This window comes from Pseudomonas sp. W2Jun17, from assembly GCF_023127795.1.
Classification (GTDB): domain Bacteria; phylum Pseudomonadota; class Gammaproteobacteria; order Pseudomonadales; family Pseudomonadaceae; genus Aquipseudomonas; species Aquipseudomonas synxantha_A.
The window spans coordinates 641,772-697,287 of sequence record NZ_SPKO01000007.1; the positions used below are offsets into that span (position 1 = coordinate 641,772).

At 60.9% G+C, this 55,516-nt stretch carries 52 protein-coding genes (1 of these 52 running past the window's edge); 20 read left to right on the plus strand and 32 right to left on the minus strand.

What is annotated here, in order from left to right:
• The 3 genes in view from E4O98_RS06230 to cmoB are tightly spaced (at most 35 nt apart) and all read left to right on the plus strand, a layout consistent with a single transcriptional unit that may run on beyond the window.
• Positions 1 to 627, plus strand: partial view of a lysoplasmalogenase gene (locus E4O98_RS06230; protein WP_078820364.1) — the 3' portion only. 30 nt of this gene lie to the left of the window's left edge; only the last 627 of its 657 coding nucleotides appear in the window; its start codon lies off the left edge, out of view; its stop codon occupies positions 625 to 627.
• Positions 628 to 662: 35 nt separating this feature from the next.
• On the plus strand, positions 663 to 1,406 hold the full coding sequence (gene cmoA / locus E4O98_RS06235; protein ID WP_248091128.1) for a carboxy-S-adenosyl-L-methionine synthase CmoA: 744 nt from the start codon (positions 663 to 665) through the stop codon (positions 1,404 to 1,406).
• Positions 1,403 to 2,359 carry a tRNA 5-methoxyuridine(34)/uridine 5-oxyacetic acid(34) synthase CmoB gene (cmoB, locus tag E4O98_RS06240; protein WP_032877614.1) on the plus strand — a complete coding sequence of 319 codons (957 nt, stop codon included), beginning with the start codon at positions 1,403 to 1,405 and terminating at the stop codon, positions 2,357 to 2,359. The genes cmoA and cmoB overlap by 4 nt, the downstream gene beginning before the upstream one ends.
• 128 nt (positions 2,360 to 2,487) lie before the next feature.
• Here the strand turns inward: cmoB and tadA are convergent, their stop codons facing one another.
• From tadA to lptF, 10 genes are all read right to left on the minus strand, one after another.
• Positions 2,488 to 2,985: a tRNA adenosine(34) deaminase TadA gene (tadA, locus tag E4O98_RS06245; protein ID WP_078820361.1), complete on the minus strand. Its 498-nt coding sequence runs from the start codon at positions 2,983 to 2,985 to the stop codon at positions 2,488 to 2,490.
• On the minus strand, positions 2,985 to 4,367 hold the full coding sequence (locus E4O98_RS06250; protein WP_248134429.1) for a multicopper oxidase family protein: 1,383 nt from the start codon (positions 4,365 to 4,367) through the stop codon (positions 2,985 to 2,987). Before E4O98_RS06250 ends, tadA begins: the two co-directional genes overlap by 1 nt.
• Before the next feature lie 249 nt (positions 4,368 to 4,616).
• The gene (gene pdxJ / locus E4O98_RS06255; RefSeq protein ID WP_148853384.1) at positions 4,617 to 5,360 is read right to left on the minus strand and encodes a pyridoxine 5'-phosphate synthase; all 744 of its coding nucleotides are present in this window, start codon (positions 5,358 to 5,360) and stop codon (positions 4,617 to 4,619) included.
• 51 nt (positions 5,361 to 5,411) lie between these two features.
• A complete protein-coding gene (recO, locus tag E4O98_RS06260; protein ID WP_005785148.1) occupies positions 5,412 to 6,101 on the minus strand; it encodes a DNA repair protein RecO in 690 nt (229 codons plus the stop codon).
• 157 nt (positions 6,102 to 6,258) lie between these two features.
• On the minus strand, positions 6,259 to 7,161 hold the full coding sequence (gene era / locus E4O98_RS06265) for a GTPase Era (RefSeq protein WP_005785147.1): 903 nt from the start codon (positions 7,159 to 7,161) through the stop codon (positions 6,259 to 6,261).
• Positions 7,154 to 7,843 (minus strand): ribonuclease III, encoded by a 690-nt coding sequence (gene rnc / locus E4O98_RS06270; RefSeq protein ID WP_005785145.1) that lies wholly within the window; start codon positions 7,841 to 7,843, stop codon positions 7,154 to 7,156. The genes era and rnc overlap by 8 nt, the downstream gene beginning before the upstream one ends.
• Before the next feature lie 152 nt (positions 7,844 to 7,995).
• On the minus strand, positions 7,996 to 8,850 hold the full coding sequence (gene lepB, locus E4O98_RS06275) for a signal peptidase I (RefSeq protein WP_032877618.1): 855 nt from the start codon (positions 8,848 to 8,850) through the stop codon (positions 7,996 to 7,998).
• 5 nt (positions 8,851 to 8,855) lie between these two features.
• The gene (gene lepA, locus E4O98_RS06280; RefSeq protein WP_032877619.1) at positions 8,856 to 10,655 is read right to left on the minus strand and encodes a translation elongation factor 4; all 1,800 of its coding nucleotides are present in this window, start codon (positions 10,653 to 10,655) and stop codon (positions 8,856 to 8,858) included.
• A gap of 151 nt (positions 10,656 to 10,806) precedes the next feature.
• Complete coding sequence (lptG, locus tag E4O98_RS06285; protein WP_032877620.1) at positions 10,807 to 11,886, minus strand: LPS export ABC transporter permease LptG; 1,080 nt, start codon at positions 11,884 to 11,886, stop codon at positions 10,807 to 10,809.
• Positions 11,879 to 12,997 carry an LPS export ABC transporter permease LptF gene (gene lptF, locus E4O98_RS06290; protein ID WP_032877621.1) on the minus strand — a complete coding sequence of 373 codons (1,119 nt, stop codon included), beginning with the start codon at positions 12,995 to 12,997 and terminating at the stop codon, positions 11,879 to 11,881. Before lptF ends, lptG begins: the two co-directional genes overlap by 8 nt.
• A 284-nt stretch (positions 12,998 to 13,281) precedes the next feature.
• Between lptF and E4O98_RS06295 the strand changes: the two genes are divergently transcribed.
• The 5 genes from E4O98_RS06295 to rlmF all read left to right on the plus strand — a co-directional run bounded on the left by E4O98_RS06295 (position 13,282) and on the right by rlmF (position 19,917).
• Positions 13,282 to 14,772, plus strand: a complete 1,491-nt coding sequence (locus tag E4O98_RS06295) for a leucyl aminopeptidase (protein WP_032877622.1) — start codon at positions 13,282 to 13,284, stop codon at positions 14,770 to 14,772.
• Positions 14,773 to 14,823: 51 nt separating this feature from the next.
• Positions 14,824 to 15,252 carry a DNA polymerase III subunit chi gene (locus E4O98_RS06300; protein WP_005785137.1) on the plus strand — a complete coding sequence of 143 codons (429 nt, stop codon included), beginning with the start codon at positions 14,824 to 14,826 and terminating at the stop codon, positions 15,250 to 15,252.
• Between the two features lie 8 nt (positions 15,253 to 15,260).
• Positions 15,261 to 15,635: a hypothetical protein gene (locus tag E4O98_RS06305; protein ID WP_005785135.1), complete on the plus strand. Its 375-nt coding sequence runs from the start codon at positions 15,261 to 15,263 to the stop codon at positions 15,633 to 15,635.
• A gap of 212 nt (positions 15,636 to 15,847) precedes the next feature.
• A complete protein-coding gene (locus E4O98_RS06310; protein ID WP_005785134.1) occupies positions 15,848 to 18,694 on the plus strand; it encodes a valine--tRNA ligase in 2,847 nt (948 codons plus the stop codon).
• 203 nt (positions 18,695 to 18,897) lie between these two features.
• Positions 18,898 to 19,917 (plus strand): 23S rRNA (adenine(1618)-N(6))-methyltransferase RlmF, encoded by a 1,020-nt coding sequence (gene rlmF, locus E4O98_RS06315; RefSeq protein ID WP_005785132.1) that lies wholly within the window; start codon positions 18,898 to 18,900, stop codon positions 19,915 to 19,917.
• A gap of 78 nt (positions 19,918 to 19,995) precedes the next feature.
• Here rlmF and E4O98_RS06320 read toward each other — a convergent pair whose 3' ends face one another.
• The gene (locus tag E4O98_RS06320) at positions 19,996 to 20,277 is read right to left on the minus strand and encodes an HU family DNA-binding protein (RefSeq protein ID WP_005785131.1); all 282 of its coding nucleotides are present in this window, start codon (positions 20,275 to 20,277) and stop codon (positions 19,996 to 19,998) included.
• A 397-nt stretch (positions 20,278 to 20,674) separates the two neighbouring features.
• Between E4O98_RS06320 and yejK the strand changes: the two genes are divergently transcribed.
• Complete coding sequence (yejK, locus tag E4O98_RS06325; protein WP_003171997.1) at positions 20,675 to 21,679, plus strand: nucleoid-associated protein YejK; 1,005 nt, start codon at positions 20,675 to 20,677, stop codon at positions 21,677 to 21,679.
• Positions 21,679 to 22,029, plus strand: a complete 351-nt coding sequence (locus E4O98_RS06330; protein ID WP_032877625.1) for a glutaredoxin family protein — start codon at positions 21,679 to 21,681, stop codon at positions 22,027 to 22,029. Before yejK ends, E4O98_RS06330 begins: the two co-directional genes overlap by 1 nt.
• A gap of 136 nt (positions 22,030 to 22,165) precedes the next feature.
• Here the strand turns inward: E4O98_RS06330 and E4O98_RS06335 are convergent, their stop codons facing one another.
• From E4O98_RS06335 to E4O98_RS06360, 6 genes are all read right to left on the minus strand, one after another.
• On the minus strand, positions 22,166 to 24,406 hold the full coding sequence (locus E4O98_RS06335) for a TonB-dependent receptor (protein WP_248134431.1): 2,241 nt from the start codon (positions 24,404 to 24,406) through the stop codon (positions 22,166 to 22,168).
• Positions 24,407 to 24,550: 144 nt separating this feature from the next.
• A complete protein-coding gene (locus E4O98_RS06340; protein WP_078820358.1) occupies positions 24,551 to 25,528 on the minus strand; it encodes a FecR family protein in 978 nt (325 codons plus the stop codon).
• Entirely contained in the window at positions 25,525 to 26,103 is a 579-nt protein-coding gene (locus E4O98_RS06345) for an RNA polymerase sigma factor (protein WP_032877628.1), read from the minus strand. The genes E4O98_RS06340 and E4O98_RS06345 overlap by 4 nt, the downstream gene beginning before the upstream one ends.
• A gap of 7 nt (positions 26,104 to 26,110) precedes the next feature.
• Positions 26,111 to 26,437: a DUF3325 domain-containing protein gene (locus E4O98_RS06350; RefSeq protein ID WP_032877629.1), complete on the minus strand. Its 327-nt coding sequence runs from the start codon at positions 26,435 to 26,437 to the stop codon at positions 26,111 to 26,113.
• A complete protein-coding gene (locus E4O98_RS06355) occupies positions 26,437 to 28,011 on the minus strand; it encodes a PepSY-associated TM helix domain-containing protein (protein WP_248134433.1) in 1,575 nt (524 codons plus the stop codon). Before E4O98_RS06355 ends, E4O98_RS06350 begins: the two co-directional genes overlap by 1 nt.
• Positions 28,008 to 28,310 carry a DUF3649 domain-containing protein gene (locus E4O98_RS06360; protein ID WP_032877631.1) on the minus strand — a complete coding sequence of 101 codons (303 nt, stop codon included), beginning with the start codon at positions 28,308 to 28,310 and terminating at the stop codon, positions 28,008 to 28,010. Before E4O98_RS06360 ends, E4O98_RS06355 begins: the two co-directional genes overlap by 4 nt.
• Before the next feature lie 170 nt (positions 28,311 to 28,480).
• On the opposite strand from E4O98_RS06360, the gene E4O98_RS06365 reads away from it, so the two are divergent.
• The 3 genes from E4O98_RS06365 (at position 28,481) to fecA (ending at position 32,334) form a co-directional block, all read left to right on the plus strand.
• A complete protein-coding gene (locus E4O98_RS06365) occupies positions 28,481 to 28,969 on the plus strand; it encodes a sigma-70 family RNA polymerase sigma factor (RefSeq protein ID WP_103733591.1) in 489 nt (162 codons plus the stop codon).
• Positions 28,966 to 29,907 carry a FecR domain-containing protein gene (locus E4O98_RS06370; RefSeq protein ID WP_103733378.1) on the plus strand — a complete coding sequence of 314 codons (942 nt, stop codon included), beginning with the start codon at positions 28,966 to 28,968 and terminating at the stop codon, positions 29,905 to 29,907. The genes E4O98_RS06365 and E4O98_RS06370 overlap by 4 nt, the downstream gene beginning before the upstream one ends.
• 90 nt (positions 29,908 to 29,997) lie before the next feature.
• Positions 29,998 to 32,334, plus strand: a complete 2,337-nt coding sequence (gene fecA / locus E4O98_RS06375) for a TonB-dependent Fe(3+) dicitrate receptor FecA (RefSeq protein WP_248128076.1) — start codon at positions 29,998 to 30,000, stop codon at positions 32,332 to 32,334.
• A gap of 135 nt (positions 32,335 to 32,469) precedes the next feature.
• Here the strand turns inward: fecA and E4O98_RS06380 are convergent, their stop codons facing one another.
• The gene (locus E4O98_RS06380; RefSeq protein WP_032877634.1) at positions 32,470 to 33,342 is read right to left on the minus strand and encodes a LysR family transcriptional regulator; all 873 of its coding nucleotides are present in this window, start codon (positions 33,340 to 33,342) and stop codon (positions 32,470 to 32,472) included.
• A 106-nt stretch (positions 33,343 to 33,448) separates the two neighbouring features.
• Between E4O98_RS06380 and E4O98_RS06385 the strand changes: the two genes are divergently transcribed.
• The gene (locus tag E4O98_RS06385; RefSeq protein ID WP_032877635.1) at positions 33,449 to 34,960 is read left to right on the plus strand and encodes an MFS transporter; all 1,512 of its coding nucleotides are present in this window, start codon (positions 33,449 to 33,451) and stop codon (positions 34,958 to 34,960) included.
• 54 nt (positions 34,961 to 35,014) lie between these two features.
• On the opposite strand, the gene E4O98_RS06390 is transcribed toward E4O98_RS06385, so the two are convergent.
• Both E4O98_RS06390 and E4O98_RS06395 read right to left on the minus strand, forming a co-directional pair.
• Positions 35,015 to 35,425 (minus strand): HPF/RaiA family ribosome-associated protein, encoded by a 411-nt coding sequence (locus tag E4O98_RS06390; RefSeq protein WP_032877636.1) that lies wholly within the window; start codon positions 35,423 to 35,425, stop codon positions 35,015 to 35,017.
• Between the two features lie 213 nt (positions 35,426 to 35,638).
• Positions 35,639 to 36,586 (minus strand): LysR substrate-binding domain-containing protein, encoded by a 948-nt coding sequence (locus E4O98_RS06395; protein ID WP_005785109.1) that lies wholly within the window; start codon positions 36,584 to 36,586, stop codon positions 35,639 to 35,641.
• A 137-nt stretch (positions 36,587 to 36,723) separates the two neighbouring features.
• Here E4O98_RS06395 and E4O98_RS06400 point away from each other — a divergent pair, with 137 nt between their 5' ends.
• From E4O98_RS06400 to E4O98_RS06410, 3 genes are all read left to right on the plus strand, one after another.
• Positions 36,724 to 38,100: an L-serine ammonia-lyase gene (locus E4O98_RS06400; RefSeq protein WP_248134435.1), complete on the plus strand. Its 1,377-nt coding sequence runs from the start codon at positions 36,724 to 36,726 to the stop codon at positions 38,098 to 38,100.
• Between the two features lie 61 nt (positions 38,101 to 38,161).
• Positions 38,162 to 39,448, plus strand: coding sequence for a serine/threonine transporter (locus E4O98_RS06405; protein WP_148853394.1), 1,287 nt, complete (start codon positions 38,162 to 38,164; stop codon positions 39,446 to 39,448).
• Between the two features lie 267 nt (positions 39,449 to 39,715).
• Positions 39,716 to 40,033: a DUF3509 domain-containing protein gene (locus tag E4O98_RS06410; RefSeq protein WP_032877639.1), complete on the plus strand. Its 318-nt coding sequence runs from the start codon at positions 39,716 to 39,718 to the stop codon at positions 40,031 to 40,033.
• Here the strand turns inward: E4O98_RS06410 and E4O98_RS06415 are convergent.
• Complete coding sequence (locus E4O98_RS06415; protein WP_003188808.1) at positions 40,030 to 40,518, minus strand: phosphate-starvation-inducible PsiE family protein; 489 nt, start codon at positions 40,516 to 40,518, stop codon at positions 40,030 to 40,032. The two genes, E4O98_RS06410 and E4O98_RS06415, sit on opposite strands and share 4 nt — an antisense overlap.
• A gap of 294 nt (positions 40,519 to 40,812) precedes the next feature.
• Here E4O98_RS06415 and E4O98_RS06420 point away from each other — a divergent pair, with 294 nt between their 5' ends.
• Entirely contained in the window at positions 40,813 to 41,073 is a 261-nt protein-coding gene (locus tag E4O98_RS06420; RefSeq protein ID WP_003188807.1) for a YebG family protein, read from the plus strand.
• Between the two features lie 55 nt (positions 41,074 to 41,128).
• Here the strand turns inward: E4O98_RS06420 and E4O98_RS06425 are convergent, their stop codons facing one another.
• Entirely contained in the window at positions 41,129 to 42,148 is a 1,020-nt protein-coding gene (locus tag E4O98_RS06425) for a Glu/Leu/Phe/Val dehydrogenase dimerization domain-containing protein (RefSeq protein ID WP_248134439.1), read from the minus strand.
• A 186-nt stretch (positions 42,149 to 42,334) separates the two neighbouring features.
• Here E4O98_RS06425 and E4O98_RS06430 point away from each other — a divergent pair, with 186 nt between their 5' ends.
• Positions 42,335 to 43,138: a tetratricopeptide repeat protein gene (locus E4O98_RS06430; RefSeq protein WP_248134440.1), complete on the plus strand. Its 804-nt coding sequence runs from the start codon at positions 42,335 to 42,337 to the stop codon at positions 43,136 to 43,138.
• A gap of 1 nt (position 43,139) precedes the next feature.
• Here the strand turns inward: E4O98_RS06430 and E4O98_RS06435 are convergent, their stop codons facing one another.
• From E4O98_RS06435 to hmgA, 4 genes are read right to left on the minus strand one after another with little or no spacing between them, the layout of a single operon-like run.
• Positions 43,140 to 44,495, minus strand: a complete 1,356-nt coding sequence (locus tag E4O98_RS06435; protein ID WP_148853397.1) for an aromatic acid/H+ symport family MFS transporter — start codon at positions 44,493 to 44,495, stop codon at positions 43,140 to 43,142.
• Positions 44,496 to 44,517: 22 nt separating this feature from the next.
• Entirely contained in the window at positions 44,518 to 45,180 is a 663-nt protein-coding gene (maiA, locus tag E4O98_RS06440; RefSeq protein ID WP_248091170.1) for a maleylacetoacetate isomerase, read from the minus strand.
• 12 nt (positions 45,181 to 45,192) lie between these two features.
• Complete coding sequence (gene fahA, locus E4O98_RS06445; RefSeq protein ID WP_248134441.1) at positions 45,193 to 46,479, minus strand: fumarylacetoacetase; 1,287 nt, start codon at positions 46,477 to 46,479, stop codon at positions 45,193 to 45,195.
• Between the two features lie 3 nt (positions 46,480 to 46,482).
• Positions 46,483 to 47,766, minus strand: a complete 1,284-nt coding sequence (gene hmgA, locus E4O98_RS06450) for a homogentisate 1,2-dioxygenase (protein WP_248134444.1) — start codon at positions 47,764 to 47,766, stop codon at positions 46,483 to 46,485.
• Between the two features lie 120 nt (positions 47,767 to 47,886).
• Here hmgA and E4O98_RS06455 point away from each other — a divergent pair, with 120 nt between their 5' ends.
• The gene (locus tag E4O98_RS06455; RefSeq protein ID WP_032877646.1) at positions 47,887 to 48,666 is read left to right on the plus strand and encodes an IclR family transcriptional regulator; all 780 of its coding nucleotides are present in this window, start codon (positions 47,887 to 47,889) and stop codon (positions 48,664 to 48,666) included.
• Position 48,667: 1 nt separating this feature from the next.
• Here E4O98_RS06455 and dacB read toward each other — a convergent pair whose 3' ends face one another.
• The 6 genes from dacB to E4O98_RS06485 all read right to left on the minus strand — a co-directional run bounded on the left by dacB (position 48,668) and on the right by E4O98_RS06485 (position 55,344).
• Positions 48,668 to 50,125, minus strand: coding sequence for a D-alanyl-D-alanine carboxypeptidase/D-alanyl-D-alanine-endopeptidase (gene dacB, locus E4O98_RS06460; protein ID WP_248134446.1), 1,458 nt, complete (start codon positions 50,123 to 50,125; stop codon positions 48,668 to 48,670).
• A gap of 168 nt (positions 50,126 to 50,293) precedes the next feature.
• Entirely contained in the window at positions 50,294 to 52,708 is a 2,415-nt protein-coding gene (locus E4O98_RS06465) for a TonB-dependent receptor (RefSeq protein WP_248134447.1), read from the minus strand.
• A gap of 109 nt (positions 52,709 to 52,817) precedes the next feature.
• Positions 52,818 to 53,090, minus strand: a complete 273-nt coding sequence (locus E4O98_RS06470; RefSeq protein ID WP_032877650.1) for a GIY-YIG nuclease family protein — start codon at positions 53,088 to 53,090, stop codon at positions 52,818 to 52,820.
• A 37-nt stretch (positions 53,091 to 53,127) separates the two neighbouring features.
• Positions 53,128 to 53,598, minus strand: a complete 471-nt coding sequence (locus tag E4O98_RS06475; RefSeq protein WP_032877651.1) for a nuclear transport factor 2 family protein — start codon at positions 53,596 to 53,598, stop codon at positions 53,128 to 53,130.
• 91 nt (positions 53,599 to 53,689) lie between these two features.
• The gene (locus E4O98_RS06480; RefSeq protein WP_032877653.1) at positions 53,690 to 54,325 is read right to left on the minus strand and encodes a response regulator transcription factor; all 636 of its coding nucleotides are present in this window, start codon (positions 54,323 to 54,325) and stop codon (positions 53,690 to 53,692) included.
• A gap of 200 nt (positions 54,326 to 54,525) precedes the next feature.
• On the minus strand, positions 54,526 to 55,344 hold the full coding sequence (locus E4O98_RS06485; RefSeq protein WP_103733365.1) for a response regulator: 819 nt from the start codon (positions 55,342 to 55,344) through the stop codon (positions 54,526 to 54,528).
• Positions 55,345 to 55,516: the final 172 nt, after the last annotated feature.

Sequence of the window (55,516 nt, forward strand, 5' to 3'; positions counted from 1 at the left end):
GCCGGTACCTTTATCTACGGCCTGGCGACTCACGCGACGCTGTTGTGCCTGCTGGTCAAGCCACTGCCGGTTCTGGCGCTGCTGGGTTGGCTGCATGACGCACCGCCTACCGACTATCGACGCTGGATCAGCCTGGGGTTGATTTTTTCCGTGGTGGGCGACGTATTGCTCGCCTGGCCGGGTGACCTGTTTATCTTTGGCCTGGGCGCATTTCTGTGTGCGCATCTGGCTTACCTCAAAGCCTATTTCAGCGACTGTCGGCGTCTGGCAATAGTACCGCTGATGCTGGCCCTGGCTGTCGGGGCGATCCTGCTGGGCATCCTGATCTCCCACGGTTTAGGCGAGTTGCTGATACCGGTGGTGGTTTACGCGCTGGTGATCAGCGCCATGCTCTGGCGTGCATTGGCAAGGTTGGGCAGCGCGGTACCGCAACGCTCGGCACTGCTGGCGGCAGCGGGTGCGGTGTCGTTTGTGTTTTCCGATACGTTGATCGGTATCAACCGGTTTGTATTGGCCTTCGATGCGGCGCCCTATTTGTTGATCGCCACTTATTGGCTCGGGCAATGGGGCATCACCGCCTCAGCTTTCCATCAGACAACCCGCGCATCCGACGACCAACTTGGCTAAAATGCCGGCCTTTCCCCCTCGTCGCCGGAACAACCGTGAGCAAAGAACCCGATCGCCTATTCGCCCAGCCCCTGCCCCAGGTGCCGGACTTCGCCTTTAACGAGGATGTGGTGCGGGTGTTCCCGGACATGATCAAACGCTCGGTACCGGGCTACCCGACCATCGTCGAGAACCTCGGCGTGCTGGCCGCGCAATTTGCCCAGCCGGGTAGCGTGCTGTATGACCTGGGCTCGTCCCTGGGTGCCGTGACCCAAGCCCTGCGTCGCCATGTGCGCACCGATGGCTGCCGGGTGATCGCGGTGGACAACTCGGCGGCGATGGTCGAACGTTGCCGCGAATACCTCAACGGCCAGGACTCGATGTTCCAGGAGCTGCTGCCGGTCGAGGTGATCGAGGGCGATATCCTCGCGTTGCAATTTCAGCCTGCATCGGTGGTAGCGCTGAACTTCACCCTGCAATTCATCGCCCCTGACGAACGCCTGGCGTTGCTCGGGCGTATCCGCCAATCGCTGCTGCCGGGAGGGGCGTTGATCCTCTCGGAAAAGCTGCGCTTTAACGATGTTGAAGAACACGTACTGCTGACCGACCTGCATATCGCGTTCAAACGCGCCAACGGCTACAGCGAACTGGAAATCGCCCAGAAGCGCAGCGCCATCGAAAACGTCATGAAACCCGACAGCCTCGAAGAACACCGCGAACGCCTGCTGGCGGCCGGGTTCTCGAAAGTCGTGCCGTGGTTCCAGTGTCTTAACTTTGCCTCGTTGATTGCCTTGCCATGATTGATTTATCCCCCCTCGCCCGCCATCTGGTCGGCACTCCTTTGGCCGTTTGGGCCCAGGGCCTGCAAGCGCAGCTCGACAGCAAGATGGAAAAAGGTCATGGCGACCTGGAGCGCTGGCAGAGTGCTTTGGACGCACTGCCGAAGATCCAGCCCAGCGAAGTCGACCTGTTGAACGGCCTGGTGCTGGACACCGATTGCGACGACGAAACCCGCGCCCGGATGCACTCGGCACTGATGGGGCTGAGCCCATGGCGCAAAGGCCCGTTCCACCTGTTCGGCGTGCATGTGGACACCGAATGGCGTTCGGACTGGAAGTGGTCGCGGGTTGCGCCGCACTTGAACTTGAAGGGCAAACGCATCCTCGATGTGGGCTGCGGCAACGGTTACTACATGTGGCGAATGCTCGGCGCGGGCGCCGACAGTGTGATTGGCGTGGACCCCAACTGGCTGTTCTTCTGCCAGTTCCAGGCAGTGCAACGTTACCTGTCTGAGCCCAAAGCCTGGCACCTGCCGTTCCCGTTCGAAGACTTGCCGGCGAACCTGGAAGGCTTCGACACGGTGTTCTCCATGGGCGTGTTCTACCATCGCCGCTCGCCGATCGAGCACTTGCTGGCGCTCAAGGACACCCTGGTCAAGGGCGGCGAGCTGGTCCTGGAAACCCTGGTGGTGGAAGGCGATCAGCAGCAGGTGCTGGTGCCGGAAGACCGTTATGCACAGATGCGTAACGTGTGGTTCCTGCCCTCGGTGCCGGCGTTGATGTTGTGGCTGCGCCGTGCAGGCTTCAGTGAGGTGCGGTGCGTGGATGTGAGCGTGACCACGGTTGAGGAACAGCGTGGAACAGAGTGGATGAAATATCAGTCGCTCAGTGACTTCCTCGACCCCGAAGATCACAGCAAGACCATCGAAGGGCTGCCGGCGCCGATGCGGGCGGTGATCATCGCCAAAAAGTAACTGAACAAATAGAGAGCCAAATGTGGGAGGGGGCTTGCTCCCGATAGCAGTATGTCAGTCACCTATTGGTTAACTGACCCACCGCTATCGGGAGCAAGCCCCCTCCCACATTGGAACTCCTGTGTTGGCTAGAGTGATGGCTTGGCCCGGCGAGCCTTGAAGAACTCGCTCAACACCGTGCCGCACTCCTCGGCCAGCACGCCGCCTTCAAACAGTACCTTATGATTGAGAAAGCCCTGGGTAAAAAACTGCCCCTGGCTCTGCACAATCCCGGCCTTGGGCTCCAGTGCGCCATACACCACCCTTGCGATGCGTGAATGCACGATCAACCCGGCGCACATGCTGCACGGTTCCAGGGTCACATACAGCGTGCTGCCCACCAGGCGATAGTTGCTGATGGCTTGCGCAGCGGCGCGGATCGCGACCATTTCGGCATGGGCGCTGGGGTCGTTGCCGCTGATCGGGCAATTGAAACCGCGGCCGATGATTGCACCATCCTGCACCAGCACCGCGCCCACCGGCACTTCGCCCAGTGCGGCGCCTTGGGCGGCCAGGGCGAGGGCTTCGCGCATAAAGTCCTGGTCGCGGCTGCGGTCGATAATCGCGCCGGGGCGAATCTGGCGCATCACGCCACCTCGATAGCGGCCATCAGGCCGGTTTCCATATGGTCGATCACGTGGCAATGGAACATCCACACTCCCGGGTTATCCGCCACCAGCGCCACACGGGCGCGTTCGTTCTTGCCCAGCAGGTAGGTGTCGGTGAAATACGGGATGACCTTGTGGCGGTTCGACGCAATCACCTTGAAGCTCATGCCATGCAGGTGGATCGGGTGCTGGTACTGGGTCATGTTCTTCAATTCAAAGATGTAGCTCTTGCCCTTTTCAAGCCTGGCAATCGGGCGGTCGGCACAGGTCTTGTCGGTGATGTCCCAGGCCTGGCCGTTGATCTGCCACAGGCTGGGTGGCTTACCGTTTTCGACATTGACCGACACCGAACCGACCCATTCGAAATTGAAGTTGAGTTTCTCGGCATTGGCCAGGTCCGGCTCGGCAACCGGGTTGGCCGGCAATGCCGGTGGCCACTGGGTAGGCGCATCGGTGTTGGCCACCGAACGGAAGGTGCCCAGGCGCACCGGGCCGTTGCGGATCGACAATTCTTCACCCGCCGGCGGGGCCTTGATTGCCAGACAGATGCGCATCCCCGGGCCCAGCCAGTATTCCTTGCCCAGCGGGCGCGGCTCGATGGGGTTGCCGTCCAACGCGTAGATCTGCGCTTCGACGCCGAGGATGTTGAGGCGATAGGTCAGGGTGTTGTCGAGGTTGAGCAAGCGCACGCGAGTGATTTGCCCAGCGGGCAGGTCGATGACCGCCTGGGGCACGCCGTTGATGGTGGAGAGGCGCCCTGCAGTGCCGCCCCGCGCCGCTTCACGGGGGATACTGAACTCGACAAACGCACCTTCTTCGTCGATGTGCCAGTTCTTCAGGCTCAAGGTACGTTCGTATTTGAAACCGGTGGGTTCGCGCTCTTCCACAATCAATGGGCCGACCAGGCCACGGCCAAGTTCTTCGCTGCTGCTTACGTGGGGGTGATACCAGTAGCTGCCGGCATCGGGCACGCGAAATTGGTAGTCGAAATATTCCCCAGGCAGCACCGGCAATTGCGAAACGTAGGGGACGCCGTCCATTTCCAGCGGCAGGCGGATGCCGTGCCAGTGGATGGTAGTGGCGACCGGCAGGTGATTGATGAAACGTACCCGCAGCCATTCGCCCTGGCGCACGCGCAACTCGGTGCCAGGCGCCGAAGGGCCGAATGCCCAGGCTTGGGTCTTGTGCCCCGGTACCAGTTCCACGTCCAGGGGCGCGGCAATCAGTTGGTAGTCGCTTCCTGCGTTGGCATCGGCGACCTTGCCCAGCCAGTAACGATAGGCGCCACCGGCGCCCACACCGACGACTGCCAGGCCGGCAAGGCCACCGAGGATCTGTCGACGGGAAAACGATTGGGACACAGCAACCTCACGTATCTGCCGCAGGCCAAGGCCCGCAAAGGGCAGATACGATACACCTGCGTCGCCTAAACAGTAAGGCTTCGCATTGCCGCATGGCGCAATTGTGGATGTCGATAAAGATCAACATGTGGGAGGGGGCTTGCTCCCGATGGCGGTGGGTCAGCTAAAAACATGCTGACTGACACACTGCTATCAGGAGCAAGCCCCCTCCCACATTGTGAACTTCATTGTGGCTTATATTGTGTTTGCTCAGGTCCTGGCAGCCGCCAGAATCAAGGCTTTCATCTCGGCAACCGCACCCTTGAAACCGACGAACAGCGCATGGGCCACCAGTGCATGGCCGATGTTCAGCTCGTTGATGCCCTTGATCGCCGCCACAGCTTCGACGTTGTGGTAGTGCAAGCCATGGCCGGCATTGACGATCAAGCCTTCGTTGAGCCCGCAGTTCACGCCGTCGATGATGCGTTGCAGCTCGTCGGCCACTTCGGTCGGGGTGGTGGCGTCGGCGTAACGGCCAGTGTGCAATTCGATGGCCGGGGCACCGACACGGCGCGAGGCTTGGATCTGGCGTTCGTCGGCGTCGATAAACAAGGACACTTCGCTGCCGATCTTCGACAGCCGCTCCACCGCGGCCTTGATCCGCGCTTCTTGACCTGCGACATCAAGGCCGCCCTCGGTGGTCAGTTCCTGGCGGGTTTCCGGCACCAGGCAGATATGCGCCGGGCGAATGCGCTCGGCAAACGCCATCATTTCTTCGGTGACGCCCATTTCGAAGTTCATGCGCGTTTGCAGCACGTCCTTGAGCAGCAGCACATCACGCTCCTGGATGTGGCGGCGGTCTTCGCGCAGGTGCACGGTAATGCCGTCGGCGCCCGCTTCTTCGGCGTCCAGCGCGGCCTTGACCGGGTCAGGGTAACGGGTGCCCCGGGCCTGGCGCAGGGTGGCGACGTGGTCGATGTTGACGCCAAGAAGAATGCGATTGCTGGTGGTCACGGAAGCGCTCCTGAAAAGGGAAAGAATCGGTGCACAGCATACACGGGGATGTCAGGGCTTTCGAAACAACTCGCGACTGACCAGCGGTCGCCCGCCCAGGTGCACGGCAAGGGCCTGGCGCATCAGGCGCTTGGCGGCGGACAAGGCGCCCGGCGCGCTCCAGTCCGCGTCGCTCATGGCCAGCAGTTCGCTGCCCTGGAACAGCCCCGGCTGCAACAGGTACACGCGCTCAAGGCCCGCATCCACTTGCAGGCGGTACATGCCGTCGGCGGCGACGGGATCGCCGTGCAGGTCGTTGTGCAATTCAAAGCCATAGCCCAGGTCGTCGAGCAAGCGCCATTCGAAGGCGCGCAGCAGCGGTTCCAGGGGGCGCCCTTCAGCCAGGGCCAGCAGCGTCGCGGCGTAGTGATCGAAGACTGCCGGGTGCGGGTCTTCGGCGGGTAACAGCCGGATCAGCAGTTCATTGAGGTAAAGGCCGCTGAACAGTGCATCGCCGTTAAGCCAGGCAGAGGTGCCGACGCTTTCCAGGCGGCCGACGTTTTTCAACTCGCCTTTGCCGCGAAACTCCACATCCAGGGCCACGAAGGGCCGCGCCAACGTACCTGCCTTGCCCCGTGCGCTGCGCAGCACCGCACGCAGGCGGCCTTGAGGCGTGAGGAAGTCCACCAGCGCGCTGGTCTCGCGATAGGCGCGGCTGTGCAGCACGTAGGCGAGTTGGCTGGGAGGTGGGGATTGAGACATGGGAACTCACTGCTGGAATGCAATTTTTAAAACCACACAACCTAATGTGGGAGGGGGCTTGCTCCCGATGGCGGTGGGTCAGTTAAACAAATAAGTGACTGACCCTCCGCTATCGGGAGCAAGCCCCCTCCCACATTTTTTCAGACCTGCGGTGTTCTTAAAGGTCGCCATAGCCCAGTGAGCGCAACGCACGCTCATCATCTGACCAGCCACCCTTAACCTTCACCCACAGGTTAAGCATGATCTTGGAGTCGAACAGCAGCTCCATGTCCTTGCGCGCTTCGGTGCCGATGCGCTTGATGCGCTCGCCTTTGTCGCCAATGATGATTTTCTTCTGGCCGTCACGCTCGACGAGGATCAGCGCATGGATATGCAAGGTCTTGCCCTGCTGCTTGAACTCTTCGATCTCGACGGTGATCTGGTACGGCAGCTCGGCACCCATCTGGCGCATGATTTTCTCGCGTACCAGCTCGGCGGCGAGGAAACGGCTGCTGCGGTCGGTGATCTGGTCTTCCGGGAAGAAATGCTCGTTTTCCGGCAGGTAACCGGCGATCACGCGCTCCAGGGCTTCGAGGTTGTGGCCGTGCTGGGCCGAGATCGGCATGATCTGGGCGTTCGGCAGTTGTTCCTGCAACCAGGTCAGGTGCGGCATCAGCTCGGCTTTGTCTTCGATGCGGTCGGTCTTGTTCAACGCGACGATCAAGGGGCCGGTGACGTACTGCACACGCTCGAGAACCATCTGGTCTTCGTCGGTCCACTTGGTGCGGTCGACCACGAAGATCACCACGTCGACGTCTTTCAACGCCGCCGAAGCGGTCTTGTTCATGTAGCGGTTCAGGGCTTTCTCACCGCCTTTGTGCATGCCCGGGGTATCGACATACACCGCTTGCACGTTGCCTTCAGTCTTGATGCCCAGCATGTTGTGGCGAGTGGTCTGGGGCTTGCGCGAAGTGATCGCGAGCTTCTGGCCGAGGATGTGGTTGAGCAGCGTGGACTTGCCCACGTTCGGGCGGCCGACGATGGCAACATAGCCACAGCGTGTTGCGGTTGAATCAGTCATGGCCATTCTCCACGCCCAGGGCAATCAGTGCTGCAGCGGCCGCTACCTGTTCGGCAATGCGACGGCTCACACCCTGACCTCGGCTTTTTTCGTTCAATAAGGTGATTTCACACTCCACGAAGAACACGCGGCAATGGGGCTCACCCTGGATATCCACCACTTCGTAGCGTGGCAGTTCGCAACCGCGGGACTGCAGGTATTCCTGCAGGCGGGTCTTGGGATCTTTGTTGGTGTCGACCAGCGTCAGGCTTTCGATTTCAGAAGCCAGCCAGGCGACCACGCGCTCCTTGGCCGTCTCCATCCCTGCATCGAGGTAGATTGCGCCGATCAAGGCTTCCAGGGCATCGGCCAGAATCGATTCGCGACGGAAACCGCCGCTTTTCAACTCACCGGACCCCAACCGCAGGTACTCGCCCAGGCCGAAACCTCGGGCCAGCACGGCCAGGGTCTCGCCTTTCACAAGGCGCGCCCGCAGGCGCGAAAGCTGGCCTTCGCGCGCTTGAGGAAAACGCTCGAACAGCGCCTCACCGGCGGCAAAATTGAGGATGGCATCACCGAGGAACTCCAGGCGCTCGTTATTGCGCCCTGCAAAGCTGCGGTGTGTGAGGGCAAGGACCATCAATTCGGGGTCCTTGAAGGTGTAGCCGAGCTGGCGCTCGAGACGACTTAGAGAAACGGTCACGGTTTATCCATATCTAGTTGGTGGCACCGGCGGCCATCGACGATTGACGCAGTGTTCAAATTCACATCCTGGTTGGTGCTGCATGGGGCCGGACGGTTAATTGTCCAAACCCCAGAAAAGCATTCGGCGCTGTGTTCACAGCGCCGCCTGTATTACTTGATCAGCCCGACCCGCGAGAAGTTCGGCAGGTGGCTGAGCTTGGGTTCCGGCCAACTCATCCAGACCGCGAAGGCTTTGCCGACGATGTTCTCGTCGGGCACCATGCCCAGCAGGTCCTTGGGAATATTGGGGTCATCCCAGTAACGGCTGTCATTGGAGTTGTCGCGGTTGTCGCCCATCATGAAGTAGTGCCCGGCGGGTACTTTCCACTGGCCATCAGGCATTGCGCGGTAGCGGCTCATTTCCTTGCGGATCTCGTGCTCTACCGCACCGAGTTTTTCCTGGTACAGCTCGGCGCTGCCCAGGGTGTTCGGCTCGGCGCCCAGCAGCTTCTCGGCCACCGATTCACCGTTGATGAACAGGCGCTTGTCGCTGGTGTAGCGCACCACGTCGCCCGGCAGGCCGACTACACGCTTGATGTAGTTGACGTTAGGGTCGCTCGGGTAGCGGAATACCATCACATCGCCGCGCTGCGGGTCACCGACCTCGATGACTTTCTTGTCGATCACCGGCAAGCGGATCCCGTAGGAAAACTTGTTCACCAGGATAAAGTCGCCCACGTCCAGGGTCGGCTTCATCGACCCAGAAGGGATCTGGAACGGCTCCACCAGGAACGAACGCAGCACCAGCACGATGAACAACACCGGGAAGAACGACTTGCCGTATTCAACCAGCAAGGGCTCTTTGTTCAGCTTCTCGATCACCACCGCATCGGGCTGGCTGACGCTGCCCTGATAGGAAGCAATGGCCGACCGCCGACGCGGGGCGAAGAACACCAGATCGAGCAACGCCAGGAGGCCGCAAACGGCGACGGCGATAACCAGCAACAGCGGGAAATTTAGTGACATAGGACCTAACTATCCAACCTGAGCACCGCAAGGAAGGCTTCTTGTGGAACTTCCACGTTACCTACTTGCTTCATGCGTTTTTTACCGGCCTTTTGCTTCTCAAGCAGCTTGCGCTTACGGCTTACGTCACCGCCGTAGCATTTGGCCAGTACGTTCTTTCTGAGAGCCTTGACGGAAGTCCGTGCAATGATCTGCCCGCCAATGGCGGCCTGGATCGCAACGTCGAACATCTGGCGCGGAATCAGTTCTTTCATCTTCTCGGTCAGTTGGCGACCTTTGTAGTGCGCGTTGTCCTTGTGCACGATCAGTGCCAGGGCATCTACCTTGTCGCCGTTGATCAGCACATCCAGTTTCACCAGATTAGCCGATTGGTAACGATCGAAATGGTAATCCAGCGAAGCATAGCCGCGACTGGTGGATTTGAGACGGTCGAAGAAGTCCAGGACCACTTCGTTCATCGGCATATCGTAGGTCACTTGCACCTGGGTACCGAGGAACAGCATGTCGCGCTGTACGCCACGCTTCTCGATACACAGGGTGATGACGTTGCCCAGGTGCTCCTGCGGGACCAGGATATTGGCCCGCACGATTGGCTCACGCATGTCTTCGATGGCCGACAGATCCGGAAGCTTGGACGGGTTGTCGACGTAAATCGTTTCACCGGTTTTGAGCAACAGCTCGAAAATAACGGTCGGCGCCGTGGTGATCAGGTCCAGGTCGTACTCGCGCTCAAGACGCTCCTGGATGATTTCCATGTGCAGCATGCCCAGAAACCCGCAGCGGAAGCCGAAGCCCAGGGCGTCGGAGCTTTCCGGGGTGTACTGCAACGACGAGTCGTTGAGGGTCAGCTTTTGCAGCGCTTCGCGAAAATCCTCGAAGTCGTCGGAGCTGACCGGGAACAGGCCGGCGTAGACCTGTGGCTGGATACGCTTGAAGCCGGGCAGTACGTCGACGTCGGGCGTGGAGCTCAGGGTCAGGGTGTCACCCACCGGTGCACCGTGGATGTCCTTGATACCGGCGATGATGAAGCCTACTTCACCGGCTTTCAGATCAGTGGTGGCGGTGTGCTTGGGGTTGAATACACCGACGCTGTCCACCAGGTGGATCTTGCCGGTGGACTTGACCAGGATCTTGTCGCCCTTCTTCACACGGCCATGGCGCACGCGGACCAGGGAGACAACGCCCAGGTAGTTGTCGAACCAGGAGTCGATGATCAACGCTTGCAGCGGATCTTCGTAGTTGCCGGTCGGCGCGGGAATGGTGTGCACCAGACGCTCGAGTACTTCGTCGACACCCAGGCCGGTCTTGGCGCTGCAGGTGACGGCGTCGGTGGCGTCGATGCCGATGATCTTCTCGATCTCTTCCTTGACACGCTCAGGCTCGGCCTGGGGCAGGTCGATCTTGTTGAGCACGGGCATGACTTCCAGGCCCTGCTCGATCGCGGTGTAGCAGTTGGCAACCGACTGCGCCTCGACGCCCTGGCCGGCGTCGACTACCAGCAAGGCACCTTCACAGGCCGCAAGCGAACGGCTGACTTCATAGGTGAAGTCGACGTGGCCCGGGGTGTCAATGAAGTTCAGCTGGTAGGTGATGCCGTCTTTGGCCTTGTAATACAGAGTAACGCTGTGGGCCTTGATGGTGATCCCGCGTTCGCGTTCGAGGTCCATGGAGTCCAGTACCTGGGCTTCCATTTCACGCTCGGCAAGGCCGCCGCACATCTGGATGAATCGATCGGCCAGCGTCGACTTGCCATGGTCAATGTGGGCGATGATGGAGAAATTGCGGATATGACTCAAATCACTCACGGATCAACACTCAAAAAGGCTGCAGGCAGATTGCCCGCTGAAAAATAGCCGGGAATTGTACCTGATGCTCAGGCCAGACGTCATCTTTGCTGACCAGAACAAAAATGCCCCACTCACGAGAGCGGGGCATTTTTTGTGCATAAGCGCAGCTTCAACCGGCCCGACGCAGCAGCCAGAACCCGGCCACGGCGCAGATGGCCGTCGGCACCAGCACCGCAAACAGCGGCGAGAAACCGAACACCAGGCTCGACGGCCCGAGCAGATCCTGGGCGATGCGGAAGGTAAAGCCCACCAGCACGCCGGTAAATACCCGCTGGCCCAGGGTTACGGAGCGCAACGGCCCGAAGATGAAGGAGATCGCCATCAACACCAACGCGGCGGTTACCACCGGCTGCAGGACTTTCACCCAGAACGCCAGCCAGTAGCGGCCGTTGTTCAGGCCCTGGTCCTTGAGGTAATGGATGTAGCTCCACAACCCCGAGATCGGCAGCGCTTCGGGGACCATCACCACGGTGTTGAGCAGTTCCGGCTTCAGGGCGATATCCCACTGCTCGGTCGGTGCATTGACCACTTCGGTGCTGGCCTTGGTGCCCTGGCCCACATTGCGGAAGTAGGTGGTGGTGACGTCGCTCAGTTGCCATTGCTCGGCATTGTATTGCGCGCGCTTGGCGAAGCTGGAGGACAGCATGTGCCGCTCTTTATCGAAGGTATAGCGCGTGACACCGATCAACAGGCCGCCTGGCTGCACGGCGTTGATGTGGATGAACTCATCACCCTGGCGGTGCCACAGGCCGTGCTTGGCGCTTTGCGCATCGCCCGAGCCCTGGGCCAGGGCGCGATTGGCCTGGGCGGTGGCTTCGGCCGGGGGCGCGACGTATTCACCGATCAGCACGCTGCACGCCATCAGCAGCAGCATCGGCTTCATCACCGCCCAGACGATACGACCAATGGAAACGCCGGCGGCGCGCATGATGGTCAGCTCGCTGTTGCTGGCCAGGGTGCCCAGGCCGATCAGGCAACCGATCAGCGCCGCCATCGGCATCATGTCGTAGAGGCGGCGCGGCGCAGTCAGTGCCACGTAGCTCAGTACATCCGTGACCGTGTAGGTGTCGGTGACGTTGCCCACTTCATCAATGAAGGCGAACAGCAAGGCCAGGCCAAGAATGATGCCCAGTACCGCCAGGATGGCGATCAGTACGCTGCTGCCAATGTAGCGATCAAGCTTAGCCACGGGCCAACTCCTTCAGGCCACGACGGCTCTTCATTTTCAAACGGATAGGTTCCCAATAGAGCAGCCCCAGGCCGATCAACAGGAAAACCCCGTGCACCCACCACAGGCCAAGGGCTGGCGGCAACTTGCCTTTCTCGAGGGAGCCACGGGCGGAAATCAGGATGGTCAGGTAGGCCATGTACAGCAGGATCGCCGGCAGCAGCTTGAGGAAACGCCCCTGGCGCGGGTTGACGCGCGACAGCGGCACGGCCATCAAGGTTACGATAAACACCAGCAGCGGCAAGGACAAACGCCATTGCAGCTCGGCAATGGAGCGCAGTTCCTGGCTGCCGAACAGCGATGCAGTCGGCAGTGCGTCGCGGTCGGTGACCTCGCCGCTGATCTCAGGCTTGGGCAGCATGACGCCATAAGTGTCGTACTTGATCGCCCGGTAGTCCGCCAGACCAGGGCTGCCGTCGTAGCGGTAGCCATTTTCCAGGATCAGGTAGCGGTTGCCGTCGGGGCGTATTTCCTGGCGCCCGCTATCGGCCACCAGAATAGTAATGCCACGGTCTTTCTGGTTCTGGCCGAGGTTTTTCTGGGAAATGAACACGCCACCGAGGTTGGAGCGGTCATCGGTCATGGTTTCGGTATAGGTGACCCGCGAACCGTCACTGAGCGCCTGGAAGCGCCCGGGCTCGAGGGTATCGAACTCGGTCATCGCATCCTGCTTGTTCAACAGCAGCTGGAACTGCATGGCGCCCTGGGGCGCCAGGCTCATGCTCAACCAGGCCACCACCAGGGCAACGCCGGCGGCCGGCACCATGGTCATGGCCAGCAAACGTTGCTGGCTCATGCCGGTGGCCGACAGCACGGTCATTTCACTCTCAAGGTACAAGCGGCCATAGGCCAGCAATATGCCGAGAAACAGGCCAAGGGGCAGGATCAGTTGCAGCATCCCGGGCATCCGGTAGCCCATGATCAAGAACAACGACCCCGGATCCAGGGCGCCTGCGGCGGCTTGAGCCAGGAACTTGACGAAACGACCACTCATGATGATGACCAGCAACACCGCACTCACGGCACTCAGGGTCAACAGGACTTCGCGGGACAGATAACGGAAGACGATCAAACCAGACACTCCAGGGTTGTCAGGCTAAGGCGGCCAAACAAGCAAGCATACCGAGACGACCCGTTTATCACGGATCGGCTAAAAAGATGGCGCATTATCCTGTGATTGACCGCGCCTGTCACGGAGCTTACTCATGCGCACGCACAAAGCGTGCGCCAAGGGTTGTCAGGCTCCGCCGGCGAGGTTCAAACTGCGGCCTTTGTCCGCTGGCGGTTTACCAAGCTGCCGAGCTTCAAGCCTGAGTACAAACTCCAGGCTCACAGACCTTGATAAGGGACCCGAACATGGAATTGGTTGTAAAAAGCGTTAGCCCCGAAACGTTGAAAACCGCCACCCTCGTGGTCGCTGTCGGCGAAGGCCGCACACTCGGCGTCGCCGCCAAGCAACTGGACGAACTGAGCGGCGGCGCGATCAGCGCGATCCTCAAGCGCGGAGACCTGGCCGGCAAAGTCGGCCAGAGCCTGCTGCTGCAGAGCCTGCCCAACCTCAAGGCCGAGCGCGTATTGCTGGTAGGCGTGGGCAAGGACGCCGAACTGGGCGACCGTCCATTGCGCAAGATCATCAGCGGCATCCTTACCACCCTCAAGGGCCTGGGCGGCAGCGATGCGGCACTGGCCCTCGACGAAATCGTGATCAAGGGCCGTGACAGCTACGGCAAGACCCGCCTGCTGGCCGAGTCGCTGCTGGACGGCGGCTATATTTTCGACCAGTTCAAGAGCCAGAAGGCCGAACCCCGCGCCCTGAAGAAAATCACCCTGCTGACCATCAAGGCTGCCCAGGCTGAAGTTCAGCGCGCCGTGACCCACGCCCAGGCCATCGCCAACGGCATGTCGTTCACCCGCGACCTGGGCAACCTGCCGCCGAACATCTGCCACCCGACATTCCTGGGCGAACAGGCCAAAGCATTGGGCAAAGAGTTCAAGGGCTTGAAGGTTGAAGTGCTGGATGAAAAGAAGATCAAGGACCTGGGCATGGGCTCGTTCTATGCCGTAGGCCAGGGCAGCGACCAGCCGCCACGCCTGATCGTGATGCAATACAACGGCGGCAAGAAATCCGAGAAGCCCTACGCCCTGGTGGGTAAAGGCATCACCTTCGACACCGGCGGCATCAGCCTCAAGCCGGGCGCGGGCATGGATGAGATGAAATACGACATGGGCGGCGCGGCCAGCGTGTTCGGTACCCTGCGTGCCGTGCTGGAACTCAAGCTGCCGATCAACCTGGTGTGCATCCTGGCCTGTGCCGAGAACATGCCGAGCGGCGGCGCGGCCCGCCCGGGCGATATCGTCACGACCATGAGCGGCCAGACCGTGGAAATCCTCAACACCGACGCCGAAGGCCGCCTGGTGCTGTGCGACGCCCTGACCTACGCCGAGCGCTTCAAGCCCCAGGCCGTGATCGACATCGCCACCCTGACCGGCGCGTGCATCGTTGCCTTGGGCTCCCACACTTCGGGACTGCTGGGCAACAACGACGAACTGATCGAGCAACTGCTCAGCGCCGGCAAGGCTGCCGACGACCGCGCCTGGCAACTGCCGCTGTTCGATGAGTACCAGGAACAACTGGACAGTCCGTTCGCCGACATCGCCAACATCGGTGGCCCGAAAGCCGGCACTATTACGGCGGCCTGCTTCCTGTCGCGCTTTGCCAAGAACTTCAACTGGGCCCACCTGGACATCGCCGGCACCGCCTGGACCAGCGGCGGCAAGGACAAGGGCGCAACCGGCCGTCCGGTGCCACTGTTGACCCAATACCTGCTGGATCGCGCCAAGGCCTGAAACTGAAGATGCCGGGGCGACCATCCCGCCGCCCCGGTCTCAGGAACCGCAATGACCCAAGTCGACTTCTATATATTGCCCAGCGCCGATCCCCTCGCGCGCCTGGACTTTGCCTGCAAGCTCACCGAAAAAGCCTGGCGCATGGGCCACCGCATCTACCTGCATTGCAGCGATGCCGCCCAACGCGATGAGCTGGATGCCCGCCTGTGGCGCTTCAAGGGCGAAAGCTTCGTGCCCCACGGCCCCGCCGAATCCGAACCTGAAAGCCTGGTAGTCCTGGGTGTGGGCGACAGTTGCGGCGATCACCATGACCTGCTGGTCAACCTGGACCTGAAAGTACCGGCCTTTGCCAAGGCTTTTGCCCGCGTGGCGGAAGTGGTGGTGGAAGACCCGGCTATTCGTCAGGCCGCGCGGGAGAGTTTCCGTTTCTATCGCGAACAGGGCTATTCTCTGCAGGATCACCGGCTACAACGACTTTAGAGCACACGATGGACACTCCCAACCCGCTGAAAAAAGACGACCACCTGCTGGACGACCTGGAGTCGATCCGTCAGTTGCTGGGTGATGACAACCTGCAACCGCCGCTGCTGACCGAAACGGCCGATGGCGAGGTACAGATCCCGCTGCTGTTCGACATGGTCAGCGGCAAGCCTGCCGCGCCGGAACCTGTGGTTGCAGAACCCGCTCCCGCCGCAGAAAAAGCCCCCGATGCCCTGCTCCTGCACCTGGACAATGAACTGCGCGCCGCCGCGCAATTGATCATGCAGGATGTGATTGACGACTTTGCGCCGCATATTGAAGCCGAGATCAAGCGTCGGATGGATGCGCGGATGGAGCGGTTGCTCAGCCAGTACCAGTCCTAAACGACACTGATATTTCCTGTGGGAGGGGGCTTGCTCCCGATAGCGTTGTATCAGCCGATGATTCGGTGGCTGACACTCAGCAATCGGGAGCAAGCCCCCTCCCACATTAGTTTTGCATCAGCCTTAAGTCCGTCTTCAACTCGCCCTCCTCGTCCTCCCCCGTTATACTTGCCGGCTTTCCTGAATAAATGCCAACTAGGGTCCCGCCGCGCATGGATAAGACCTACCAGCCCCACGCTATCGAAACTTCCTGGTACAACACCTGGGAGTCCGAGAACTATTTCGCCCCACAAGGTGCGGGCGACTCGTACACCATCATGATCCCGCCACCGAACGTCACTGGCAGCCTGCACATGGGCCATGGCTTCAACAATGCGATCATGGATGCGTTGATCCGTTTCCGCCGTATGCAGGGTCGCGACACCCTGTGGCAGCCGGGCACCGACCACGCTGGTATCGCCACGCAGATGCTGGTGGAACGCCAACTGGAAGCCACCGGCCAGAACCGTCACGACCTGGGCCGCGAGAAATTCCTGGAGAAAGTCTGGGAATGGAAAGATCAGTCCGGCGGCAATATCAGCCGTCAGATCCGTCGCCTGGGCTCCTCCGTGGATTGGAGCCGCGAGCGCTTCACCATGGACGACGGCCTGTCGGAAGCCGTGAAGGAAGCCTTCGTGCGCCTGCACGAAGACGGCCTGATCTACCGCGGCAAGCGCCTGGTCAACTGGGACACCAAGTTGCACACGGCCATTTCCGACCTCGAAGTGGAAAACCACGACGAGAAAGGCTTCCTGTGGAACCTCAAGTACCCGCTGGCCGACGGCGCCAAGACCGCTGAAGGCAACGACTACCTGATCGTCGCCACCACTCGTCCGGAAACTATGCTCGGCGATGCCGCCGTCGCCGTTAACCCGAACGACGAGCGCTACCAGGCGCTGATCGGCAAGTTCGTCGAACTGCCACTGGTTGGCCGCCGCATCCCGATCATTGCGGACGACTATTGCGATCCTGAATTCGGCACCGGCTGCGTGAAAATCACCCCGGCCCACGATTTCAACGACTATGAAGTCGGCAAACGTCACAACCTGCCGCTGCTGAACATCTTCGACAAGAATGCCGCCGTATTGCCGGCCTGCCAGGTATTCAACCTGGACGGCTCGTTGAACGACAGCATCGACGGCAAGATTCCGGCCGAATATGCCGGCCTGGACCGTTTTGAAGCGCGCAAGCAGATCGTTGCCGCCTTCGACGCCGCCGGCTTGCTGGTCAGCGTCGACGACCACGGCCTGAAAGTGCCGAAGGGCGATCGCTCCGGCACCGTGATCGAACCGTGGCTGACCGACCAATGGTACGTGTCCACCAAGCCGCTGGCCGAGCCTGCCATCGCCGCCGTGGAAGATGGCCGCATCCAGTTCGTGCCTAAACAGTACGAAAACATGTACTTCTCGTGGATGCGCGACATCCAGGATTGGTGCATCAGCCGTCAGCTGTGGTGGGGCCATCGTATTCCGGCCTGGTATGACGAGTCGGGCAAAGTCTATGTAGGCCGCGACGAAGCCGAAGTGCGTGCCAAGCACAACCTCGGCGCCGACATCGCGCTGCAACAGGACAACGACGTACTGGACACCTGGTTCAGCTCGGGCCTGTGGACGTTCTCCACCCTGGGTTGGCCGCAGCAGACCGAATTCCTGAAGAAATTCCACTCCACCGACGTGCTGGTCACCGGCTTCGATATCATTTTCTTCTGGGTTGCCCGGATGATCATGCTCACCATGCATTTGGTGAAAAACGAAGACGGCACCCCGCAGGTACCGTTCAAGACCGTGTACGTACACGGCCTGGTACGCGACGGCCAGGGCCAGAAGATGTCCAAGTCCAAGGGCAACGTCCTGGACCCGCTGGACATCATCGATGGCATCGACCTGGAAACCCTGGTGCAGAAACGCACCTCGGGCCTGATGCAGCCAAAACTGGCGAAAAAGATCGAGAAGCAGACTCGCGACGAATTCGCCGACGGCATCGCCAGCTACGGCACCGACGCCCTGCGCTTCACCTTCTGCTCGCTGGCCTCCACCGGTCGCGACATCAAGTTCGACATGGGCCGCGTCGAAGGCTATCGCAACTTCTGCAACAAGATCTGGAACGCCGCGCGCTACGTGCTGGATAAAGGCGAAGACTGCGGCCAGAACGGCGAAGCCTATGAGTTGAGCCTGGCTGATCGCTGGATCATCTCGCAGTTGCAGCGCACCGAAGCCGAAGTGACCCGCCAGCTCGACCAGTTCCGTTTCGACCTGGCTGCACAGGCGCTGTACGAGTTCATCTGGAACCAATACTGCGACTGGTACCTGGAACTGTCCAAGCCGGTGCTGTGGGACGAAAACGCCCCGGTCGAACGCCAGCGCGGTACTCGCCGCACCCTGGTGCGCGTACTGGAAGTTGCGCTGCGCCTGGCGCATCCGTTCATGCCGTTCATCACCGAAGAGATCTGGCAGCGCCTGGCGCCGCTGGCCGGTATCGAAGGCAAGACCATCATGCTGCAACCTTGGCCAGTGGCCAATGAAGCGCGCATCGATGAGGCCGCCGAAAGCGATATCGAATGGCTCAAGACCCTGATGCTCGGCACGCGCAACATCCGCGCCGAGATGAACATCGGGCCGGGCAAGCCATTGGCCGTGTTCGTCAAGAACGCCAGTGCCGAAGATCAGCGCCGTCTCAGCGAGAACGACGCGTTGCTCAAGAAGCTGGCCAAGCTGGAGTCGATCACCGTATTGGCTGCCGATGCCGAAGCGCCGCTGTCCGCCACTGCATTGGTGGGTGATATGGAAGTGCTGGTACCGATGGCCGGCCTGATCGACAAGGGCGCCGAACTGGCCCGTCTCGACAAGGAAATCGCACGCCTGCAAGGCGAAGTGCAACGCGTGGGCGGTAAGCTGTCCAACGCGGCATTCGTCGACAAGGCGCCGGCGGAGGTGATCGAGAAAGAACGCGCCAAGCTGGCCGAAGCTGAACAGGCTTTGGGCAAACTGGCCGAGCAACATGCGCGGATTTCCAGCCTGTAAGGCTTGAGTCGCGTAAAGAAAGAGACCTTCGGGTCTCTTTTTTTGCCTCTGTGGGAGGGGGCTTGCTCCCGATAGCGGTGTATCAGTCTCAATATTTTTGACTGTCACACCGCTATCGGGAGCAAGCCCCCTCCCACATTTGACCGGGTTGAGCTCAGGATGTGTGACAATGGCCGCCACTTTGAGCCAACACCAGAATCATCATGACCGCCCCCACTACGCCTAAACCTTCGCGCAAGAAGCCTAAATCCGCTACCCCGGCCAAGCCCGTGGTACCGCGCAAAGAGGCCACTCTGCACCCGCGCAACCGCCACACGGGCCGTTACGACTTCCCGGCGCTGATCAAGACCACGCCGGAACTGGCGAAATTCGTGATCATCAACCCCTATGGCAAGGAAAGCATCGACTTCGCCAGCCCGGACGCGGTGCGGGTGTTCAACCGGGCGTTGCTCAAGTCGTTCTATGGCATTCAGCATTGGGACATCCCGGCCGATTACCTGTGCCCGCCGGTACCGGGACGTGCCGACTATGTGCACTTCCTCGCCGACCTGCTGGCCAGCGTCAACGACGGCAAGATCCCGCGTGGCTCGATCGTCAAGGTGCTGGATATCGGCATGGGCGCCAACTGCGTCTACCCGCTGATTGGCTACATGGAGTACCGCTGGAACTTCCTGGGCTCGGAGGTCGACCCTATCGCCGTGAGCGCCGCCAAGGCCATCGTGCAGTCCAACGACCTGAGCAAGGTTATCCAGCTGCGCCAGCAGCCCAACCCCAAGCAGATCCTGCTGGGTTTGCTGGAACCCGGTGAGCGCTTTGACCTGACCATGTGCAACCCGCCGTTCCATGCATCCATGGATGAAGCCACCAAGGGCAGCGAGCGCAAGTGGCGCGCCCTGGGCAAGGCGGATCCGAAACGCAAGTTGCCGGTACTCAACTTTGGCGGCCAATCGGCTGAACTGTGGTGTGAAGGCGGCGAAGCACGCTTTGTGACGCAGTTGATCGCCGAGAGCGCGCATTTTGCCCACAAGGTGTTGTGGTTCAGCACCCTGGTGTCAAAAGCGTCCAACTTGCCTGCGATCGAAACCGCGCTGAAAAAAGCCGGCGTGCTGGAAAGCCAGGTGGTAGAGATGTCTCAGGGGCAGAAGCAAAGCCGGTTTGTGGCCTGGACGTTCCAGACCAAGAATGAGCAGCAGATCTGGCGCCAGCGCTGGGTGCGCGACTAACCTTTCATCACAATAAAACCGCAGGCAACAAAAAACCGTGCCCGGATCACTCCGGAGCACGGTTTTTTTTACTGCGTCTTACTTGTTAACAGCGTCGGTCAGGCCTTTAGCCACAACCAGCTTGATAACTTTCTTGGCAGCGATTTCGATGGCAGCGCCAGTCGAAGGGTTACGGCCAGTACGGGCAGGACGCTCGGTTACTTTCAGCTTGCCAATGCCTGGCAGAGTGATTTCGCCGCCATTTTCCAGCTGATCAGCAACGATCTGGCCCAGTTGGTCCAGAGCAGCGCGCGCGGTGGTTTTTGGCGCGTCGATAGCTTCAGCGATATCAGCGATCAGTTGGTCTTTAGTCAAAGCCATTGTGGTGTTCCTTCCCTATCAAATTCATATGGATTGCAGAGTGCAGTGTCAGCCGTCGAGCCCGACCGTCATGGCCTGGCATCCCCGGCTATAACCACGGAGATCGGGGTTATAGATGCTTGAAACGGGGATTGGTTCGACCTGACAAATGCTGAATGCACGCTTAACGCCGAGACTTGGCGTAAGACGGGGCAAAACTAGCACAGAGACGGGGAAATATCCGCCTCAACATACCCATTTGGTCAGCTTTATCGCTCTAAACCGTGAAAAAAAGGCATATGGGCAGTCGGAGGGCATCCAAAATGCCCTTCGGGGCACGTCACGGCCAATGGGTGCGGTACACTGGGCGACTTTTCGGGGAGGCCGCCCCCTCCCCCTTCAACCAGCCGAGAAGCCTATGCCGATCCGTCATTGCATCGTCCACCTGATCGACAAAAAACCCGACGGCACCCCCGCAGTGCTCCATGCCCGCGACTCCGAACTGTCCGAGTCGGCCGCCATCGAGAACATGCTTGCCGACCTCAACGAGAGCTACAACGCCAAACAAGGCAAGGCCTGGGGTTTCTTCCATGCCGAGTCCGGCGCGCATCCGTTCAGCGGCTGGTTGAAGGAATACTTTGACGGTGGCCAGGACTTCACCACCTTCAGCCGCACTGCGGTGGAACACCTGCAGAAGCTGATGGAGGAGTCCAACCTCTCCACCGGCGGCCATGTGCTGTTTGCCCATTACCAACAAGGCATGACCGACTACCTGGCCATCGCCCTGCTGCACCACAGCGAAGGCGTGGCGGTCACCGACGAGCTGGACGTGACGCCCTCGCGCCACCTGGACCTGGGCCAGTTGCACCTGGCGGCGCGCATCAACGTCTCCGAGTGGCAGAACAACAAGCAGTCCAAGCAATACATCTCCTTTATCAAGGGCAAGAACGGCAAGAAAGTCTCGGAGTACTTCCGCGACTTTATCGGTTGCCAGGAAGGCGTCGACGGCCCGGGCGAAACCCGCACCCTGCTCAAGGCGTTCAGTGACTTCGTTGAAAGCGAAGACCTGCCTGACGAATCCGCCCGCGAAAAGACCAAGACTCTGGTGGACTACGCCAGCAGCCAGGCCAAGCTCGGCGAACCCATGGGCCTGGAAGAACTCTCCGGCCTGATCGATGAAGATCGGCCAAAAGCGTTCTACGACCATATCCGCAACAAGGATTACGGCCTGTCGCCGGAGATTCCGGCCGACAAACGCACCCTCAACCAGTTCCGCCGCTTCACCGGGCGCGCCGAGGGCTTGTCCATCAGCTTTGAAGCGCACCTGCTGGGCGACAAGATCGAATACGACGAAGCCGCCGGCACCTTGATCATCAAGGGCCTGCCGACCCAACTGACCGATCAGCTCAAGCGCCGTAATTGATGCTGGGCGGGGTTTTAAAGAAAGTCCTGCTGGTGTTGCTGGTGGTAGTCGCGATCCAGAACTGGGGCAAGATCGAGCGGGTGTTCAACCCGTCCCAGGTGGTGCCGGAGCAGGTACGCGCCTCGGCGCGTGTGGTGCTCTATGCCACCGAGTGGTGTGGGTACTGCAAGCAGATCCGGCGTTTTCTGGACCAGAAGGGTATCCCGTACCAGGCCGTCGATATCGAGAAGGATGCCCAGGCGCGCAAGGCGTATGAAGCACTGGGCGGGGGTGGGATTCCGTTTGTGGATGTGAACGGGACTTTGATTCGCGACTACAACCCGGATGCGATCATGGCGGCGCTGAAGTAACCTGATTCCTGAAACACCGTGGATCAAATGTGGGAGGGGGCTTGCTCCCGATAGCAGTGTGCCAATCAATGAAAATGATGACTGATTCACCGCTATCGGGAGCAAGCCCCCTCCCACATTTGGTTTTGTGGTGGTCTTAGAAGTTGGCTTCCAGCGACACCATCGCTGTACGCTCCTCGCCCACGTTGTAATACGCCGTACTCGCCCCCAACCCGTTGACCGGCGCCGAGTTGAACGCCACGGTACGCGCCGAACTCAAGTATTCCTTGTCGAAGACGTTGAGCATCGACAGGCGCAGGGTCGCCGACTTGATGACCCTCTTGTCCACCGGCAAGTAAATACCGGCATTGAGGTCAAACACCGTACGGCCTTCGATCTTCTCCTTGTTGGTCAAATCACCATAGAAGCTGCCGACATACTTGCCCGCGACGTTGCCGTAAAACCGCGAGTCGTCGTACCCGAGCACCAGGTTGAACATGTTTTCCGGCACGTTGGCCAGTTGCTTGCCCGACGTTGGCAGCAGCACATTCTTACTGAGCAGGTCGTCCTTCTGCTCGGACTGGGTGTAGGTGTACGACGCGTAGTAGTTGAAGTTGTGCGGCAACAAGCCACTCCACTCCAGCTCCAGGCCCTTGTTATCGACGCTGCCGACGTTAAGCACCATGTAGTCACCGCTGGCGTCGGTGGTCGACACCTGGCGATCCTTGAAACTGATATAGAACAAGGTCGCACTCAGCGCCATGTCGTCTTCGGTGTAGCGCCAGCCCAGTTCCTGGTTCCAGCTCAATTCGGACTTGAGGCTGACGGAGTCGCCCTTGTTGTACAGCACGTAGTTGGGAGGCGTGCGCATATTGCGAGTGACGTTGTAGAACGCCTGGTTGCTTTCGTCGACCTGGTACTTGGCGCTGAAGTTGGGCAGGAACTGATGGTAACGGGTGTTACGTTTTTCCGCTTTGTCGTAGAGGCTGCCGAGATTGTTGCCGTCGCGCTCGACGTATTGGTAGGCCAGGCCCGCGACAAAACTCAGGTCCGGCGTGGCTTGCCAGTTGTCCTGTACCCAGAGTTTCTGCGCCGGGGTAACGGTGTAATAGTGGCGGCCTTGTACAGTGGCGCCATTCTTGTCGACCACCTGCCCGCCGCTGTTGTAATCGCCCCACACATCATCGGGTGCGCCCTCGCCGTTGATCCCGATAAATGGCTGGGTCTGGCGCTGGCGTGCGCGTTCATACCAGTAGCCGTAGTCCAGACTGTGCGCTTCGTTGATGTCCCACTTCATTTTGGCCGTGACGCCGGGGCGCCAGGTCTCGGTCCATGAAGGGCGGTAATAGTTGGCCGATTGCAGGTTACTCAGGTCGTAGTTGCCGGCCTTGTCAGACTTTGGCCCCAGGTTGGAGGCGGTCTGGCCGATGAAGCTGCCGCCGTTGGACCAGTAGTAGTACGGCGTGACTGTCAGCGACAGGTTGTCTTGCAATTGCCAGCGCTGGGTCAGCGTGGCGTTTACGCTTTCGAAGGGGTTGCGGTTGAGCTTGTAGGACGCAGACAACAGACCTGCCTTGTACACCGGGCTTTCGGCGTAGTCCTTGCGCCGCCCCTCCGTGTCAAACTGTGATTTGCTCAGGCTGTTGTAGTTGTAGTTTTCCTGTTTGTTGTACTTGACCGTGGCCAGTGTGGAATTGCCGTTGTCATCTTCGAACAAGCTGCTCCACTCGATCTTGTCGCTGCGCAGAGTGCCCTTGCCGCGCCACTTGTCGCCTTCCAGATGCGACGCCGAGACCCAGGTTTTCAGGCCGCCAAAATCGCCGGTATTAGCCCGCACAAACGTCTTGCGCAGGGCGTTGGCACCTACGATCTGCTTGGCGAATACCCCGGCATCCTTGGTCGGCCGGACAGTGATCATGCCGATGTTCCCGCCGCTGGAGCCAATGTGCGGGCCGTCTGCCTCGGAAGAGCCTTGGGTGGCGAACACTTCGGCGAGGTTTTCCGGGTCACCCAGCTGGTTGGAATACACGCTGTAGTTGCCCGAGTCGTTGATCGGCACGCCGTCGACCGAAACCCCGACCTGGTCCGAACTCATGCCGCGCATGGTGAAGGTGGTGCCGCTGGTGCCGCTGGCGTCATCACTGGAAACGTTGATGCCCGGGGTGTACTTGAGCTTGTCGATGGCGTTGGCGGTGCCCGACATTTCATCCATGGCTTCTTTGGTGACCGTGGAACGCGCCTTGGCACTTTCTTCGCGGATCATATGGCCGTTGCCCAGGGTCTGCTTGCCGGTAACGTTCACCGACCCCACATCCTGTGTGTCATCGGCCAGAACCAGCGGCGCAAAGCCGCCCAGGCCCGATGCCATAAGCAGGGCATAAAGAGTGTTGTAGTTCACGTGTAGATCCCTTACTGACATTGTTGTGTTGTATGGGGCAGAGGTGCTCTTCCTGACCACTTGTTCAGGAACCCAGGGATGATCCACGGCACGTGTAACCGTTTGGTGACAGGTTTTGGCGATTGCGATGAAGGTTTGGTGAAGCTAGCGCAACACGATCATGCGCCCCAGCAGCGAGTGTTGTTCAAAGCCGAGCACCGCTTGCAGCGCATTCAACACCGCCTGCGGATCCTTGCTTGGAAAGCTGCCGCTGACGCGCCTGGCGCCCATCTCATCGTTAAGCAACACGATGCGGCCCGGGTAATAACGGCTCAGGTCCTTGACCACATCCGCCAGCGGCGCCTTGTAGTAATTGAGCCAGCCGTCACGCCAGGCCAGGCGGGACTGGCTGTCGACAGCGTGCAGGGTGTCGGCTACGCCGTCGGCATAGGCCACTTGCTGACCTGCAGCCAGTACCTGTTGCAGGCCCTGTTTGGATGGCGTCACGCCAACCCGTCCGGATAACACCGTGACCTCTGCCCCGGCAGGTTGCAGGCGCACTTCAAACTGGGTGCCCAGCACCCGCGCTTCACCACCGCCTGCCTCCACCACGAAAGGCTGGCCCGTGTGGGTCACACTGAAAAATCCCGCACCGCGACGCAGTTGGATATGCCGCTCGCCATGGCTGAAATCCACGGCAATCGCGCTGTCGGCGTCGAGGGTGACCTGGGATTGATCTGCCAGGGTAAAGGTCTTCACCTCCCCCGCCGCCGTCACGTAATCGGCACCTAACTCATCAACCCAGCGCGACGGCTGCCAACCTGCGCCCATCGCCACCATCAACAGCAGGCTTGCGGCCATCGCCAGGGCGCCGGACCAACGCACCCCACGTGAATGCTTGGAGGTGTTGATCTTATTGAGGTAGCCCTGCAAGGCCAGCGCATCCTCATCAGCCAGCTGGCGTGCCGGCACTTCGCTCAACTCCCACAGCACCTGGGCCTGGGCGTAGGCCTCGACATGCGCGGGATCAGCGCGCAGCCAGCGGCTGAAAGTAGCCTGGTCGCCGCTGCTGGGCTGGTCATGCAACAGGCTCAGCCAGGCCAGCGCGGCCTGTTCCTGGGCGGGTGTGGGCGTAACGTTCACGGTGCTTTCCCTGGCGTGCGTGGAGGCGGCGGTTCGCGAAGGCTGGCCTTGCAGGCTTCGAGGGCGCGCATCATATGTTTTTCCACGGCGCTTTGGGACAGCCCCATGGCCTTGGCGATCTCCGCGTATTTGCGACCGTGGATGCGGTTGAGCAGGAAAATCTGCCGGGTGCGCTCGGGCAAGCTGCGCAAGGCGGCTTCGACATGGCGCAGATCATTGCCGGCCTCCAGCGCCGCCTGGGGTTCGCACCGCTGGTTATCTTGTTGCTCCGGCAACCAGCCTTCATTGCTGCGCACTCGGGCGCCTTCAGTGCGCAAATGGTCAATGGCGATATTGCCCGCGCAGCGCAGCAAGTAGGTACTGAGCTCTTCGACCTGCACCAGGGGGCGGCGCCAGAAACGCAGGAACAAATCCTGCACCAGGTCGGCCGCGGTGGCGCGGCAACCGACGCGGCGGCTGACCAGTGCCTCCATCTGCGAGCGCTGGGACAAAAATACCTGCAGGAAATGCGCACGCCCACCGGCCGCATCTGTGTGCGGGCTGTCCTGGGGTTCCGGCGGTGGACTGATCATCATGGCAGGCTCAGGACAGGGCGAATGCCGTAACAGGGCTGGCCAGCAGGCTCAGGCCCGCCAGGATCAAGGCCAGCCTTGGGCGATAAGGCAGCAGCAACACCAGCAGCAAGGCGCTGAGCATCAACACCGCGCACCACTGCACCAGGCCCTGGCTCCAACCGGCGGCAAGCACCGCGGGCCAGATCGCGACAATCAGCAGCAACCAACCGCCCACGCGCAGCCCCAAACGCCGAGTGGGCGTGGGTTTGCTGTGCAGCAGCTCGCCGTGGTGACGGTCTGTGGACAGGCACAGCGCAGTAAACCCGGCGTAGCACATCAGCAGCGCGAGCAGCATCAGCTGGCCTCCTGCTTGAGCGTCAGGCCACGTGCACGTTCGGCCTTGGGTTGCGGCGCGGTGCGATGGTGCATCTTCCAGGCCGCCCAGGCGAGAAACGCACCACTGGCCAGGCAGGTCAGATCGAAGCCGGCCATCGCCCAGTCGCCATTGACCAGAGAAACGCCCAAATGCTGCGAGGTGGTGCTGGCGTTAAGCAGTGGGACCGCCGCAAACAGCAACGCGCCGAAGCTCAGTTGCTCGACCCAACCCTGGCGACCGCGACGCAACATGGCGTGCAGCAGGCTCAGGCCCCAGGCGATAAAGAACGCTTGTACTTCCCAGTCGGAACGCTCGGCGAAACTCACCGGCAACAGTCGGTTGGCCCAGAAAAACGCAGCGATGGCGATCATCAGCCCGGACATGCTGGCAATGTTCAACACTTCCACCAACCGCAGTTCAAACGGCATCACCGAAGTTTTGGCATGCTTGAGCTGGCGCTTGCCGAGCCAGATCACCAGCCCCGTGCCAATCATCGCGGTGCCCGCCAGGCCGCAGATAAAGTACAACCAACGCAGCACGGGACCGGCAAAATGGCCCATGTGCAAACCATAGAAACTGCCACCAATCACCGCAGGCAAAGACGGCTCGCCACTGGCCCGCAACAGCTCGCCAGTGGTGCCGTTGAACGACAGGGTATTGCCAAAGGCGTGCACCACGCTGTCGGAGCCGGCGCGAAACACATTCACCGAGGCGTTGACATCGCCAGGGTTATTGACCGCCAGCCGCCCCACATGGCCGCCCGCCCACTGCTCGCGCGCCTGCTGGTACATCGGCAGTAACGGCAGCAACTGACCGGGCTGGCCGAGGGCCGGCGCATTGTTGGTAGCGGGGAACAACTCATCGAAGAACGCCCGGCTGTCGTCGCCATAGGACGCCATGATAGGCGCGGGCATGACCATGTTCATGAAAATCACCAGGCTGCTGTAGGTGATCATCAGGTGAAACGGCAGCACCAGCACGCCCACCGCGTTGTGCCCGTCGAGCCAGGAGCGCTGACCTTTGCGCGGGCGGAAAGTGAAGAAGTCCTTGAAGATTTTCTTGTGGGTGATGATGCCGGTGATCAGCGCGACCAACATCACCATGGCGGCGATGGTCGACAGCCAGCGGCCCCACGGGTAAGGCATTTGCAGCTGGAAGTGGAACCGATAGAAGAACTCGCCGCCCTTGCTGTCGCGGGCCTGGACGGGTTGGCCGCTGACCGGGTCGAGGGTTTTCTGGATGAAGGTGCCGCGCTTGCCGGGCTCGACCTTGTCTTGCCACATCACGGACAGGCCGGGATCACGATGGGTAGGCAAGGTAATGAACCAGCGTGCGGCCGTGGGCGCCTGTTGTTGCAGGTAATTCTGGGCTACGGCAAGGCTACGCCCGTCGTCCAGGGGATGGGCCTGCACTTCGGGCTGCATCCAGTGGGTAATTTCGTCTTTGAAATAGGCCAGGGTGCCGGTCAGGAAAATCGCAAACAGCAGCCAGCCGAAGATCAATCCGGCCCAGGTATGCAGCCAGGCCATGGCCTGGCGAAAGCCCTCTTTCATGTGCGCGCCACCCAGAAACCAACGCCGGCCAACGTGGCGAACAGCGCACTTGGCACCATCACCCCGGCCCAGGCGCGCCAGGCCGTGCGGCAAGCAAAACACCAGAGCACCGCCAACAGGTAGAACACAAACGAACTCATCATGCCGGTGACCACCGCATCGGCGCGGGAAGTGGGCAACCAGAGCGCCAGGCAGATGGCGGCCAGGGAGGCCATCAAGTAACCACCGATCACAGCCGCCAGCACGCGCGAGGTGACGGCGAGGCGATAGGAAATGGGCAATGCGGTTTTGCTTTTCATGCGGCAGGCGCCAAGTTCATCAACGCGCAATATTAATGATAAATATTCTCATAAGCAAAAGAGAACGGATGAATCACCTGCCCTGGCCGATTGCCGAAGCTCGTTACCCGCCCTACAATGCGAACAATTCTTGTTCTCTAAAGCGTGTCAATGCTTGTGGAGTGATCGCGTTGCAGCCGTCCAACACCGTCGAAGTTTTGTATAACGACCATCACCACTGGCTCACCGGCTGGTTGCGACGCAAGCTCGGCTGCCCGGAAAACGCCGCCGACCTGGCCCAGGACACCTTTATTCGCGTGCTCAGCGCACGGGATACCCCGACACTGATCGAGCCCCGCGCCTTCCTCACCACCGTGGCCAAGCGCGTGCTGTGCAACTTCTATCGCCGCCAGGACCTGGAGCGCGCCTACCTCGATGCCTTGGCGCAAATGCCCGAGCACGTGGCGCCATCGGAAGAAGACCGCGCAATCATTCTGCAAACCCTGCTGGAGCTGGACCAACTGCTCGACGGCCTGCCCAGGCTGGTTAAACGTGCGTTCCTGCTGGCCCAGCTCGACGGCCTGACCTACGCGCAAATCAGCGCAGAACTGGGCATTTCCATCGCCACGGTCAAACGCCACCTGACCAAAGCCGCCATGCGCTGCTACTTCGCCCTATGAACGTGTCCAGCCAAGTCGCCGAACAAGCCGTGCACTGGCTGCTGGAAATGCAGCAAGGCGCGCTCAACCCTCGCCAGCAAGCGGCCTGGCAACAATGGCTGAACGCCCACAGCGAGCACCAGCGTGCGTGGGAGCAGATTCAGCAGGTCAATCAGCGCTTGCGCGGGATGCCCTCGCCCCTGGCGCACGCTGCGTTGAATGCACCGCGCTCCAGCAGCCGACGCCAGGCGCTGAAGTTGCTGTTGATCCTGGGCGCTGGCTCGGCAGCGGCCTGGAGCCTGCGTCAGCAACATATTCTGCCGCCGCTGAGCGCCGACTATCGCAGCCCGGTTGGCCAGCGCCGTACGGTGCAATTGGCCGACGGCAGCCAGTTGCAGCTCAACACCGGCAGCGCGGTGGATGTACATTTCGACGGTCGGCAGCGCCTGGTACGCCTGCTCGAAGGGGAAATCCTGCTCACCTCCCGTGCCGGTGATACGCCGTTGCGCGTGCTGACCGGCCAGGGCCTGCTCAGCAGCCAGGCGGCGCGCTTGAATGTGCGCCAGTTCAACGACCACACCCAATTGGCGGTGCTGGCCGGCCAGGTCGAGGTGATGCCCAACAACTACAGCGGCTTGCCGCTGAGCGTCGATGCCGCACGCCAGGTCAATTTCACCCGCAAGGGCTGGGACACCCCACGCGCCACCGACGCCAACAGCGGCGCCTGGGCCGACGGTATGTTGGTGGCTGCACACATGCGCCTTGAAGACTTCTTGAATGAACTGGGGCGTTATCGTCGCGGCCAGCTCAATTGTGACCCGCAGGTGGCAAACCTTTTGCTGTCCGGCAGCTACCCGCTGGATAACAGCGAACGCATCCTGGACCTGCTGGAAATCAGCCTGCCGGTGAAAGTTCGGCGCTTTACCCGCTATTGGGTGACCGTGCAGGCCCGAGCCTGAATTTATTTTGCATTTGTGTGAGCTGTTTTCCGCACCTGGCGTGACAGAGAAGGAAAGCCACCTTGATCCTTCCTTCTCAGGACCACCTTCATGCCCCAGCAACCGACGCTTCTTGCCCGCACCTTGCGCCAACTCCTACTGGGCGCCAGCCTCAGCCTGACCGTGCTGCCTGCGGTGATGGCCGCCGACGCCAAGGCGTACCACATCGCGCCGACCACCCTGGAAGCGGCCCTGAATCAATTTGGCCGCCAAGCCGGTGTGCTGGTGTCATTCGGTTCCCACGTGACGGCCGGTATGCAAAGCCCTGGCCTGTCGGGCAATTACAGCGCGGCCGAGGGCCTGAGCAAACTGCTGGAGGGCACCGGCCTGCAAGCCCGGGCCGAGGGCGACAATGCCTTCAGCCTGCAACCGGCTGGCGCCCCCGCCACCCTCGAACTGCAAACCTCCAACGTGGTCGGCGACTGGCTCGGTGACGCGGCGCAAACCAACGTGTTCGAACACCCCGGCGCCCGTGATGTGATCCGCCGCGAGGAGTTCGAACGCCAAGGTGCAACCCAAGCCCGCGACGTGCTAAACCGCATTCCCGGCGTCAACGCCCCGGAAAACAACGGCACCGGCAGCCATGACATGGCGCTGAACTTCGGCATTCGCGGGCTCAACCCGCGCCTGGCATCGCGCTCCACGGTGCTGATGGATGGCATCCCGGTGCCCTTCGCGCCCTATGGCCAGCCGCAGTTGTCCTTTGCGCCGATCAGCATGGGCAACATGGACGCGGTAGATGTGGTCCGTGGCGGCGGTGCGGTGCGCTACGGCCCGCAGAACGTCGGCGGCATCGTCAACTTCGTGACCCGCGCCATCCCGCAGGCGCCCACGGTCAAGGGCGGCTTGCAGACCGAGACCAGCCCGTCTTCCAGCCACGACGGCTTCAAGACCACTGGCAACCTGCTGGCCGGCGGCACTGCTGACAACGGCTTGGGCGGCGCGATCCTGTACTCCGGCACCCGGGGTGGCGACTGGCGCGAAAACAGCAACACGCGCATCGACGACCTGATCCTCAAGGGCAAATACCAACTGGACGACGCCAACAGCTTCAACGCCATGGCGCAGTACTACGAAGGCCAGGCCGACATGCCCGGAGGCTTGAACGTCAAGGATTACAAGGCCGACCCGTATCAGTCCACCCGCCCGTACGACAAATTCTGGGGCCGCCGTACGATGTTCAACGTCGGCTATCGCTACGAGCAGGATCGCCGCGAATTCACGGTCAACAGTTTCTTCACCAAGACCCTGCGCAGCGGTTACCTGGACCAGGGCAGCTTCCTGTCGCTGTCGCCACGCGAATACTGGGTACGCGGCCTGGAAACCCGCTTCGCCCAGGGCTTCGACCTTGGCCCGACCAGCCATGAAGTGGGTGTCGGCTATCGCTATATCAATGAAGCCGGCCACGAGTTGCGCTACCGCACGCCGATTGCCGCCAACCAGCAAATCCCCACCACCAACAGTCGCAACGACCGCGACACCCGTGGCGGCACCGAAGCCAACGCGTTCTTTATCGACGACCGCATTGATATCGGCAAGTGGACCATCACACCGGGCGTGCGCTACGAGATGATCGAGTCCCAGCAGACCAACAACCTCAGCAACGTCAAATACAAAGGCGACTACAACACCGCACTGCCGGCACTGAACGTGCTCTATCACCTCACCGACGACTGGAACCTCTACGCCAACACCGAAGGCTCGTTCGGCAGCGTGCAGTACAGCCAGATGCCCAACCGCGTGAACAGCGGCGAAGTAAAACCGGAAAAAGCCCGCACCTGGGAACTCGGCACGCGCTACGACAATGGCAGCCTGCGCGCAGAAATCGGCGCATTCCTGATCAACTTCGACAACCAGTACGACAGCAACCAGACCAACGACACGGTGATCGCCCGCGGTGAAACCCGTCACCAGGGCATCGAGTCGAGCATCAACTATGCGCTCGACGGCCTGAGCCCGGCGCTGGCGGGTTTCGATGTGTATGCCACTTATGCCTATGTCGACGCGACCATTCGCGAAGACGGCCCGAACAAAGGCAACCGCGTGCCCTTCTCGTCCAAGCACAAAGGCACCCTCGGCGTGGGTTACACCGAAGGCCCGTGGAAGCTCAACCTGGACAGCAGCTACCAGAGCAGCCAGTTTGCCGACAACGCCAACACCCAGGCCGAGAGCGCCGACGGTGCCAATGGGCGGATCCCCGGCTACATGCTGTTCAGCAGCCGCGCGGCCTATGACTTCGGCCCGCAATTGTCGGATTTGAATGTGGCGGTGGGGGTGAAGAACATCTTCAACAAGCAGTACTACACCCGCTCGTTTGACGACAACAACAAGGGCAAGTATGTGGGTGAGCCGCGTACGGTGTATGTGCAAACCTCTATCGCGTTCTGACCCAAATCTGCAGAACAACACAGAACCTACTGTGGGAGGGGGCTTGCTCCCGATGGCGGTGTGTCAGTCGGTACATTTGCCACTGATACACCGCCATCGGGAGCAAGCCCCCTCCCACATTGGACCTAACCGACTTCAACTGCCCGCCAGGCAACTGGGCGTGGCCGCCACCAACGCATCGATGGCACACCGCGTCTTGGCCGGCATATGCACCGCCGTCGGCCAGACCACATGGATCGGCGCAGGCTGTTCGCGATAGCTGGGCAGCACCGCTTCCAATTGCCCCCGCAGCGCATAGTGAGCAATCAACCAACTCGGCAACCAGGCCAGGCCCACGCCCGCGATGGCGGCATCGGCTAGCGCCTGGAGGTCGTCCACTATCAGGGGCGAAGCCAGACGCGAGCGATGCGTGGTGTTGCTGCGATACGCAATGCCGCGATGAGCGGCCAGGTCTTCGATACGTTCAATGGCGCCCTTGCGCTGCAGATACGCCGGCGAGGCTGCCAGCCCCATGGCCTGCTGGCCCAGGCGACGGGCACTCAGGCGGTCGGTGTCCGGCAACGGGCCGATGCGTACGGCCATGTCGAAGCCTTCTTGCGCCAAATCGATCATGCGGTCGGAGAAGCAAATCTCGATTTCAAGTTCAGGGTAACTCTCCATCAAGCCCCACAAGGCCGGTGCCGCATAGTGGTGCCCGAACGCCAGCGGCACACTGACCCTCAGCCGTCCCCGTGGTTGTTGCCGACCACTTTCGAGCACCGATTCGGCCGCTTCCAGTTCGGCCAATGCGCGCAGGCAATGTTCGTAGTACGCCTGCCCATCCTCGGTCAACCGCTGGCGGCGCGTGGAGCGCTGCAACAGGCACGTGCCCAGCCGCGCCTCCAGACGCGCCAAGCCTTTACCGACGGCCGAGCGTGTAAGGTTCAGGCGCTCGGCGGCGTCGGTCAGGTTGCCGCTCTCAACGATTTGCAAAAACAGCTCAACGCCATCAAAACGCGGGGTAGCCATGCGTCAATTGTCGCCTTTGATTCCCATATCAATGGAAAACTTATCACGAATAACGAATCCGGTTCCCGAGAGAATAGAGCCCTCCCCTATTTGAAAGGAACTCGTCATGCCGTCCGCCGCAGCTGCATCGGCCCTCAACCCGCCGAGCACCGCCAGAAATGCCCTGGCCCTCACCGCCGTTTGCCTGGTGGCCCTCATGTTCGGCCTGGAAATCTCCAGCGTGCCGGTGATCCTGCCGACGCTGGAACAGGAATTGGGTACCGGCTTTCAAGACGCCCAATGGATCATGAATGCCTACACCCTGGCCTGCACCAGCGTGCTGATGGCGGCAGGCACGCTGGCGGATCGTTTCGGTAGGCGGCGCGTGCTGGTGCTGTGTCTGTGGGTGTTCGCCCTGGCCTCGCTGGCGTGTGGCCTGGCCAACGATGCGCCGACACTGATCGTGGCGCGGTTCATCCAGGGCATTGGCGCCGGCGCGATGATGATTTGCCAGTTTGCCATCTTGTCCCACCAGTTCCGCGAACCGGCGGCGCGGGCGCGAGCGTTCGCGATATGGGGCGTAATTGCCGGCGTGGGCCTGGGTTTCGGGCCGATGATCGGGGCAGTGATACTGGCCGTCGCGGACTGGCGCTGGGTGTTCCTGGTGCATGTACCACTGACCCTGTTTACCTTGGCGCTGCTGCACATCAGCGTGCAGGAATCCCGTGACCCGGCCAGCCATCGCCTCGACATTGCCGGCATGTTGACCATGACGCTGGCGGTGTTTGCGCTGGTCTACTTCATCACCCAGGGCAGCGAGAACGGCTTCGGCACCCCGGCGATGCTCGGCTGGGCCGGCCTGTCGGTCTTCGGACTGCTGCTGTTTATCTTGATCGAACGGCGCAGCGCCCATCCGATGTTCGACTTCTCGGTGTTCCGCATCCAACGTTTCAACGGCGCCTTGATGGGCTCAATCGGCATGAACTTCAGCTTCTGGCCGTTCATGATCTACTTGCCACTGTATTTCCAGGCGGGCCTGGGTTACGACACGCTGACCACCGGCGCCGCACTGCTCGCGTATACCTTGCCCACTTTGTTGGTACCGCCATTGGCCGAACGCCTGGCCCTGCGCTTTGGCGCCGAACGCATCATCCCCCTGGGCCTGGGGACGATGGGCGCAGGTTTTTTGGGCATGGCCGCGGTTAATTACGCCGAACAGCCCAGCACAGCACTGGTGCTGCTCAGTTGCGCGATCGCCGGCATTGGGCTGGCGCTGACCAATTCGCCGACCACCAATACCACTACCGGCGCCGTCTCGACTGACCGCGCAGGCATGGCCTCGGGCATCGACTTCAGCGCACGGCTGATCACCCTGGCGCTCAACATCGCATTGATGGGGCTGGTGCTGTTGCTCGGAATCAGCCATCACCTGGCCAATGTATTGCCGACCAGCACGGCGGCGGATTGGGCAACCCTCAGCCAGCATATTGCGGCGGGCAAGCTGAACGCGCCTGGCCTCACAAGCCTGGAGGCACAGACGGCCCTGCGTAGCGGTGCTGGTTGGGCCATGCTGTTTGCGGGCTTGGGCGCTTGCGGACTGGCCGCTCTGAGCCGGTATTTCTTCCAGCGACGGCGTTGAACGAAAACGGGCCTGCATATGCAGGCCCGTTTTCAGTGGGGGTTTAAAAAACGGTCAGCCGTTGATTGCAGCGTTTTCGTTTTCCAGGAATTCCTCTTCAAGCGCGTCTTCATTCACTTTGTTGATTGGCTGGGTTTTCGCGGCAGCGCGGGGCTTGCCTTGCAGTTTGCCAAACAGGTGTTCCAACGCATGGTCCAACTTGGTGGCGGCGCCATCGATCGCTTGTTCCAGCGTATCGGCTTTATGGCACACGGAAACCGGTTGATGGCCCTTTGGCCGTGCTTCCAGGCGGCAACTTAAATCGTGGGGACCGGGCTTGTCGCCGTTCTCATCCCGCAGGTAGACCTCAACGCGGGTCAGGTCTTCTTCGTAACGTTCGAGCGTGCTCTCAATGGTAGTACGTACCCACTCCTCCAGTCGGATGCTGCTTTCAATATGGTTATCGCTATTGACTTGGATTTGCATAGTTCTTCCCTTATTTCAGCTAGCTCGCCAGAGGTCACAAACTGCAACACCAGGGTGGTGAAACCATGACCTCCTGATTACACAATTGAGCACCTGCTAAAACAATTCAACCCCTTTGCAAAGATAAATCCTACATTACAAATTAACCCTGACGACGGGCAAAAACGCTGGTAGGGTGGGGAGTTAGTTACAACTTCTTACGTTCTGTTTTCCTCACAATTGCCCCTCTCCCAACGGGTGCAAACCGCGAAAAATCCCTGCTTCCTCCACCAGCCAGTCGTGCACCGCGCGCACGCCGGGGTGGCTCAATGCACCTGGCGCATACAGCAGCACATAGCGCTTATGGTTGGGCACGGCCAGGCCAAACGGCACAATCAAGGTGCCGCGTTCCAGTTCATCATTGAGCAACGTGCGCCGCGCAATCGCTACCCCCATGCCGGCAATGGCGGCTTCGATGGTCAGGTGGTTGCGGTTGAAGGTATGCCCGCGCCGCACGTCGGCACCGTGGTGGCCGATGGCATTCAGGTAGAACTCCCACTCGGCATATTCATAACTCCCACGCCAGGCAGTGATGTCGTGCAGCAGCGGAAAATGCGCCAGATCGGCCGGGCCATGCAACGGCGGCCGTCCACGTAGAAGGCTGGGGGCGCACACCGGGAATATCTGCTCGTCCAGCAGGGCTGTGGATAACAAGCCGGGGTAGCTGCCATCGTTGAGGTCGATGGCCAGGTCAAAGTCGCCTTCATGCAGGGCGATGCTGCTGTCTTCGGCGACCATGCGCAGTTGGATATCGGGAAAGCGCTGCTGCAAACGTGGCAGGCGCGGGGTCAGCCATTTGCCGAGAAACGAGGGGATCGAGCGCAGGCGCAGGGTGCCGCTGATCATCCCGGCATCCAAGCGCTGCAATTCCGCATCAATGCTGCCATAAGCCTCGCCGACCACCGCCGCCAGGCGCTGCCCCTCGGCGCTGAGTTCAACGCCACGGGCGCGCCGATGAAACAGACGAAAGCCCAGGCGCTCCTCCAACTGGCGAATCTGCTGGCTCACCGCCCCCGGTGTGATGTGCAGTTCTTCGGCGCAGCGGGTGAACGACAGATGCCGTGCAGCGCAAGAAAACACATGCAGCCACACATAGGTCTGGCCGTGAAGGGGGCGGGTCATAGCGTTTAGTCCTGCTAAAGGGTGTCTTAGGATAATTCGTTGGTCAGTGCCGATCCAGAGGCTCAGTATCGCGCCAATTCCGCCTGCTCTACAAAACATGGCAGCGATTTCTACTCCATTGCTTGTAAGGCTTTAGCATGGCTATCAGTGTTTTCGATCTATTCAAGGTGGGCATTGGCCCCTCCAGCTCCCATACCGTCGGCCCGATGCGCGCTGCCGCGACGTTCGCCCAGGCCCTGACCGATCAGCATTTGCTCAGCCAAACCCGCCGCGTTGAAGTGCGTCTGTACGGCTCGCTGTCCGCCACCGGCGTAGGCCATGCCACTGATCGCGCCTGTGTGATGGGCTTGATGGGCGAATGGCCGGACCGCGTCGACCCCACCTCGATCAATGCGCGTATCCAGCAACTGCGCGAGTCGGGTCAATTGCTATTGGCCGGCTCCCAGGCAATCGCTTTCAACTGGCACACCGACCTGTTGCTGCTGGATGAAAGCCTGCCTTACCACCCCAACGCCATGTCCCTGCACGCCTATGGCGACAACGGCCCTCTGAGCGAGCAGACCTATTACTCGGTAGGCGGTGGTTTCATCATCGAAGCCGCGGAAGCCGCCTCGGGCATTGCGCCGACCAGCGACGTGCAATTGCCGTACGACTTTTCCAGTGCCGTGGAACTGCTGGCGTTGTGCAACAAGCATGGCTTGCGGGTTTCCGAACTGATGATGGCCAACGAACGTGCGTGGCGCAGCGACGAAGAGATCCGTAGTGGCCTGCTGCACATCTGGTCGGTGATGCGCGAATGCGTGGAACAGGGCCTGCGCGATGAAGGCATCCTGCCCGGCGGCCTGGACGTACCGCGCAGGGCGGCGAAACTGCACCGCAGCCTGCTGGAAATCGGCAAACCCAATGTGATCACTTCAACCTTGTCGGCGATGGAATGGGTCAACCTGTTCGCCCTCGCCGTCAACGAAGAAAACGCCGCCGGCGGGCGCATGGTCACTGCCCCGACCAATGGCGCGGCCGGCATCATCCCGGCGGTGCTGCATTACTACATGAAATTCAACGCCGACGCGTCTGACGATGATGTGGTCAATTTCTTCCTGGCCGCCGCCGCCGTCGGCATCCTCTGCAAGAAAAACGCCTCGATCTCCGGCGCCGAAGTCGGCTGCCAGGGCGAAGTGGGCTCGGCCTGCGCCATGGCCGCCGCCGGCCTGGCCGATATTCTCGGCGCCCCCCCCGAGCAACTGGAAAACGCCGCCGAAATCGGCCTGGAACATAACCTCGGCCTGACCTGCGACCCGGTCGGCGGCCTGGTGCAGGTGCCGTGCATCGAGCGTAATGCCATTGCCGCGGTCAAGGCGATCAACGCCACGCAAATGGCCCTGCGCGGTGACGGCAAGCACTTCATTTCCCTCGACCGGGTAATCCGCACCATGCGCGATACCGGCGCCGATATGCATGACAAATACAAAGAAACTTCACGGGGCGGCCTGGCGGTCAGCTGGGTGGAGTGCTGATCGGAGCACTGCTACCCGCCCCAACGTGAGCCCGCGCAAAAATAATAACGAGGCAATACCGATGACTGATGTACGTACACCTGCTGCCGAAAATCCCGCTCTGGACAACACCGTTACCACCGGCTGGACCAAACACGACACCACCTGGATGCTCGGCCTCTACGGCACCGCCATCGGCGCCGGTACCCTGTTCCTGCCGATCAACGCAGGCGTCGGCGGGTTCTGGCCGCTGATCGTGCTGGCGCTGCTGGCTTTTCCGATGACTTTCTTCGCCCACCGTGGGCTGACGCGCTTTGTGTTGTCGGGCAAATCCGGCGACATCACCGAAGTGGTCGAGGAACACTTTGGTGTCGGCGCCGGCAAGCTGATCACCCTGCTCTACTTCTTTGCGATCTTCCCGATCCTGCTGGTGTACAGCGTGGCACTGACCAACACATTGGGCAGTTTCATGGAGCACCAACTGCACATGACCCCACCGCCCCGTGCGATCTTGTCCCTGGTGCTGATCCTCGGCCTGATGGCCATCGTGCGTTGTGGCCAGGGTGTGATCGTCAAGGCCATGAGTGTGCTGGTGTACCCTTTCGTTGCTGCGCTGTTGCTGCTGGCTGTCAGCCTGATCCCCAACTGGAATGGCGCGTTCTTCGCCTCCGCCAGCGAAGGCATGCCGCTGCCGCTGTTCTTCAAGACGCTGTGGCTGGCGATCCCGGTGATGGTGTTCTCGTTCAACCACTCACCGATCATCTCCGCTTTCGCCGTGGACCAGAAGCGCGTCTACGGCGCCCAGGCCGAGCGCAAAAGCAGCGGCATCCTCGCCACCGCCCACGCCATGATGGTGCTGACCGTGATGTTCTTCTGCTTCAGCTGCGTACTGGCGCTGTCACCTGCTGACCTGGCCGCCGCCAAGGCGCAGAACATCTCGATCCTGTCGTACCTGGCCAACCACTTCCAGACCCCAGTAATCGCCTACGCCGCGCCGCTGATCGCGCTGGTGGCGATTACCAAATCGTTCCTGGGCCACTACATCGGCGCCAGCGAAGGCTTCCAGGGCTTGATCGTCAAATCCCTGCGCGGGCGCAACCGCTCGATGTCGGCGAAATGGCTGGAACGCTCCACCGCGCTGTTCATGGTGCTGACCTGCTGGGCCGTGGCCACCTTCAACCCAAGCATCCTGGGCATGATTGAAACCATGGGCGGGCCGATCATCGCGTGCCTGCTGTTCCTGATGCCGATGTACGCGATTCGCCGCGTGCCATCTTTGCGCCAGTATTCAGGTCAGGTATCGAATGTGTTTGTGGTGGTCATCGGGCTGATTGCGCTGTCTGCGATCGTTTTTTCCGTGATGCCCTGAAATAGCTCACTGACCTCAAGCACAACGCAGATCAAATGTGGGAGGGGGCTTGCCCCCGATAGCGGTGTATCAGCCAATAAATACTCGGCTCAAAGACTGCTATCGGGGGCAAGCCCCCTCCCACTTTGAGCTTCCAGCGCCTGTACGGCACGGCCCTTGCTGTAGAGCTATTGAGGAAAACGGAATTTGGCCGATGGTCAGGCAATGCGAACTAATCCTGACACCGGCCGTCAATGACTGCATGTTCTTATCAGGCGGTAACGCACCATGGACAATCCTTTTCAGATCATCACCGACACCTTCACCCCCCAATACCGCGTCAATCTGAGCATCCAACGGTTGGACGGCAGCATCATGCTCACCCTCTCGGACGAGACCGGCGTGGTGGCCAAGCGCATGATCAGCGCCGAACAGCGCAACGACCCGCAGCGCCTCAAGCGCCTGGTGCAAAGCATCCAGTTCGGCATCGCCATCGAACAGGGTCATAGCGCCGTGGAAATCCTGGAGCTGATGACGGACGGCGACAGCCACAAACTCCTGCAGCGACCGCCCGCCCGTACCCTGCCCTTCAGCGTGGGGCTTTAAAGCTCGCCCTTCTCGGTCTCAAGGCTCGCTTCGCCCTTGCGGCGCGGGCTCTCGACCTTCACCGAAGGGAACGCCGACGACGCATAGCGCACCACCAGGATCGCGAACGCCAACAACAGAATTCCGCCGCACAGGTAGATGATGCCTACATCCGGCGGGTTGTGGTGCGACACGTTGGAGATCAGCAAACGCGTGAGCGCGGTGATTGCCACATAAATCAGGAAGCGTACCGGCATATGGTTGGTCTTGAAGTAAATCCCGACCATCGCGCCCAGTTCCAGGTAGATGAACAGCAGCAAGATGTCATCGATCTTGATGTGCCCATTTTCCAGCATCCCCAAAAACTCCATCACCGCTGCCCAGGCGGTCACCGCACCAATGGCAAACAACGCCAGGTAGTGAAACGACTCGACAAACAGATTGCCCAGGGACTCGGCCAGCCCGTGGACTTGCTGGCGCAGCCTTTCGGCCCAGTTGATTTTCACGATGATGCTTCCTTAGGTCGGTTCGACCGGATAATGCGGGTTGGACGTGACGGTTGTTCTGTATGCAGAAACAAGGCCATAGGCAGGATAGTGAGATGGTGGCGGGCTGACATTAGGCACTTAATCAATCCTTGTGGCGAGGGAGCTTGCTCCCGCTGGGGTGCGCAGCGCCCCCATTTCCCAACTACATTAAAAACCTACTATCCAAACCCCAACGTTTGGCTTATCCTTTTAGCTGTATATAAATACAGTAGTCGCAAAAGACAACTATCGTGAAGGCATGTGAGGTGGTGAATGGCCGTCGAAGTGGTATACCGCAGCAGCCGAGATCTGGAGCGTTTGTTCATGGATAAAGCCGAAGCTGACCGTCATGACAAGATGCTTGAACTCGCTGAGTTGCTGGCAGAGGTGTTGCAAAAAGCCGTGCCGTCGTTGAGCGAGCAGCAGGTGGAAGAAGCCGGGATCTACATGGCGAAGAACCGCGATGTATTTGCCAAGGCGTTCAAGAGCCAACCGGACGCGCTGTCCGAGCTGTTGAACCCGGCGGCAGAGTAAAGCCCGAATTGAACAGGCCCTGAATCATGGATTCAGGGCCTTTTTAATGCCCGGCCTATTTGTACAGCAAGCGTTCGGCCAGCTCATCGGCGACCCTTGCAGGGGAGCGCTTTTCGGCTTGGGCGTGGGCGAAGATTTCGGTCAGGCGCGTGCCAATGTTCGACAGGTGCGCGGTGATGCCGGGCAGGTCGGTGCCGGCGTGTTTGAGGGCGACGTAGATCAGGCCGCCGGAGTTGATCACGTAGTCCGGGGCGTAGAGGATGCCGCGGCCTTCCAACTGGTCGGCGATGTCCAGGTTGGTCAATTGTGCGCTGGCCGAACCTGCCACGGCAGCGCACCGCAACTGGCCGACGCTGTTACGGTTGAATACGGCGCCGACGCCGCAGGGCGCGAGGATGTCGCAGGGGGTGCTGAGCAAGGCGTCGTTGGCAATCGGGTGGGCGCCCAGTTGTTCCATGGCCAGTTGCACCTTGCCGTGGTCGATGTCGCTGACCAGCAGTTCTGCACCCGCGGCGTGCAGTTGCTCGGCCAGGGCATAACCGACGTTGCCCAGGCCCTGCACCGCTACGCGCAGGCCCTCAAGGTTGTCGCTGCCCAGGCGCGCCATGGCGGTGGTACGGATGCCGGCAAACACCCCCATGGCGGCATGGGGCGCAGGATCGCCGGCGGCGGTGGTGCTGGTGACGAAGCGGGTGTTCTGGGCGATGCAATCCATGTCGGCGACCGAGGTGCCGCTGTCGATCGAGGTAATGAAACGGCCGTCGAGTTTTTCGATACAGCGGCCAAACGCCTCGAATAGCGCGGCGCGGCTCTCCACGTGCACAGGGCGGATGATGACCGCCGTGCCGCCGCCCACCGCCAGCCCGGCCAATGCAGCCTTGTAGCTCATGCCTTGGGCCAGGCGCGCGGCATCGGCCACGGCACTGTCATCGTTGGGGTAAGCCAGGTAGCGACAGCCGCCCAAGGCAGGCCCCAGGCGACTGTTGTGGATGGCGATGATCGCTTTCAGCCCGGTCACCGGGTCGACGCTCAGGTGCAGCGATTCAAGGCGGGTGCTGTGCATGAGCGCAAACATCAATGAGCTCCCGAATCACTTTTGGTTGTGGGCAAAGTATAGGCTCGCGGCAGAAAACTGCTGGATTGCACTGGAATAAGCCGCGCTGTTTCGTAAGATCCAGGACATAAGCACGCAGGATATTTTTCAAGATACTGGACGAAATTTCCTGGCAAGGCTAAAACGGGGCATCCGCCGGAGAACGCGATGAATCCCCGCACAGCCTTTTTCGCCTGCCTGGACCGTTCACCCCCTGCGCTGTTTGAAGCCGCGCTGTGGATGGCTGCCGAACACGATGCCAGCGTACAGCCGTTGCTGATCCTGCAAGAGCTGCGTGTGCTGCAACAGCAGGTCAGCCTGGGCATGCCCCTGTTGCCGGCCGATGAACTCGGCCAGCCGCTGCTGCGGCGCCTGAATGACCTGGGGTTTGCCCAGGATGATCAGACCCCGTTGCGCCCCGCGGCCGCGCTGCTGGACAAAGTGCTGCTGCGAAAACGCGGGCAACCCTTGGCCATGGGCCTGATCGCACTGGAAATGGCACGGCGCCTGGATATCCCCATGGTCGGGGTAAATTTCCCCGGCCACTTCCTGCTACGCGTACCCGGTGCCGACCACCTGCTGGACCCGTGCGGCGGTCGACGCCTGTACCCCAACGACTGTCGCGAACTGCTGCACCGCCAATACGGGCCAAAACTCAACTTGCACGCCGACCACCTGCACACCGCCGAGCCTAGGGCGATCCTGCAGCGGCTGTCACGTAACCTGCGCCAACTGCACCTCGCCAACGACGATCCCCTGGCTGCCCTGGTGGACGCCGAGCGCGTACTGGAACTGGGCAATGCCAGCGCCGCCGACTACCTTGCCCGCGCCAGCCTGTACCAGCGCCTGGATTGCCCGAGCGCCGAGCGCTTTGACCTGGAACATGCGTTGATGCTCAGCGAAGACCCAATCCAGCGCCTGCGCCTGACCGAGCGGCTGGGGCACCTGCCGCCCAATTCAGTGGTGCATTGACCTAATTGAGAATATCGCCAGGCACTGGCGTTTTTAGCGTAGTGGAGCCCGGCGCCCGCACCTGAATAATCAACAGCGCCGCAATCACCGCCGGAATCGCACAGAAGAAGAAAATCTGCTCCACCGGTATATGCATCGCCAGCAACATACTGCCGAACAGCGGCCCCAGGATTGATCCAAAACGCCCTACCCCCAACGCCCAGCCTGTGCCGGTGGCGCGCACCTGCGCCGGGTAGAAATTGCTCGCAAAGGCATTGAGGGTCAGTTGCCCGCCGATGATGCAGAACCCGGCGGCGAACACGCAGGCCACCAGGTAACGTGGATTGTCGTGGTTCAAGCCCAGCAGGATGGTGCACAACGCAGCCGCCGCCAGCACCCCGGACAGCAACCGCACTTTGCTTTTCAGACGGTCGGCAAACCAGGCCATGAGGATGGCGCCCAAGGTGCCGGCAAACAGGAACATGGACGTGACCAGGTTGGCTTCGTTCAGCGCCAGGCCGCTTTCGAGCAACAGCGATGGCAACCAGCTGATCATGAAATACAGCAAAATCAGGCTGACAAAAAAAGTCGCCCAGATCAGCAGCGTCGGGCGCGCGTAGCCGTTGCGAAACAGCTCCACCACCGTCAGTTTGCTGCCTTGTTCCTGCAGGTTTTCAGCTTCGGTCGCGGGCGGCGGTTGCCAGTCGGGCAGCATCCGCGCCGTGACTTTGCGCAAACGCAGATACGGCGGGGCATCGCGCAACAGGCGTGGCAAGGATTCGGGCAACAGCCACACCAGGAACGGGAACAGCAGCAACGGCGTTACCCCACCAGCCAGGAACACCGCCTGCCAACCAAAGCTGTCGATAAACCCGGCCGCCACAAAGCCGCCCGCCGCGCCGCCGAACGAAAAGCCGCAGGCCGCCAGGGTCACCATCAAGGTGCGCATGCGCGGCGGCGAATATTCAGACATCAATGCCATGGCACTGGGCATTGCGCCCCCCATGCCGATGCCGCAGATAAACCGCGCCGCCATCAGTGTGGTGAGGGAATTGGCAAACACCATCAGTACGGTGAGGCTGGCATAGATCAGCACACAGGCCAACAGGATGCGCCGCACGCCGAAACGATCCGCCAGCGGTGTCACCAGCAGCGAGCCGAGGGTCAACCCGAGCAGGTTGGCGCTGAACACCGGCCCGAACGCAGCTTTTTCCAGGCCCCAATCCTGAGCCAGCGCCGGCACTACATAGCCCAGCACCTGGGCGTCGTAGCCATCGGTGACCAGCAGTAATGCCAGCAACACGAGAATCAACCACTGGTAGCGCGACACCGGACGGGCGTCGAGTGCCGCGCGAAAGCTGGCAATCTGATTGTGCATCGCAAGGTACCTTTATTTTTTATTAGGTTGGCACGATCAAAGGTGGGAGGGGCGGTGTGTCAGGTTGATTGGCGGGGTGGGCCTGTACGAAGGCCGGATGCTGCGCCGCCAACGCTGCCACTCGCCCAATGCGCGGGTAAGCCACCAGCGGCACCTTGAAACGTTCGGCCGCATACAGCTGTGGAATCAGAAATGCATCCGCCATGCCTGGCTGCTCGCCAAAGCAGAAGCCCTTATCTCCAATCAACTGCTCCACCGCACCCAGCCCCTGGCTGACCCAATGGGCGATCCATTCAAGCAACTGCGCTTCATCGTGCCCCCACTGACGCAACAGGTTCTGCGTGCTGGAGTTGTGCAGCGGGTGGATATCGCAGGCGATGATCGACGCTACCGCCCGCTCATGGGCGCGCGCTACCGGGTCTTTGGAGAGCAACGGCACCTGTGGATAACGCTCCTCCAGGTATTCGATGATCGCCTGCGACTGGATCAACATCTCCCCTTGATCAGTACGCAGCGCCGGCACACGTCCTTGAGGGTTGATCGCCAGATACTCGGGCTGGTGATTGGCGCCGCCTGCCGGGACCAGCAGGTTGACTGGCAGCGCGGTGAAATCCAGGCCCTTGAGCGCCAGGGCAATACGTACCCGATACGACGCGGTGGAACGGTAGTAAGTATAGAGTTCCATGACCCTGCCCTCTTAACGTGCCGCAACCACAGTACCGCGGCATTCACCAAAGCCGATGCTGGCAAAACCTTCGCGGCGGCAACGGCCACGCAGGATGATTTCGTCGCCGTCTTCAAGGAATTTACGTACCTCGCCCGAGGCCAATTCAATCGGCTTCTTGCCGCCTTCGGTAATTTCCAACAGGCTGCCGAACTGCCCCGGCTGCGGCCCGGACAAGGTGCCTGAACCAAACAGGTCGCCGGCCTGTAACTGGCAACCGTTGACGCTGTGGTGCGCAACCATTTGCGCCACTGTCCAGTACATATGCTCGGTATTGCTCAAGGTCAGGCGATAGGCGGGCAGGTTCTGCTCGCGCATTGAGGCGGTGGTGAGCAGCACTTCCAGCTCGATATCAAAGGCGCCCGCGTTCTGATCACGTTTATCCAGCAGATACGGCAGCGGTTGCGGGTCGCCCTCGGGCCGCGCCGGTTGCGCTTTGCGAAAGGGCTCCAGCGCTTCGGCGGTCACCACCCATGGCGAAATACTGGTGATAAAGCTTTTCGACAGGAACGGGCCCAGCGGCTGGTATTCCCAGGCCTGGATATCTCGCGCCGACCAGTCATTGAGCAGGCAGAAACCGGCGATATGCTCGGCCGCATCGCCGATGGCAATCGCTTCGCCCATGGCATTGCCCTGGCCGATCCAGATGCCCAGCTCCAGTTCGTAGTCCAGGCGTGCGCAGGGGCCGAACGTCGGTTCGGACTGGCCGGCCGGCAGTGTCTGGCCTTTGGGGCGCCGGACCTGCGTGCCCGACGGGCGAATGGTCGACGCCCGGCCGTGGTAACCAATCGGCACGTACTTGTAGTTGGGCAACAGGGGGTTATCCGGGCGAAACAGTTTGCCGACGTTCTGCGCGTGCTCGATGCCGACGTAGAAGTCGGTGTAGTCATTGATCTTCGCCGGCAAGTGCATCTGGCAATCGGCGGCGTGGTGCAGCACCTGCGCTTCGCGCTGTTGCAGCTGGCTGCCTTCGGCCAGCAGCTCCAGCAGGCGCTCGCGTAACGCCACGCGTGGCCCACGGCCAAGTTCAAAAAAGGCGTTCAATTGGCCACCCGCTGTTGCCTCAACGGCACGCCGGGCATCACCGTCAAATTCATCCAGCGCGGCGTGCAGGTCGAGGACCATGTCGCCGATCGCCACGCCACAGCGCGGGGCCGAGCCGTTGATACTGAACACGCCCAGGGGCAGGTTCTGCAGGGGGAAATCCGCGTGACCGTTGGCCGAGGCCACCCAGCTGCGGGTCTGCGTTGGTTGCGTCATGGGTTATCTCCGATTCGGGTTGAAGGTGGCGGGCAGTGAGGCCCAGCACGCGTCGTAAGCAGGTTGCAGCTGCGGGCACTCCAGAGCGAACTGGGTCGGGCGCAGCACTTGGCTGGTCTCGAACATGAAGGCCATGGTGTTATCGATCTTGTGCGGCGCCAGGTCCGCATTGATGGCCTTGGTGCAGGTCTCGCCATCCGGGCCATGGGCGCTCATGCAGCTGTGCAGCGACGCGCCGCCGGGCAGGAAGCCTTCGGCCTTGGCATCGTAGGCGCCCTGGATCAGGCCCATGTATTCGTTCATCAGGTTGCGATGGAACCATGGCGGACGGAAGGTATTCTCGGCCACCATCCAGCGCGGCGGGAAGATCACGAAGTCGAGGTTGGCTAGGCCATGCACGCTGGTAGGTGAGGTCAGCACGGTGAAGATCGACGGATCCGGATGATCGAAACTCACCGTACCGATAGTGTTGAAACGACGCAGGTCGTATTTGTACGGTACGTTGTTGCCGTGCCAGGCGACCACGTTGAGTGGTGAATGGTCCAACTCGCAGGCCCACAGTTCACCAAGGAATTTCTGAACCAGCGTGGTCGGTTGCTTGAGGTCTTCGTAGCGGGCCACTGGCGTGAGGAAGTCACGCGGGTTGGCCAGGCCATTACTGCCGATGGGGCCCAGGTCGGGCAGGCGCAGCGGGGCGCCGTGGTTCTCGGCAACATAACCGCGTGCGTGTGCATCCAGCAGTTCGATACGGAATTTGAGGCCACGGGGCAGCACGACAATTTCCAGCGGCTCGACGTCCATCGCGCCCAGTTCGGTGGCGATGCGCAGGCGGCCCTGCTCCGGCACGATCAGCAGTTCGCCGTCGGCATTGAAGAACACGCGCTCCATGGAACGATTGGCGCGGTAGGTGTAGATGCTGATGCCCGAAGGTTTTTCCGACCCCGAGTTGGCCACCATGCCGACCAGTCCATCGATAAAGTCCGTCGGCTCACTCGGAATATCCAGCGGGTTCCAGCGCAGACGATTGGGCGTCACTGCGCCCAAGGGTCCACCGGCCAATTGCTGCGCAAGCTTGATGAACGCCGGGTGATTGGCCGACGGCTGGATGCGGTACAGCCAGGTGCGCCGGGCTTCGCTGCGCGACATGGTGAAGGCCGTGCCGGAAAACAGTTCGGTATACAGCCCGTAGGGGGCCTTCTGCGGCGAGTTCTGGCCGACGGGCAATGCACCAGGCAAGGCTTCGCTGGCGAATTCGTTGCCGAAACCCGAAAGGTATTCGAGGGTCATGGATCATCCTCTGTGGGTCAGTTGTATTTATCGTAATCCAGTTACGCATAACGTAATTTGATCACTGTTGACCGTCAAGCTATAAAGACGCCCATTCATCTTTCGGATTCTCGCCCTTCCATGGAAAAGCCCCGCGACACCGGTAAACAGAAAGTCCGTTCGGCGGAAGTCGGCACCGATATTCTCAAGGCTCTGGCCGAATTGTCCCCGGCCACCTCGCTGTCACGTCTGGCCGAACATGTGCAGATGCCGGCGAGCAAGGTCCACCGCTATTTGCAGGCGCTGATTGCCTCCGGATTTGCCGAGCAGAACACCGCCACCAACCATTACGGCCTGGGCCGGGAGGCGTTGCGCGTGGGGCTGGCGGCGCTGGGCAGCATGGATGTGTTGAAAGTCGGCGCCATGCCCCTGGCCGAGCTGCGCGATGAATTGAATGAAACCTGCTTTCTGGCGGTGTGGGGCAACCAGGGCGCGACCGTGGTACAGATCGAGCCGGCAGTGCGCGCCGTTACTGTGGTGACGCAGTTGGGCTCAGTGCTGCCGCTGCTCAGTTCGTCCACCGGGCTGGTGTTCAGCGCTTACCTGCCGTCACGGGAAACGGTGGAACTGCGCGAACGCGAGGTTCAAGCCGGCACCGCTCATACCTTGGCAGACGATCAGGCCTATGCCAGCGTGTGCGAACAAATCCGCAGCCGTGGCCTGCACTTTGTGCATGGCCTGCTGATGCCCGGCGTGGATGCGTTGTCGGCGCCGGTGTTCAATGCGGTCGGGCAAGTGGCGGCAGTGATGACCGTGGTCGGCCCGACCTCACTGTTCCATGCCGATGAAGATGGCCCGGCGGCGCAGCACCTGCTGGCGGCGACCCGGGCCGTGAGTTGGCGTATGGGCTATCAGCCCTGAATCAATCGTCGTTGCGCGACAGCGCCACTGCCACGCGGTCCTCCAGCGCCTTGACCTGCGCGCCGGCCACCACGTAGTTGTTGGTCAGCATCGCGAACACCAGCTTGCGCCCGCCGGCGTCGGTGATGTAACCACTCAATGACGACACGCCGCCCATGGAGCCGGTCTTGGCGTGCAGGTTGTTCTGCGCCTGCGTGTCGCGCAGACGGTAGCGCAGGCTGCCGCCGGTCATGCGGTCGGTGTTGCCGGCAATCGGCAGCGCGTTGTACCAGGTGTCGAACCACGGCTGTTTGCTGGCGGCCAGGAGCAGGTCGGTGAGGGTTTGCGACGACACCAGATTGCGCCGCGAGAGGCCGGAGCCGTCGACCTGACTGAACGTGCTGGTGTCCAGCCCCTGACGCTTGAGAAACCCGGCCACCGCCACGGCGCCCGCCGCTGCCGTGCCGCTATTGGCGGTCTGGCGCCCCATGGCCTTGAGCAAGGCTTCGGACATGTTGTTGTTCGAGAGCTTGAGCAACGGCGTGATCAACTCCTGTAACGGCGCCGATTGGTGCTCGGCCAGCACCGTCACTGCAGCCGGGCTTGCCCCGCCCATCACTCGACGCCCCAATACGGTGATGCCCTGTTGCGCCAAGGCCTGTTCGAACAGATTGGCCACCAGTTGCGTTGGCTCCCAGACGCTGACCAATTGCTGGCTCTGCCGCCCCGGCGCCACTGCGCCGCTGAGCTGCAACAGGTTGGTGCCATGGCGACGGTTGATCCCATAGCTGTTGCCCGGCCCACTGATGGCGCGGTTGCTCAGTTGCAGGTAATCGGTGGGCGGAAAAATCTCGACACTTACCGGCGAGCCGGCCCGCAGCGCAGCCTTCGCGGTGACCAGTACGCTGCCTGCATCGAAATCCGAATCAGGCGACACGGTCAGCGCTGAAATCTGCGCGCCGTAGTAGGTGGTTTCGTCATCGTGAGACCAGTCGACACCCAGCCGCTCGGCATCAAACCAGGTGTCATCGAACACCAGGTCGCCCTGCACCTGGCGCACGCCCTGGCTGGCCAACTGCGCGGCCAGGGCCTGGTAATCGGCAAACTGAACGGTCGGGTCGCCGAGGCCACGCAGGTACAGGTTGCCGGTCAAACGGTCGCCCTGGCGTATGCCATTGCTCAGCAGTTGGGTGGCGAAGCGGTATTGCGGCCCCAACACATCCATCGCCGCGGCGGTGGTCAGCAACTTGAGGTTGGACGCGGGCACCAGCCGGGTGCGAGGGTTGTGCTGATAGAGCGTCGCGCCACTGCGAGCATCGCGCACCATCAGCGACACCGTAGCGCCGTGCAGCGCCGGGTCGCTCAACAACTTATCCAGGGTTGCCGGTGTGGAAGTCGGTGAAACACTGGCGCAGCCGCCCAGCAAAAAGCTCAAGCCAACCAGCAGGGTGCCGGTGTGTAACCATTTTCCAAAGTGCATCGTTGCGTTTTCCATAGGCGTGCAATGGCGGCAACGCTATCAGCTCGCTATCAATGTGGCGACCGCTTTCCTGTGGGCGCTGGCTTGCCTGCGATGCAGACAACTCGGTGTATCAGGCAAACCCAGTCGATGCCATCGCAGGCAAGCCAGCTCCCACAGATAAATGAATCAGAAGGTCAAGGTGCTGGACACCGACACCTGCCGCGCATCGCCAACCGACACAAACTGCGTATTCACCGATGAGGTGTAGTAAGTACGATCGAACAGGTTCTTCACATTGAGCTGGAACTTGACCTTCTGCCCTTCAAGCCGGGTGTCATAGCTGGCGAACACATCGGCCACGGTGTAGCTGGGCAGTTCGAAACTGTTGGCCGCGTCCCCTGCCCGCTCGCCGACATAACGCGCCCCGGCGCCGACACGCAGTTGATCGCCGCCCAGGACACTGCCGAAGTCATACACCGCCGACAACGAGCCGGTGCTTTTTGCCACATTCTGCAGGCGATTGCCTTTGAGCTTAGGGTCTTCGGTAACCTCGGCATCGGTGTAAGCATAGCTGCCAATCAGGCTCCATTTATCCGTCAGCTGGCCGCTGGCATCCAGCTCCAGACCGCGAGAGCGCACCTTGCCGGCCACGCTGTACTCCGAGGTCAGGCCCTCGCCTACCTGCACCAATACGTTGCGTTTATCGATCGTAAACAGCGCGGCACTGGCGGTGATGCGCCCCGGCAGGTCGAACTTGGTACCCAGCTCCCAGGCTTTGGATTCTTCCGGCTGCAAACTGCCACTCAACACGGTTTTATTGGCCAGCGGCGCGATGGTGGAGTTGGGTTTGAACGACTCGGTATAACTGCCGTAGAACGACAATTGATCAGTGTAGCGATACACCAGCCCGGCCCGTGGTACCCACTTCTGGCCATTGCCGTCGGTGTTGGCGGTGAACGGCACGCCTTTGCCGGCGTATTGATCGTACATCTGGTAGCGCGCACCGCCGACCAGGATCCATTGATCGTTGAGGTGGATGGCATCCTGGAAGAACAGCGAATCGCTGCGCAGCAGATCGGTCTGGTTGCTGTCCGGCGCGCTGACTTTGGAACCGGCGACTTCATTGCCGTATACCGGGTTGTTGTAATCGAAGGTGCCCCGCGGCGCCTGGCGGATCAGGTCGGCACGGTAGATCTTGCGGTACTCATCGTCCAGGCCGAACACCAGATCGTGCTGCATACCTGCAACATCGACCCTGCCTTCGAGGCTGGCGGTGGCGAAGCGGTCGGTGGTCAACGCGCCCTGGGTACCGTCCATGTTACGGGTCAGGGTGCCGTTGGTGTTGACCTTGACCACGCGCACCTGACTGGCGTCATAGGTTTCGCGATTCCAGCTGTAGCCGAAGTGAGCTTTCCAGTCGTCGTTCAGATCATGATCGACGGTCAGGCGGTACAGATCGGAGCGACCTTCCATGTTGTTGAACGGTTCATCCAGACGCCGGGTGGCGGGGATGTTCAGCGGGTGGTTGGTCTTGGGATCGATGGCGGTGCCACGGTCGAACGGCGCGAGAAATTCGCGGTGTTCATAGGCCAGCACCACTTGGGTGGTATCGCCGTACCAGGCCAGGGACGGCGCCACCAGGGTCTCGCGATGGGTGCCGTAGTTACGCCAGTAATCTTCGTCTTCATGATCGACAATCAGGCGATAAGCCAGGCCGCTGTCGCCGAGGGGGCCGGTGGTGTCGAGGTTGCCGCCGCTGCCGTTCTTGCCGCTGCCGAAGGTCGAGCCGCGCGCGGTCAGGGAGGTGGACTGCATCAGCTCAGGCTTTTTGCTGACGATATTGACCACGCCGCCCGGGTCCTGGATGCCATACAACAGCGAGGATGGGCCCTTGAGCACTTCAATACGCTCGGCGGTAGCGTTCATGGCACGGCCCTGCACCACCGGCATACCGTCCTTCATGATCGAGCCGTTACGGTTGTCGCCAAAACCACGCAACATCACCGCGTCCTGAGTACTGCCGAGGGTGTTGGACTGGGTGATGCCGCTGATATTGCCCAGGGCGTCATCCAGGTTGCGCGGTTGCTGGTCGCGCAGCACCTGGGCCGGCACCACGTTGACGGTTTGCGGGGTTTCCAGCAGCAACCCATGGGAGCGCATCACCGAACTGGTGGGCGGCGGCTGATAGCTGGTGCTGTCCTGCGTCGGGTTGGCCGCGCTGATGGTGGTGGCGCCAAGGTTGACCGCGCCGTCGCTGGGCAGCGGCTCCAGGGCCAGGGTGCGGGCGTCGATCTGGCGGAAGGTGAAACCTGTATTGCTCAGCAGACGTTGCAGGGCCTGGGTCGCGCTCATCTGCCCACTGAGCGCCGGGGCATTGAGGCCATAAGGCGCTTCATCGGTGTAGATCACACTGATGCCTGTGACACGGCTGAACTCGCTCAGGGCCTGGGGCAGTGGTTTGGCTGCCAGGGCAAAATTGAACTGGGCGCTTTGCTGCTCCTGCGCACGCGCAACGCTCAAAGGCAGCAACGCCAGCCCTGACACCGCCAAGACCGAGGCTCCCAGCCACTGTTTTACCCAACCACCCGCCGTTGACTTCATGCTGTGAGAACCCGTGTAGAAAACGCTGTTAATGCGAATAGATCGCAGTTTCATGCACTACACGGATGGGCCGGGGATTTACCTCACATGAATCAGTAAATAATTTCGATCATTGCTTGCCACTCGTCGCGAGACACTCCTTGGCACTCTTCTTCAGCTTCTTGATCAGCCGCTCCTGGCGCAACGCCTCACCCTTGCTCGCGCATTGTTCGGTGTACACCAACGCCACCGCCGGGCTGGACAAGAAAAACCGCGCGCCCTTGCCGCTTTGGTGGCAGGCAAAGCGGCGCACCGGGTCATTGCTGATGCCGCAATACAACGAGCCATTGGCGGCACGCACCAGGTAGACGAACCAGGGTTTGGGTTCTACAGGATCAGTCACAGGGCAATTTCGGCAAACCAGAGGAGCGCCAATCTTATCAACGACCGGCCTGGAATGCCTTCAAGCCTTTAAGCGCCTGGGCCCTCACCGCATTTTTCAGCGCCGGCGACCAGCCCAACAGCAGCCCTTTCAAGCCCAGCGCCTGGCGCGACCATCGCCACAGGTCGAAGTGATCGTGGTGCTCGCAGATCTTGCCGTCGCGAAACACAAAGCGCGCACCGATGTCGTTAACCACCGTATTGCCCGTGGCACTGAACAGGTACGTCGCCACCCAGTGCGCGCTGCCAGTGCTGTCATCACTGCGCACGTGGTCGAAGGTCAGGGAGAAATCCTTTGCCCGCGTGGTGAGCATTCGCCACATATCCCCCGCGTCGCGCCCGCGCAACTCGCCGAAGGCCGGGTCGCTGAACACCACGTCTTCGGTGTAGCAGGCGGCCATGGCTTCGGCATCCAGGCGCTGGAAGGCACTGTAGAACGCGGTGATCAGGGCGTTATGGGCATCACTCATGGGCAGGCTCCGCAGGTTTCGAAAGAATAAGCGCACGATAGGCTGCCCACACCGCGCTGGCTACTGACATTCGCCAGGCAAATGCAGGAGCCTACGGCACCATCCCAGTGCTGCGAGCGTAGGCGAACAGGTCTACATCGGTTGAGATACTCAGCCGCTGCATAGCCGTGCTTTTCTGCTTACTGATGGTAGAGATACTGCGGTTGACCTGTGCCGCAATCTGGCTGACGGTCATGCCGCTGGCCAACATGCGCACCACCTCGCGCTCCTTGCAGGACAATTGCGGCACCTGGGACTGATCGCCCGTACCCGCCTCTACCATTTGCATCCGCAGGGATTCACTGGCGAACGTCTGGCCGGCACACACAGCCTTGATCGCCTGGGGCAGCTCCTTGGCCGAAGCACTTTTGGCCACCACGGCCTTGGCACCATGGGCGAAGGAAGCACGCAGGGTGGCGACGCTGGCGAACATGGTCACCAGAATCACCGGCAACTGCGGATATTGGCGGTGCAACAGGCTCAACAGCCCGTAGCCGTCGGCCTGCTGGCCGCCTGGCATGGCAAAGTCTGTGACGAGCACGTCACACGGGGTTGTCCTCAACAGTTCGAGCAACTGATCGGGGCCGTCGGCTTCCGCGACCACTTTGCACCGGCCATGCGCCTCAATCACGACTTTCTGCCCGATACGCACAATAGGGTGATCGTCAGCAATAATTACTCGAAGCATAGATTCCCACGAATGATGGCAAACTGAATCCGCGCAAAATACCCCCGCTGGCGCTCATCAACAACCGCTAACAAAGTGCTGCTGGCAGCCACGCTCAATGTTCAGTAGCTCACACTTTTTTGCCTACAAAACAATAAGAAAATACCTACAGCAAAGACAAGATCAACGGATTGCAAAACGCTCTGCGCCAACACTACCTCTCAGACTTCAGAGAGGTACTCGAGATAGACGAACAAGCGCGCCAGGAACAACTCCAATTGCACCTTGTGCGCAGCAACACCCTGGGACTGGACCTGTTCGATCAGCTTCACGGCGCTGGCTTCAAGGCCAGTACCGCCCAAAAACACCAGGCTGCCCACCAATCGATGGAGGCGCTCAGCCGTCAGTGACGAGTTCAACGTCAAGCAGGCATGGCGCAACACGCGGTGGTCTTCCCAAGCCTCGAACAACAGGGTTTCCAACAATTGATCGACGATACGCTCGCTGCCAAACATGGCGACCAACGTGGCACGGGTTGGCCAGCCGGCGAGCGGCGCAACAGCCTTCTGGACGACATACGCGTCATCCACGCCCGGCAGCCAGCGTGCCAACACGGCGTGCAGCTGTTCAAGGGTCAATGGCTTGAGCAGCCAGGCATCCATACCGGCGTCGCGGCAACGCTGGGGGCTGTCGTTTTGCAGGTTGGCGGTCAAGGCAATGATCGGCACTCGCCTCTGCCCGTTGTCGCACTCATGCTGGCGAATAGCGCGAGCCATGCTGTAGCCGTCCATGAACGGCATCTGGCAATCACTGATCACCAAGTCGAAGGGCCGGCTGGCAAAGGCCGCCAGCCCGACGTACCCATCGTCGGCCAATTCGTATCCCAACCCCAGTTTCTGCAGCAAACAACCCAGCAACAGGCGGTAGGCTGAATGGTCTTCCACCACCAGCACGCTCAACTGCTGCCAATGAAGCGGGGGGGCACCTTGCGGCTTCAATTTGCGGTTCGCTCCTGCTGTTGAACCTACCAGCGAACCCATCAGTACCTCTATCGTGACTATTGATCCGGCAGTAATCTCCGGCACTGGTGCAATAGCCCTCGAGACCTCTCATGTAGCAAATACCCATTCAGGGGATATCTATAATCTTTTGAGCCTGACCGAGTCGATACAACAACTACGAAAAGCACCACCGCCCCCCTCTCCCCGCCCG

Excerpts from the sequence above, each read along its gene's own strand:
- E4O98_RS06485 (WP_103733365.1), bottom strand. The coding sequence starts at position 55,344 with ATGGGTTCGCTGGTAGGTTCAACAGCAGGAGCGAACCGCAAATTGAAG.
- E4O98_RS06355 (WP_248134433.1), bottom strand. The coding sequence starts at position 28,011 with ATGAAAGAGGGCTTTCGCCAGGCCATGGCCTGGCTGCATACCTGGGCC.
- E4O98_RS06435 (WP_148853397.1), bottom strand. The coding sequence starts at position 44,495 with ATGCACAATCAGATTGCCAGCTTTCGCGCGGCACTCGACGCCCGTCCG.
- E4O98_RS06300 (WP_005785137.1), top strand. The coding sequence starts at position 14,824 with ATGACCCAAGTCGACTTCTATATATTGCCCAGCGCCGATCCCCTCGCG.
- yejK (WP_003171997.1), top strand. The coding sequence starts at position 20,675 with ATGCCGATCCGTCATTGCATCGTCCACCTGATCGACAAAAAACCCGAC.
- E4O98_RS06400 (WP_248134435.1), top strand. The coding sequence starts at position 36,724 with ATGGCTATCAGTGTTTTCGATCTATTCAAGGTGGGCATTGGCCCCTCC.
- E4O98_RS06385 (WP_032877635.1), top strand. The coding sequence starts at position 33,449 with ATGCCGTCCGCCGCAGCTGCATCGGCCCTCAACCCGCCGAGCACCGCC.
- E4O98_RS06480 (WP_032877653.1), bottom strand. The coding sequence starts at position 54,325 with ATGCTTCGAGTAATTATTGCTGACGATCACCCTATTGTGCGTATCGGG.
- E4O98_RS06310 (WP_005785134.1), top strand. The coding sequence starts at position 15,848 with ATGGATAAGACCTACCAGCCCCACGCTATCGAAACTTCCTGGTACAAC.
- E4O98_RS06380 (WP_032877634.1), bottom strand. The coding sequence starts at position 33,342 with ATGGCTACCCCGCGTTTTGATGGCGTTGAGCTGTTTTTGCAAATCGTT.
- lepB (WP_032877618.1), bottom strand. The coding sequence starts at position 8,850 with ATGTCACTAAATTTCCCGCTGTTGCTGGTTATCGCCGTCGCCGTTTGC.
- maiA (WP_248091170.1), bottom strand. The coding sequence starts at position 45,180 with ATGGAACTCTATACTTACTACCGTTCCACCGCGTCGTATCGGGTACGT.
- E4O98_RS06430 (WP_248134440.1), top strand. The coding sequence starts at position 42,335 with ATGAATCCCCGCACAGCCTTTTTCGCCTGCCTGGACCGTTCACCCCCT.
- E4O98_RS06455 (WP_032877646.1), top strand. The coding sequence starts at position 47,887 with ATGGAAAAGCCCCGCGACACCGGTAAACAGAAAGTCCGTTCGGCGGAA.
- tadA (WP_078820361.1), bottom strand. The coding sequence starts at position 2,985 with ATGCGCCAGATTCGCCCCGGCGCGATTATCGACCGCAGCCGCGACCAG.
- recO (WP_005785148.1), bottom strand. The coding sequence starts at position 6,101 with ATGTCTCAATCCCCACCTCCCAGCCAACTCGCCTACGTGCTGCACAGC.
- era (WP_005785147.1), bottom strand. The coding sequence starts at position 7,161 with ATGACTGATTCAACCGCAACACGCTGTGGCTATGTTGCCATCGTCGGC.
- fecA (WP_248128076.1), top strand. The coding sequence starts at position 29,998 with ATGCCCCAGCAACCGACGCTTCTTGCCCGCACCTTGCGCCAACTCCTA.
- E4O98_RS06395 (WP_005785109.1), bottom strand. The coding sequence starts at position 36,586 with ATGACCCGCCCCCTTCACGGCCAGACCTATGTGTGGCTGCATGTGTTT.
- fahA (WP_248134441.1), bottom strand. The coding sequence starts at position 46,479 with ATGACGCAACCAACGCAGACCCGCAGCTGGGTGGCCTCGGCCAACGGT.
- E4O98_RS06370 (WP_103733378.1), top strand. The coding sequence starts at position 28,966 with ATGAACGTGTCCAGCCAAGTCGCCGAACAAGCCGTGCACTGGCTGCTG.
- dacB (WP_248134446.1), bottom strand. The coding sequence starts at position 50,125 with ATGCACTTTGGAAAATGGTTACACACCGGCACCCTGCTGGTTGGCTTG.
- E4O98_RS06425 (WP_248134439.1), bottom strand. The coding sequence starts at position 42,148 with ATGTTTGCGCTCATGCACAGCACCCGCCTTGAATCGCTGCACCTGAGC.
- E4O98_RS06360 (WP_032877631.1), bottom strand. The coding sequence starts at position 28,310 with ATGAAAAGCAAAACCGCATTGCCCATTTCCTATCGCCTCGCCGTCACC.
- hmgA (WP_248134444.1), bottom strand. The coding sequence starts at position 47,766 with ATGACCCTCGAATACCTTTCGGGTTTCGGCAACGAATTCGCCAGCGAA.
- E4O98_RS06320 (WP_005785131.1), bottom strand. The coding sequence starts at position 20,277 with ATGGCTTTGACTAAAGACCAACTGATCGCTGATATCGCTGAAGCTATC.
- E4O98_RS06420 (WP_003188807.1), top strand. The coding sequence starts at position 40,813 with ATGGCCGTCGAAGTGGTATACCGCAGCAGCCGAGATCTGGAGCGTTTG.
- E4O98_RS06345 (WP_032877628.1), bottom strand. The coding sequence starts at position 26,103 with ATGATGATCAGTCCACCGCCGGAACCCCAGGACAGCCCGCACACAGAT.
- E4O98_RS06475 (WP_032877651.1), bottom strand. The coding sequence starts at position 53,598 with ATGAGTGATGCCCATAACGCCCTGATCACCGCGTTCTACAGTGCCTTC.
- E4O98_RS06390 (WP_032877636.1), bottom strand. The coding sequence starts at position 35,425 with ATGCAAATCCAAGTCAATAGCGATAACCATATTGAAAGCAGCATCCGA.
- E4O98_RS06330 (WP_032877625.1), top strand. The coding sequence starts at position 21,679 with ATGCTGGGCGGGGTTTTAAAGAAAGTCCTGCTGGTGTTGCTGGTGGTA.
- E4O98_RS06405 (WP_148853394.1), top strand. The coding sequence starts at position 38,162 with ATGACTGATGTACGTACACCTGCTGCCGAAAATCCCGCTCTGGACAAC.
- E4O98_RS06295 (WP_032877622.1), top strand. The coding sequence starts at position 13,282 with ATGGAATTGGTTGTAAAAAGCGTTAGCCCCGAAACGTTGAAAACCGCC.
- E4O98_RS06305 (WP_005785135.1), top strand. The coding sequence starts at position 15,261 with ATGGACACTCCCAACCCGCTGAAAAAAGACGACCACCTGCTGGACGAC.
- cmoB (WP_032877614.1), top strand. The coding sequence starts at position 1,403 with ATGATTGATTTATCCCCCCTCGCCCGCCATCTGGTCGGCACTCCTTTG.
- E4O98_RS06465 (WP_248134447.1), bottom strand. The coding sequence starts at position 52,708 with ATGAAGTCAACGGCGGGTGGTTGGGTAAAACAGTGGCTGGGAGCCTCG.
- E4O98_RS06350 (WP_032877629.1), bottom strand. The coding sequence starts at position 26,437 with ATGCTGCTCGCGCTGCTGATGTGCTACGCCGGGTTTACTGCGCTGTGC.
- rlmF (WP_005785132.1), top strand. The coding sequence starts at position 18,898 with ATGACCGCCCCCACTACGCCTAAACCTTCGCGCAAGAAGCCTAAATCC.
- E4O98_RS06410 (WP_032877639.1), top strand. The coding sequence starts at position 39,716 with ATGGACAATCCTTTTCAGATCATCACCGACACCTTCACCCCCCAATAC.